We start from the raw sequence: 57671 nt of genomic DNA on the forward strand, positions 1-57671 counted from the left end.
GGGCGGTGATCGCGACCTTCATGCTCGCCGCCTGGGTGTTGCTGGCCGGTGTGCGTGACATCTTCGACAAGACTCGCCACAAAGGCTTGATCAAAGGCCTGCCGACCCTGACCCGCAGTTATTGGGGGATGCAGGTCGCTCACCTCGGCATCGCCGTGTGTGCCCTCGGCGTCGTGCTGTCGAGCCAGAACAGTGCCGAGCGCGACCTGCGCCTGGCGCCGGGCGAGTCCATGGACCTGGGCGGCTACCAGTTCGTGTTCGAAGGCGCCAAGCATTTCGAAGGCCCGAACTTCACCTCCGATAAGGGCACCGTTCGGGTGATCCGCAACGGCCAGGAAGTCAGCGTGCTGCACCCGGAAAAGCGCCTCTACACCGTGCAGAACTCGGTGATGACCGAAGCCGGGATCGACGCCGGTTTCACCCGCGACCTCTACGTCGCACTCGGCGAACCGTTGGGCGATGGTGCCTGGGCCGTTCGCGTCCACGTCAAACCGTTCGTGCGCTGGATCTGGTTCGGTGGTCTGCTCACTGGTTTGGGCGGGTTGCTGGCGGCATTGGATCGCCGTTACCGGGTCAAGGTGAACAGCCGTGTGCGTGAAGCACTGGGCATGAAGGGAGCCACCGCATGAGACGTTGGTTGATGCTGTTGCCCCTGGTGATTTTTCTGGTGGTGGCTGTTTTCCTTTATCGCGGGCTCTATCTGGACCCGGCCGAGCTGCCTTCGGCGATGATCAACAAGCCATTCCCGGAGTTTTCCCTTCCGGCCGTGCAGGGCGACAAAACCCTGACCAAGGCCGACATTCTGGGTAAGCCAGCGCTGGTCAACGTCTGGGGCACCTGGTGCATCTCTTGCCGGGTCGAGCACCCGGTGCTGAACAAACTGGCCGAGAAGGGCGTGGTGATCTACGGCATCAACTACAAGGACGTCAACGCTGACGCCTTGAAGTGGCTGGTGGAATTCCACAATCCGTACCAGCTGGACATCCGTGACGATGAAGGCACTTTGGGTTTGAACCTGGGTGTGTACGGCGCTCCGGAAACCTTCTTCATCGACGCCAAGGGCATCATCCGCGACAAGTTCGTTGGCGTGATCGACGAACAGGTCTGGCGCGAAAAACTGGCCGCCAAGTATCAGGCGCTGGTTGATGAGGCCAAGCCATGAAGCGCTGGATAGCCGCCGCGGTATTGGGTTTGAGCATGGCCGGCGTGGCGCACGCAGCCATCGACACCTACGAGTTCGCCAAAGAAGGTGATCGCGAGCGTTTTCGCGAGCTGACCAAAGAGCTGCGTTGCCCCAAGTGTCAGAATCAGGACATTGCCGATTCCAACGCACCGATCGCCGCCGACCTGCGCAAAGAGATTTTTCGCATGCTCGGCGAGGGCAAGGACAACCAGCAGATCATCGACTTCATGGTCGACCGCTACGGTGATTTCGTCCGCTACAAACCCGCTCTGAACGCCAAGACTGCTGTGCTCTGGTTCGGCCCTGCCGGCCTGCTGCTGGGTGGTTTTGTGATCATCGCCGTGATCGTCCGCCGTCGTCGCGTGCAACGCGCTGACACCAAGGATGAGCTTTCCGCCGGGGAGCGTGAGCGCCTCGACCACCTGTTGGATAAAACCAAGAATGATTGATTTCTGGCTCGCTGCAGGTCTGCTACTTCTGGTTGCCCTGAGTTTTCTGCTGATTCCCGTACTGCGTGGTCGTCGCGCCCAGCTTGAAGAGGATCGTACGGCCCTGAACGTCGCGCTGTATCAGGAGCGTGTGGCTGAGTTGCAGACTCAGCAGGAAGAGGGCGTTCTGGACGCCGCGCAAATGGACACCGGTCGCGCCGAAGCCGCCCGTGAGTTGCTCGCCGACACCGAAGGCGTCGAGGCGCCACGCGTGTCTCGCCTGGGCAAACCGTGGCCCTTGCTGGCGGCGATTCTGGTACCGGTGCTGGGTCTTGGCCTGTATCTGCATTTTGGGGCGAGCGACAAGGTCGAACTGACCCGCGAATTCTCTCAGGCGCCGCAGTCGATGGAAGAGATGACCCGTCGCCTGGAGCGTGCGGTCGCGGCTCAGCCGGACTCGGCTGAAGGCCTGTATTTCCTCGGTCGCACCTACATGGCTCAGGATCGCCCTGGCGATGCGGCGAAGATCTTCGAACGCACGGTGAACCTGGCCGGTCGTCAGCCGGAGCTGTTGGGCCAATGGGCGCAGGCCCAGTACTTCGCCGACGGCAAGAAGTGGTCGGACAAGGTTCAGGCGCTGACCGACGAAGCACTCAAAGCCGATCCGAAAGAAGTCACCAGCCTTGGCTTGCTCGGTATTGCGGCCTTTGAAAGCCAGCGTTACCAGGACGCCATCGACTACTGGAATCGCCTGCTGGTGCAACTGCCACCGGAGGACAGTTCCCGCGCCGCGCTGCAAGGCGGCATCACTCGGGCCACCGAGAAACTCGAAGCCAGCGGTGGTAAGGTGGCCCAGGCGCCCGCCGCCAAGGTGGCGGCACTGCTCAAGGTGCGAGTGGATCTGGCACCAGAGCTCAAAGCCAAGGTCCAGCCGGGCGACAGCGTATTCATCTTCGCCCGCGCCACCGCAGGGCCTCCTGCGCCATTGGCCGCCAAGCGCCTGACCGTGGCCGATTTGCCAGCGACTGTCGAGCTGGGCGATGCTGACGCCATGATGCCGCAGTTGAAACTGTCGAACTTCCCTGAAGTCCAACTGGTTGCGCGCATCTCCCGCGCCGGCAAACCCACTGCCGGCGAATGGATCGGTCGCAGCCAGCCCCTGGCCAGCAGCACCATTGCGCAGCAAACACTGACCATCGACAGCCCGGACAAATGACAGGAAACGCCACTATGACCGCGATCGCTCGTATCACCCTGCTCAGTATGGTTTTGGGGTTAAGCGCTTGCGTGGTCCAACCGCAGCAGCCTGAACGGTTGCCACCGATCCCGCCGTCGCAGCCGCGTCCAACGCCGTCCACGACACCGACACCGGGCAAGCCGAGCATTCCGGCCAAGCCCGCCAAACCGCAGCCACGCACCTCCGCCAGCTTCGCGCCGCCACCGGGTGGCAACAGCCATTGGGATGCCAAGCTCGGCGTGTACGTTCTCGATGATCAGACCAACACCTTCTACCGCCAGCGTACGTATTATCGCTGGGACAATGGCTGGAGCCGGTCGATCAGCCCGAACGGGCCATGGGAAGAGACAGACATCCATGGCGTTCCGGGCGGGTTGGGACGGCAATTCGGGCAGTAAACAGAAACGGCGATCCTTGGATCGCCGTTTTGCTTTCTGAGCGTTTCTCAGACGTCTTTTATCAGCAACCCCTGCACATACTCCACAAACGCCCGGGCCTTCGCACTGGCCATTCGGCCTGTGGGAAACACCGCCCAAAGGTCCTGATTCGGCAACGTCCAATCCTTCAGCACTTCCCTGACCGCGCCGTTGGCCAGTTCCGGGGCAAACATCCATTCGGACGCCATGGTCAGGCCTTGATGGGCTAGCACGGCGGCACGCAGACCTTCGGCGGCGTTGACGCGGACTCGCCCATTGATGATGACTGACTGATCATCTGTCCCATTGCGCAATTGCCAACTGGTACCACCGCCCAAGGTGTAGACGACTGCTTGGTGTTTACTCAGATCGGCAGGGCAGGTGGGCTCGCCATGTTTTTCGAAATAGGCGGGCGTGCCCAACACCACGCGCCGACACTCGGCAATCTTGCGGGCGGTGAGGCCTGAGTCGCTCTGGGCGCCCATGCGCAGGGCGATGTCGACGCCTTCCTCCACCAGATTGACGTTGCGATCGTCCAGCATCAAATCGATGTTCAGGTCCGGGTTCTGATCGAGGAAAGGCCCGAGGTGCGGAACGATGTGCAGCCGGCCAAAGGTCACGGCAGCACAGATACGCAGGTTGCCGCTCAGGCCGCTGGCGGCACCACGAGCAGCGTTGTCGGCCTCGTCGGCTTCTTCGATGGCACGCTTGGAGCGTTCGAAAAAAGCCAGGCCCGCCTCGGTCGGCGCCAGGCCTCGGGTCGAGCGCAACAGCAGCCTGACCGCGAGGCGCGCCTCCAAATGCGCGATGGCTTTCGAGACGGCGGGCTGGCCGATATTCAAGCGTCGGGCGGCGGCTGAAAATGAGCCGGTTTCCACCACGTAGACGAAGGTTTCCATTGCGGCGAGGCGGTCCATCGGGATTCTCTGTTCTGATTGAATTGAGTTTTAACTGTGGCGAGGGAGCTTGCTCCCGTTGGGTCGCGAAGCGGCCCCAATACAGGCGACAGGTCTGACCGATGACGACTGCTTCGCAGCCGAACGGGAGCAAGCTCCCTCGCCACAAAAGCGTTGATATGTGTTCTTCAGAAAGCCGCTTTGCCTATCGAAGACCCACCGTCGACAAACAAGGTTTGCCCGGTGATAAACCCGCTCTGCTCGGACAACAAAAACGCAATCGCCGCCGCGATCTCCTGCGGTTGCCCCAACCGACCCATCGGCACGCCGGCCAGATACCGCGCTTCACCTTCGCTCCCCGGCGGATTGTTGGCGCGAAACAGTTCGGTTTCGGTAGGGCCCGGGGCCACGGCGTTCACTGTTACGCCGGTTTGCGCCAGTTCCAGCGCCCAGGATCGCGTGAAGCTGATCAGCGCCGCTTTGGCCGCCGCGTAGGCGGTGCGCTGCGTGATACCCAGCACGGTCAGGCTGGATATGTTCACCACCCGACCCCAGGCCTTGGCGCGCATGTTCGGCAGTAGCGCCTGAGTAGCCTGCAACGCCGAATGCAGGTTGATTCGCATCACGTCGTCGAACGTATCGAGGTCGATTTCGCCCAGCACTTGCGGGCGTACCAGCCCGACGTTATTCACTAGCCCGTCGAACTCATAGGTCCTGGCCAGATCCACCAGCACTTCCTGAGTCAGCGCCCGGTCGCTCAGATCCAGCGGAAACAGGATGCCGGGAAAGCTCAGGTCGGGCGATCGGGCAATCCCGACCACCCGATGACCCGCGCGGTCCAGATGCTCGGCCACCGCCCGACCAATGCCTTTGCTGGCGCCGGTGATGAGAAAGGTACGTCGGGTCATTGCACACTCCTTGAAAGAACATGCCGCGGCTCAGGCGGCATTTGATCGGTTCAGCCGCGAATCGCATCCAGCATCGCGCCAGGCTCAGGACGCTGAGTGTAATCCGGGTTGACCTCGGCGTAACCGATCACGCCGAGTGAAATGATTCATTCCCGGGAAGAAGGCCGCGGCCCGCAATCACACTCTGTAAAACAACCGAGCGTCGCGATATGGATTTTTGTGCTTGAGTAAAGATAACTCTAGGGTTACTTTTGTTTAGGCCTGAGCAAGGAGGCTATTGGTGCAGAGCAGGCTATTGATCAAGGAATTGGAGGAAGCTGGCTGGACACTGGATCGGATTGCCGGCAGTCATCACCTTTTCAAACACCGATACAACCCGTACACGATACCCGTCCCTCATCCGAAAAAGGATTTGCCGATCGGGACGGTCAAAAGCATCAGGAGGCGAGCCGGGCTGTATTGCCCGGGAGCCAGTTACGCAGGAGATCCATAATGCAATATCCAATCTGTATCGAGTGGGGCGACGAGAACACCGCCATCGGTATTCAGATCCCTGATATTCCAGGCGCCGTAACGGCCGGGGATACATTTGAAGATGCCTACAACGCGGCGGTCGAGATTGCCCACATCATGCTTCAGGAGATTGCGGCTGACGGGGAGTCGATTCCCATGCCTACATCTGCTGCCGTTCACCGTGGGAATCCGGACTTTGCCAACATGGGCTGGGGAATGCTGGAGCTGGACATCGCGCCGTACATGGGCAAAACCGAGAAGGTCAATGTGACGCTGCCCGGCTACGTGATCCAGCGTATCGATCGTTATGTGCGTGAGCACAATGTCAAAAGCCGTTCTTCCTTTCTGGCGGATGCGGCGATGGAGAAGTTGGTTCGGCACTGAGTGAAAGCGAGACCATCACCTTCGCGGGCGCTACCCCTTGCCCGCGAAGCTATTGGTGGACTATGCCGTCGCCAGCGAACGCTTCTCTGAAACACTCAAAAACCGCAACAACGCCAACAGCGGAAACGCACTGCCCACAATCACGATCCACAACCAGCCACCGTGCTCATACACCGCACTGGCCACCGAAGAACCAAACGCGCCACCGATGAAGATGCTGGTCATGTACAACGCATTCAGGCGGCTGCGGCTTTTGGCGTCGAGGGCGTAGACCGCGCGTTGGCCGAGGACCATGTTCATCTGCACGCAGAAGTCGAGCACCACGCCGGTGACAGCGAGGCCGATAACGCTGTAAACCGGATGGATGAACGCTGGCAGGAAGCTCAGGCTGGCGAACAGCAAGGCCAGCAGTGAAGCAATGCGAGTATGGCCGGCATCGGCCAGTCGACCGGCAATGGGGGCGGCGATGGCACCGATGGCTCCGACCAGGGCGAAGATCGCGATCTGGGTTTGCGACAAGCCATGGTTGCGCGCCAGTTCCAGCGGCACGGCGGTCCAGAACAGGCTGAAGGTGGCGAACATGCAGCCTTGGTAAAACGCGCGCTGACGTAACACGGGTTGTTGACGCAACAGGGTCCACAACGAGCCCAGCAACTGACCATAAGAAGCGCTGTGATCAGGCTGGCGCTTGGGAATGGTCAGCGCCAGCACGATGCTGATCGCCGCCATCAACACGGCCGCAATCACAAACATCGCGCGCCAGCCGAAGTGGTCAGCCACCACGCTGGACACCGGCCGCGCCAACAGAATTCCCAGCAGCAAACCGCCCATGATCCCGCCGACCACACGGCCACGCGATTCCTCTGGTGCCAAGTGCGCGGCCAGCGGAATCAGGATCTGCACCGACACCGAACTGAAACCCACCAGCAACGAGATCAGCAAAAACACATTTGGCTGATCGGTGAACGCGGCGCCCAACAGACTGGCAATCGCCACCACGGTAGTGATGATCATCAAGCGGCGGTTTTCCAACAGATCTCCCAGCGGTACCAGGAAGAACAGACCCAGCGCGTAACCGATCTGGGTCAGTGAAACGATCAGGCTGGCCATGGTGCTGGTCAGGCCGATGTCCGGCGCGATCAAGCCGATGATCGGTTGGGCGTAGTAAATGTTGGCAACGATGGCGCCGCAGCAGAAGGCAAACAGCAGCACCATGCCTCGGGTCATTGTTGCGGTGCCGTGAGGCACCTGAGTCGCTGGCTTCATAACGGGTCTCGCTGAGCAAAAGAGAATGCGCGCAGGCTAAAGGGCTATCGGAAGGGGCAGAAGAGGGTTTGGAGTGATAGCAATCATTCCGTTGCGGAATGAGTGACGGACGTGTGTGATGTCCATCGAGGAGCCTTGCGTCAAAATATCGAGGTCCGATGATACATTCACTTACATCCTGTTCGATAGCGTGCTTATGTTCTCTCTTCACGTTTCATTAAACGGAAGGCACTTTCATGAATGCGATGTTTCGTCACCTGATTCGCGGCGCTTCAGTGGTTACCTTGATCAGCTTGTTCACGGCAGGTCTTGTCCAGGCTGCTGACGCGCCGGGCATGCGCATCGGCGTTCGCGGCGAGATCACCGGGGTCAGCCCAGACGTGCTGAAAGTCCACGTCAACAGTGGTGAAAACGTGGTGATCAACCTGACCAATGACACCAAAGTCCGTGCCGTCACCTTGGCCAACATCGAAGACATCAAGCCCGGCAGCTACATCGGCTCGGCTGCCATTGCGCAAGAAGACGGCACCCTCAAGGCGCTGGAAGTCCATGTCTTCCCACCGGAGCTGGCTGGTAGCGGTGATGGACATCGACCGTTTGATTTGGTGAAGGGCAGTAGCATGACCAATGGCAGCGTCGGTGATCTGGTCGTCAGCAATGGCCGGGTGTTGACCGTCAACTACAAGGGCGGCCAGCAGAAAATTCTGGTGCCGGAGGATGTGCCGATCGTGAACCTGGTGCCGGGGGATCGGAGCTTGTTGAAGGTGGGGGTGAAGATTGTGACGTTTGTGACCCAGAGTGCCGACGGGACGCTGACGGCCCAGTCGATTGCGGCGGGCAAGGACGGCGTGACGCCACCGATGTGAAGGCAAGTCAAAATCCCTACATTAAGGGATCTTCAGTGAACTTGGGTTTTGTGTTCGGGCACAAAAAAGGCGACCTTCTCAGGTCGCCTTTTTCATTGGGCTCAGGAATTACTGACCGCTGTAGATCTGATCAAAGATCCCACCATCGTTGAAGTGGGTCTTCTGCACTGTCCGCCAGTCACCAAAGGTCTTTTCTACCGACAGGAAATCCACTTTCGGGAAACGATCGGTGTACTTGGCCAACACCGCCGGATCACGCGGGCGAAGGTAGTTCGCTGCGGCAATCTCCTGACCTTCCGGCGACCACAGGTACTTCAAATATTCCTCGGCAGCAGCGCGAGTGCCTTTCTTGTCGACGGTTTTGTCGACCACCGACACTGGCGGCTCGGCTTCGGCGGAAACACTTGGGTAGATCACTTCAAACTGATCACGACCAAACTCACGGGCGATCATTTCCGCCTCGTTTTCGAAGGTCACCAGCACATCACCAATCTGGTTGGTCATGAAAGTCGTAGTGGCGGCGCGGCCACCGGTATCCAGCACCGGCGCTTGTTTGAACAGCTTGCCGACGAAGTCTTTGGCTTTGCTTTCGTCACCACCGTTTTTCAGCACATAACCCCAGGCCGAGAGGTAGGTGTAGCGGCCGTTACCCGACGTTTTCGGGTTTGGCACGATCACCTGCACGCCGTCCTTGAGCAGGTCAGGCCAGTCTTTCAGGGCTTTCGGGTTGCCTTTGCGGACGATGAACACGGTGGCCGAGGTGAACGGTGCGCTGTTGTTCGGCAGGCGCGTGACCCAGTTGTCCGGGACCAGTTTGCCGTTGTCCGCCAGGGCGTTGATGTCGGTGGCCATGTTCATGGTGATGACGTCAGCCGGCAGGCCATCGATCACTGAACGCGCCTGTTTGCTGGAGCCGCCGAAGGACATCTGCAGGGTGATGTTTTCGTTGTGCTCGGCTTGCCAGTGTTTCTGGAAGGCAGTGTTGTAGTCCTTGTAGAAATCGCGCATCACGTCGTAGGAAACGTTAAGCAGGGTCGGTGCGGCCTGAGCCATGCTGGTCAGTGCCAGGCCAGCGGCCAGAAGTGAGGCGCCAAAGAGTTTTTTCACTGCGCAGTCCTTGTTTTAAAAAGAGTGTTCATAAAGTTTTTATTTAAAAGAGGCAATTTGCCAGCGACTATAACGGGGCTCGCATAGTCCTTTAAAGATTAAAAAGTACTTTGATTATTCCATTTTCTTGAACAGCTGATTACCGCACCGTGAGCAGAACGCCGCCCCATGCTCGTGGTTGTTTTTCTTGCACACCGGGCAGTCATGTTGCAGTTGTTCGCCGCGCATCGCGTTGGCCAGTTCGGCGGTGAAAATTCCCGTCGGCACGGCGATGATCGAGTAACCGGTGATCATCACCAGCGACGAAATCACCTGGCCCAATGGCGTTTTAGGCACGATGTCGCCGAACCCCACGGTGGTCAGCGTGACGATAGCCCAATAGATGCCTTTGGGAATGCTGGTGAAGCCGTGCTCCGGGCCTTCGATCACGTACATCAACGTACCGAACACCGTCACCAGGGTGCAGACGCTGACCAGAAACACCACGATCTTCTGCTTGCTGCCGCGCAATGCGGACATCAGATAGTTGGCTTGCTTGAGGTACGGGCTGAGCTTGAGCACGCGGAAAATCCGCAGCATCCGAATGATCCGGATAATCAGCAGGTACTGCGCATCGGCGTAATACAGCGCAAGAATGCCGGGCACGATTGCCAGCAAATCCACCAGCCCATAAAAGCTGAACGCATAGCGCAACGGCTTGGGTGAACAGTACAACCGCAGGCCGTATTCGATGGCGAAGATGACCGTGAAGCCCCACTCGATGTACGCCAGCACATTGGCGTAGTTCTGGTGAATGGAATCGATGCTGTCGAGCATCACGATCACAATACTGGCGAGGATGATCAACAACAGGATGCCGTCGAAGCGTCGCCCGGCCTTGGTGTCGCTCTGGAAAACCATGACGTAAAGCTCTTCACGCCAGTTTTTGCTGCTGTCCATGGATACCGCCTGAACCAATGATCAGCGAAGCCTAGGTTGATTCTCCTCCAGAGTGCAAGGCGTACGGGCGACAGTGGTCTTGCCGAGCATTTGAACAATCGTGCGGATCAGCCAACAGGCGAGGATAAAAGGCGCCGTCAGCGTTGGCAGACCGATGGCGGCAAACACCGGCGTCAGCAACAGCGCTGATGCAATACCGACCAGCGGCAGCCAAGGCTTCTGGCGCTGCGGGCTGAAGGCGAGGGCGGCGAGTACGGCGTTGTAGCCACCGAGGCCGATCAATGCGGTATAGAAGTCGTGATGCAGCATGCTCCAGCCCATGCCCGCGACAGACGCCAGCAACGCCCAGCAGAATGCGCGGCGATCAGCGATCAGCAAACCCACGGCAATCATCGCACCGGCCAGCGGATGACCGAGGAACATCACCTGACCGAGGCCTTTGAGTGGTGCGGCGAGCATGTTCAGCGTATTGATTTCGATCAGGTGCGCATTTGTCGAGGGCGTGGCGAAGCACAGCAGCAACCAGCCCAGCCCCACGAAGGGCGCCGTATAGGCAGGCAGGTATTGGCTGACCCGGACGCGTTTGAGCCACTGTTGAGTGACCATAGCGCTCAGGCCGCCCGCGGCAATGATCAGCGGCGGCAACATCGCTGACCACGGGAAGTAGAGGCTCAGCAGTAAACCGAGCAAGACACCGTTGTAACTGAACAGCCCGGCCTGACGATCGGCCTTGGCATAACCGCGTCGTTGCGCGGTGAGCAGCCCGGCGACACCGCCCAGCAGTGCACCGCCGAGCAGGGCGGGCGCGGTGAAAAGAATGGCCAGCAGGCACAGCAGACCGCACAGCGGATGACGCTGGAGAAAAATCTGGCTGAAGCCGTTGAGCAGGGCAGTAGCCCAGTCGGGGCAGTGGGTGTTGAAGTGGTTGGCAGGCATGATGAAGTCTGGGGGCAGAGGAAAATCAAAAGGTCTTGCACAAACTCTGTGGCGAGGGAGCTTGCTCCCGCTGGGCTGCGAAGCGGCCCCAAATTCAGCGAATGCGGTCTTTCTGTTGGAACCGTCATGCTAAAGCGACGACTGCTTCGCAGCCGAGCGGGAGCAAGCTCCCTCGCCACAGGAGTCTTTAGATCAATGTTTCGATACGCAAAGAGTTAGTCGACCCCGGCTGCCCAAACGGCACACCCGCCGTGATCAATAACGTGTCGCCTCGCTTGGCCATGCCCTGGGCCTGGGCAATTTCCAGCGCCGTCGAGCACACCTCATCCACCTGCCGCAGCCGATCATTGACCACCGAGTGCACGCCCCACGCCACCGTCAACCGGCGAGCGGTTTGCAGGTTCGGCGTCAGGTTGAGGATCGGCACCGTCGGCCGTTCCCGCGCCGCACGCAAACTCGACGTGCCGGATTCGCTGTAATTCACCAGCACCGCCACCGGCAGCACATTGCTGATACGGCGAATCGCGCAGCTGATCGCATCGGAAACAGTCGCTTCAGCCTTAGGCCGGCTCACGTCCAGTTGCGCCTGATAGTCCGGGCCGTTTTCCACCTGACGAATGATCTTGCTCATCATCTGCACAGCTTCCAGCGGGTACTCGCCAGAGGCAGTTTCTGCCGACAACATCACCGCATCCGCACCTTCGGCCACGGCGTTGGCAACGTCGGTCACCTCGGCACGGGTCGGGGCAGGGGAGAAGCGCATCGACTCCAGCATCTGCGTCGCCACCACCACCGGTTTGCCGAGCTGACGGCAGATGCTGATGATGTTTTTCTGAATCTGCGGCACGCTTTCGGCCGGCACTTCCACGCCCAGGTCACCGCGAGCAACCATGATCGCGTCGCTCAATTCGGCGATCTCACGCAGTTGCGTCACTGCCGATGGCTTCTCGATCTTGGCCATCAAAAACGCTTTGTCGCCGATCAGTTCGCGCGCCTCGCGGATGTCTTCCGGACGCTGCACAAACGACAGCGCGACCCAGTCCACACCCAGCTCCAGACCGAAGCTCAAATCACGACGGTCCTTGGCGGTCAGCGGGCTCAGTTCCAGCACCGCTTGAGGCACGTTCACGCCTTTGCGATCCGAGAGTTCGCCGCCATTGAGCACGGTGGTGTCGATGGCGTCGGAATATTTGGTGACCACGCGAAGACGCAGCTTGCCGTCGTCCAGCAGCAGGTCCATGCCCGGTTCGAGCGCAGCGATGATTTCCGGGTGAGGCAGGTTGACCCGGCGTTCATCACCCGGCGTCGGGTCAAGATCCAGACGCAGTGCCTGACCGCGATGCAGTTGCACCTTGCCCTCGCTGAACTTGCCGACCCGCAGTTTCGGGCCTTGCAGGTCCATCAGAATGCCCAGCGGATAATTCAGCTGGCGCTCGACTTCACGAATCCACTGATAGCGCTGAGCGTGGTCGGCGTGATCGCCATGGCTGAAGTTCAGGCGAAAGATGTTGACCCCGGCCTGCACCAGCTCACGGATGTCGTCGATCCCGTTAGTGGCAGGACCGAGGGTGGCGAGGATTTTAACCTTCTTGTCAGGCGTCATTTTTAGGGCTCTCGAGAATCAGGATGGCACGGAAGTCGTTGACGTTGGTGCGGGTCGGTTCAGTGACGATCAGCGCGTCCAGCGCCTCGAAATAGCCGTAGCCATTGTTGTTGTCCAACTCGTCGCTGGCGCTCAGGCCGAGGGCGGCGGCGCGGGCGTAGCTGTCCGGGGTCATGATCGCGCCGGCGTTGTCTTCGGAGCCGTCGATGCCATCGGTGTCACCGGCCAGCGCGTAGACGCCGGGCAGGCCTTTGAGGCTGTCGGTCAGGCTCAGCAGGAATTCGGCGTTGCGTCCGCCACGGCCATTGCCGCGTACGGTGACCGTGGTTTCACCGCCCGAGAGGATTACGCAGGGCGCCGCCAATGGCTGACCGTGCAGCACGACCTGACGGGCGATACCGGCGTGAACCTTGGCCACTTCGCGGGATTCACCTTCCAGGTCGCCGAGGATCAGCGGGCTGAAACCGGCTTGACGCGCTTTCACCGCAGCGGCTTCAAGCGACTGCTGCGGACGGGCGATCAGCTGGAAGTGACTGCGCGCCAGGCTCGGATCGCCGGGTTTGACCGTCTCTGATTCCGGGCTCAGCAGCCAGTTTCGCACCGAGGCCGGGACTTCGATGTTGTAGCGCTTGAGGATCGCCAGTGCTTCGGCCGAGGTGCTCGGGTCGGCCACGGTGGGGCCGGAGGCGATGACCGTGGCGAGGTCGCCCGGTACATCGGAAATCGCATAGGTATAAACAGTGGCAGGCCAGCAGGCTTTGCCGAGGCGGCCGCCCTTGATCGCCGAGAGGTGCTTGCGGACGCAATTCATCTCGCCAATGGTGGCGCCGGATTTGAGCAGGGCTTTGTTGATCGACTGCTTGTCGGCCAGGGTGATGCCAGCCGCGGGCAACGCCAGCAGGGCAGAGCCGCCGCCCGAGAGCAGGAATATCACACGATCGTCTTCAGTCAGATTGCTGACCAGTTCCAACACGCGTTTGGCGACCGCCAGACCGGCAGCGTCAGGCACCGGGTGAGCGGCTTCAACCACTTCGATTTTTTCACACGGGGCGCCGTGACCGTAACGCGTCACCACTAAACCTGATACTTCACCCTGCCAGCAACGCTCCACCACTTGGGCCATGGCTGCGGCGGCTTTGCCGGCGCCAATGACAATCACCCGACCGCTGCGGTCTTTGGGCAAATGGGCTTCGAGGACTTGCTGCGGATGGGCCGCGTCGATGGCTGTGGCAAACAGCTCGCGCAGGAATTGTTGCGGATTGACCGACATGGCGGGCTCCCGGAATTCTTGTTATTCGAAAGGGCACACAGATCACTATAGGAGTGAGCCTGCTCGCGATTCAGGCGGCGCGGTGTGTCAGGTACACCGCGCTGATTCCATCGCGAGCAGGCTCACTCCTACAGGGTGGGGCAGGGCTTACTTATCGCGAATCGAGAAATTCGCCATGTGTTCCAGGCCCTTGATCAGCGCCGAGTGGTCCCAGTTGCTGCCACCGATCGCTGCGCAGGTGCTGAACACTTGCTGGGTGTTGGCGGTGTTCGGCAGGTTGATGCCCAGCTCTCGTGCGCCGGCCAGGGCCAGGTTCAGGTCCTTTTGGTGCAGGCTGATGCGGAAGCCTGGGTCGAAGGTGCCTTTGATCATGCGCTCGCCGTGCACTTCGAGGATCTTCGACGATGCGAAGCCGCCCATCAGTGCTTCACGGACCTTGGCAGGATCGGCACCGTTTTTCGACGCAAACAGCAGGGCTTCGGCCACGGCCTGGATGTTCAGCGCCACGATGATCTGGTTCGCCACTTTGGCGGTTTGACCGTCGCCGTTGCCGCCCACCAGGGTGATGTTCTTGCCCATCGCCTGGAACAGCGGCAGCACGCGTTCGAAGGCATCCGCATCGCCGCCGACCATGATGCTCAGGGTCGCGGCCTTGGCGCCGACTTCACCGCCGGACACCGGCGCGTCGAGGTACTGAGCGCCTTTTTCGTTGATCTTGGCAGCGAAGGCTTTGGTGGCCGTCGGCGAGATCGAACTCATGTCGATCACGACTTTGCCTTTGCCAACACCGGCCGCAACGCCGTCTTCGCGGAACAGCACGTCGTCTACCTGCGGGGTATCCGGCACCATGACGATGATGAATTCGGCTTCTTGCGCGACTTCTTTCGGGTTCGCCAAGGCAACGGCGCCACCGGCAATCAGGTCAGCAGGCGCAGCGTCGTGGTGCGCCGACAGGAACAGGCTGTGACCGGCTTTCTGCAGGTTCAACGCCATTGGGTGGCCCATGATGCCGGTGCCGATAAATCCGATTTTAGCCATGAGAAATTCCTCTTGTTTTTGTGTTGCTCAAGCAAATAGGTGCGGAGCTTTTTGTAGGAGTGAGCCTGCTCGCGATTCAGGCGCTGCGGTACATCAGGTGTACCAAGGTGAATTCATCGCGAGCAGGCTCACTCCTACAGGGGATCTGTGTCAGATCGCGTTATGCGTTTTGAGCCAGCCAAGGCCCGCTTCGGTGGTGGTCAGCGGTTTGTATTCGCAGCCAACCCAACCCTGATAACCGATGCGGTCCAGGTGTTCGAACAGGAAGCGGTAGTTGATTTCACCGGTACCCGGTTCGTTGCGCCCAGGGTTATCGGCCAACTGGATGTGGTTGATCTCGCCCAGGTGCGCAGCCATGGTGCGGGCCAGGTCGCCCTCCATGATTTGCATGTGGTAGATGTCGTATTGCAGGAACAGGTTGGCGCTGCCGACCTGTTCGCGAATCGACAGGGCTTGCGCGGTGTTGTTCAGGTAGAAACCCGGAATGTCGCGGGTGTTGATCGCTTCCATCACCAGTTTGATGCCCGCGGCTTGCAGCTTGTCGGCGGCGTATTTGAGGTTGGCGACGAAGGTTTTTTCCACGGTGGCATCGTCGATGCCTTGCGGACGAATACCGGCCAGGCAGTTGACCTGGGTGTTGCCCAACACTTTCGCGTAAGCAATCGCCAGGTCGACACCGGCGCGGAACTCTTCAACCCGGTCCGGCAGGCACGCGATACCGCGTTCGCCCTTGGCCCAGTCACCGGCCGGCAGGTTGAACAACACTTGGGTCAAGCCATTGGCATCAAGCTTGGCCTTGATCTCGGCGGAGCTGAAATCGTAAGGGAACAGGTATTCGACACCACTGAAGCCGGCCTTGGCGGCAGCTTCAAAACGGGCAAGAAAATCCTGCTCGGTGAACAGCATGGACAGGTTGGCTGCGAAACGCGGCATGGTGGTCTCCTTCCGGATAAAAGTACAAATGGCCCGGCTAAACGCGATCAGTCCCCTCTCCTGGGGGAGAGGGTTAGGGTGAGGGGGAATCTAAAGTCTGATCCCGATAATGCGAACGCCGCAAAACCTTTCCCTCACCCCAGCCCTCTCCCGGAGGGAGTGGGAGCCAGACCGGGTTAATCCAGCAACGAAATCGCCGTTGGCGCATCGTTGCCGACCAGCGCCAGGTCTTCGAATTCGTTGACGGCGTTGATCTCGGTGCCCATGGAAATGTTGGTCACGCGCTCCAGAATGATTTCGACGATCACCGGCACCTTGAACTCTTCGATCAGCTCCTGAGCCCTGCGCAGGGCAGGCTGGATCTGACCTGGTTCGAACACACGCAGCGCCTTGCAACCCAGGCCTTCGGCCACCGCGACGTGGTCCACACCGTAACCGTTGAGTTCCGGAGCGTTCAGGTTGTCGAAGGACAGCTGCACGCAGTAATCCATGTCGAATCCGCGCTGAGCCTGACGGATCAGCCCCAGGTACGAGTTGTTCACCACCACGTGGATGTACGGCAGCTTGAACTGCGCGCCCACCGCCAACTCTTCGATCATGAACTGGAAGTCATAGTCGCCCGACAGTGCCACGACCTTGCGAGTCGGATCAGCCTTGACCACGCCCAGCGCTGCCGGAATGGTCCAGCCCAGAGGGCCTGCTTGACCGCAGTTGATCCAGTGACGTGGCTTGTAGACGTGCAGGAACTGCGCGCCGGCAATCTGCGACAGACCGATGGTGCTGACGTAGCAGGTGTCTTTGCCGAACACCTGGTTCATCTCTTCGTAAACCCGTTGCGGCTTGACCGGCACGTTGTCGAAGTGAGTCTTGCGCTGCAGGCTGGATTTGCGCTGCTGGCAGTCTTGCAACCAGGCGCTGCGGTTTTTCAGCTTGCCGGCGGCTTGCCATTCGCGAGCGACTTCGATGAACACGGTCAGCGCGGCAGCGGCGTCGGAAACGATGCCCAGGTCCGGGGTGAACACGCGGCCGATCTGGGTCGGTTCGATGTCAACGTGAATGAACTTGCGGCCTTCGGTGTAAACGTCGATCGAACCGGTGTGACGGTTGGCCCAACGGTTACCGACACCCAGCACCAGGTCGGACTTGAGCATCGTGGCGTTGCCGTAGCGGTGCGAGGTTTGCAGACCGACCATGCCGACCATCAACGGGTGATCGTCCGGAATGGTGCCCCAGCCCATCAGAGTCGGGACCACAGGAATACCGGTCAACTCGGCGAATTCCACCAGCAATTCGCTGGCGTCGGCATTGATGATGCCGCCACCGGCCACCAGCAACGGACGCTCGGCCTGGTCGAGCATGGCCAGGGCCTTCTCGATTTGCACGCGGTTAGCGGTTGGCTTGGCCAGCGGCAGGGGTTCATAGGCGTCGATGTCGAATTCGATTTCAGCCATCTGCACGTCGAACGGCAGATCGATCAGCACCGGGCCTGGACGGCCTGAGCGCATTTCGTAGAAGGCTTTCTGGAACGCGTAAGGCACCTGGCCCGGTTCCATGACGGTGGTTGCCCACTTGGTCACTGGCTTGACGATCGAGGTGATGTCGACAGCCTGGAAGTCTTCCTTGTGCATACGGGCGCGGGGTGCCTGGCCGGTAATGCAAAGAATCGGGATCGAGTCGGCCGAGGCGCTGTAGAGCCCGGTGACCATGTCGGTCCCGGCAGGGCCGGAAGTGCCGATGCACACGCCGATGTTGCCGGCCTTGGTGCGGGTGTAGCCCTCGGCCATGTGCGAGGCGCCTTCAACGTGGCGAGCAAGGACGTGATCGATGCCACCGACCTTCTGCAAGGCGGAGTACAGCGGGTTGATCGCGGCGCCGGGGATGCCAAAAGCGGTATCAACCCCTTCACGGCGCATCACCAGAACGGCGGCTTCGATTGCTCTCATTTTGCTCATGGTTTTGTGCCTCTTACGTTTTGTAATTGTATACAAGTGGCTTTGCGCAGAGTGTATTCACGGCGGACGGCGCAGGTCAATCCATTTTCTCAAGCGGCCGTTTCATTCGTCGGAAGCCCAATCTACTGTGGCTTTTCGTCGCATGTGGCGCTTTTCGAAAATTATTGTATACAAAAAAATAACTCATTGTGTTCTATTTGTTGCATCGGACTTCTGAGCAAAACGCAGTCCAGCAGCTTTCCCTATAACAAAATGAGGACGGCACCATGAGCGCTTTAACCTTGAAAGTCGCAGTCAACCTGGCCAATCAGGCTATCTCCGCAGGGCGTGCAATCTCGGCGGCTCCATTGACTATCGCAGTACTGGATGCGGGTGGACACTTGGTCACCCTGCAGCGTGAAGACGGCGCCAGCCTGCTGCGCCCGCAGATCGCCATCGGCAAAGCCTGGGGCGCCATCGCTTTGGGCAAAGGCTCACGCCTGCTGGCGCTGGACGCACAACAACGACCGGCGTTTATCGCCGCTTTGAACAGTCTGGGGCAGGGCAGCGTCGTCCCGGCACCGGGCGGAGTCTTGATTCGGGATCAGGAAGGGAATGTGCTGGGGGCGGTGGGTATCAGCGGTGATCTTTCTGATGTTGATGAGCAATGTGCAATCAACGCGATTGAGGCGTCGGGGTTGCGGGCGGATGCGGGGGTGAGTGCTTGACCTTCAGCGCCTGAACAAATGTCATCGCGAGCAGGCTCGCTCCTACAGGTTTTGTGGTCGGACACAAATTGTCTGACTGCTGGAATCCCCTGTAGGAGTGAGCCTGCTCGCGATAGCTGTCTACCAGACACATCCAGCCAATAGTTTGCCCCACCCACTTCAATCCACAGAGCTAGCCTTCTCATGACCTGATCACGGGAGGCTAAGGAATGCCGGATTTACCTGCCGCAAATCGATTGCGAATCGGTCGCTATGCCGAAGCCAGTCGAATTTATCTGTTAACCACCAACACAGTTCACAGAACCCCGGTTTTCAAGGATTTCACCTTGGGCCGGCTGGTGGTCGATCAATTTCGCAATGCACAGAATCTAGGCTTTGCGAACTCGTTGGCTTGGGTGGTCATGCCAGATCATTTTCATTGGTTGATTGAGTTGCAAAAGGGATCTTTGAGTGAGCTGATGCAAAAAACCAAGTCGATGAGCACCAAAGCCATAAAGCAGTCTACCGGTCGAAGCACCAGTCTCTGGCAGAGAGGATTTCATGATAGGGCGCTGCGGCGGGAAGAGGATTTGGTGAAGCTGGCTCGATATGTAGTAGCCAACCCGTTGCGGGCTGGACTGGTCGAGAAGCTTGGCGACTATCCGTTGTGGGATGCTGTTTGGGTTTGAGCTGAAATCGAGTTGCCTTCATCGCGAGCAGGCTCGCTCCTACAAGGAAATGTAATTCAATGCGGGAGCTGGCTTGCCAGCGATGGCCGCGCCGCGGTTTAACGGTCCGGCTCACACCCCTTGAGCACCAACCGGATAATCGTCTGCGCCGCCGCTTCATAGTCGGCCTCATCGAGTTTGGCCTTTCCGGTCACCGCGGAAATCTGCCAGTCGAAGTCGGCATAGGTCTGGGTCGCGGCCCAGATGCTGAACATCAGGTGGTTGGGGTCGATCGGGGCGATCTGGCCGCGGTCGATCCAGGTCTGGATGCAGTCGATGTTGTGCTTGGCCTGGCCGTTGAGCCGTTCAACCAGATCAGCGCTCAGGTGCGGGGCGCCGTGCATGATTTCGCTGGCGAACACCTTGGAAGCAAAGGGCAGGTCGCGGGAGATGCGGATTTTCGAGCGGATGTAGCTGCTCAGTACGTCACTCGGCACGCCGTCGGCGTTAAACGGTGTCGAGGCCTGCAGAATCGGTTCGATGATGCTTTCCAGGACCTCGCGGTAGAGGTTTTCCTTGGATTTGAAATAGTAGTAGACGTTGGGCTTGGGCAATCCCGCCTTGGCTGCGATGTCACTGGTTTTGGTCGCAGCGAAGCCCTTGTCGGCAAATTCTTCACTGGCGGCACGCAGGATCAGTTCTTTGTTGCGCTCGCGGATGGTGCTCATAAACCAGGGGGTTCCTTGCCTGTTCTGGCGGTTGCGCATGGTAGCACCGGCCTCGCGCGGCGCTCAAGAATGCCCCGTGCGGCACCCGGCCGCGTTATGCTGCGCGGCATCTATTTAAGAAGGAAACCTGATTCATGGCAGGAAGCAGTTTGCTGTTGCTGATCGACGACATCGCCGCGGTACTCGACGATGTGGCGTTGATGACCAAAATGGCCGCCAAGAAGACTGCCGGCGTGCTCGGCGACGATCTGGCGCTCAATGCCCAACAGGTTTCCGGTGTGCGTGCCGAGCGGGAAATCCCGGTGGTGTGGGCGGTGGCCAAGGGCTCCTTTCTCAACAAGCTGATCCTGGTGCCCTCGGCGTTGGCCATCAGCGCGTTCATTCCCTGGCTGGTCACACCGTTGTTGATGATCGGCGGCGCGTATCTGTGTTTCGAAGGTTTCGAGAAACTGGCCCATAAATTCCTGCACAGCAAGGCTGAAGACCAGGCCGAGCATGCAGAGCTGGTCGAGGCCGTGGCTGATCCGGCGGTCGATCTGGTGGCGTTCGAGCAGGACAAGATCAAAGGCGCCATCCGCACCGACTTCATTCTCTCTGCAGAAATCATCGCAATCACCCTGGGCACCGTGGCAGGTGCCTCGCTGACCCAGCAAGTCATCGTGCTTTCGGGCATTGCCATCGTCATGACCATCGGCGTGTATGGCCTGGTGGCCGGCATCGTCAAACTCGACGACCTCGGCTTGTGGCTGACTCAGAAGCCTGGACAGATCGCCAAAAGCATTGGCGGCGGGATCCTGCGTGCGGCGCCGTACATGATGAAAAGCCTGTCGGTGATCGGCACGGCAGCGATGTTCCTGGTGGGTGGCGCAATTCTCACCCACGGCGTGCCGGTGGTTCATCACTGGATTGAGAACGTCAGTGCAGGGGCGGGCGGTGCCGGTTTTATCGTGCCGACGTTGCTGAATGCGGTGGCGGGGATTGTGGCAGGGGCCATTGTGTTGGCCGGTGTTATGGCCGTGAGCAAAATCTGGAAAGCAGTGAAAGGCTGAAGACAGCCACAATCAAATGTGGGGTTTGAAAAATCCCAATAAAAAGGCCATTCGATTCGCATCGAATGGCCTTTTTTTGTTGCCGATGAATTACTCGGCGATCTGCAACTTGCGCGACTCGGTGTACACGTAGCGCACTTTCTCGTACTCGAACGGCGAGTTCAGCTTGCCATAGCGGAAGCTGTTCTGGTGACGCTTGTCGATGCCACGCAGGACCCAGATTTCCGGATGGTTTTCGCTGACTTCGGCGACGTTCAGGAAGTTGATCGCCGATTCCGCGCTGAAGTCCACCACCAGGCCACCGGTGTCGCGGAGGTTCGAAGGGCCGAGGATCGGCAACACGAAGTAGGCGCCGCTGGGTACACCGTAGAAGCCCAGTGTCTGGCCGAAGTCTTCGTTCTGGCGCGGCAGACCCATGGCGGTCGCCGGATCCCACAAGCCGGCGATGCCGACGGTGGTATTGAGCAGCAGGCGCGCGGTGGTTTCCATCGAGCGCTGACCCTTGAACTGCAGCAAGCTGTTCAACAGGTTCGGCACATCACCGAGGTTGTTGAAGAAGTTGCTGACGCCAGTGCGCAGGAAGCTCGGCGTGATGTAGCGATAGCCATCAACCACTGGCAGGAACACCCATTGGTCGAAGCGGTAGTTGAAGTGGTAGACGCGGCGGTTCCACTCTTCCAGAGGGTCGTAGACGGCCAGCGCGCTAAGCGTCGAACGTTCGAACTCGCGCTGATCCAGGCCCGGGTTGAATTTGAGCTTGCTCAGAGGCTCCTTGAAGCCGTCACTGTCAATCACAACCGGTGCGTTGGCTTTGCTGTTGTCGGCATTGGCGACGCCTGCACAGAGTAACGCTGCGATAAGCAGGAGATATTTAGCCACGGAAGAACTCCAGCATGGCGTCGCTGTTGACGCGGTAATTAAGGTTGCCGCAATGGCCGCCCAGCGGGTAAATGGTCAAACGATCGCCAAAGGTCTTGCGCAGGAAACCAAGGTCGCCAGGGCCGAGTATCACGTCGTCGGCGTTGTGCATGACGGCGATTTTCGGGCTGTCGTGCAGGTAATCCTTGAGTGCATACAAACTGACCTGGTCGATCAGTTGCAGCAGGCTGCCGCCGTCGGTGCGGGCGCGCCACATCGGGATGACCTGTTCGGTGATGTAACAGTCGAAGTCGCACTGCAGCGCGCGTTTGAGGAACGGCGTGAGGGTGGTGCCTTCGGTGATCGGGTATTTCGGTGGAGTAATCAGACCGCGACGGTTGATCAGGTCCGAGGTGAAGGCAATGTCGGCTGCCGAGAAGCGGAACGATGTGCCGATCAACATGGCCATCTGTTCGTTGCTCAGGTGCTGCTTGGACTGCTGGAAGTCGTAGAGCAGCGCATCGTTGAGGTCGATGTAGCCTTTCTGCTGGAAGTAACGGGTCAGTTTGTCCAGCACCAGCTCGTAGAAAGTGGTGGTGTTGTTGATGCCCTTGACCTCGGTCTGGACGAGCTTGTCCAGGTTGGTAATCGAGGTGTAGAGGTTGACCGGCGGGTTGAGCAGCAAGACTTTCTTGAAGTTGAAGCTGCGGCGGGTTTCGTCCAGGTGCGCGACAAATGCCGCGTCCAGTGCGCCCAGGCTGTAGCCGGTCAGGTAGTAATCAGTGACGGGCACTTTCGGGTTTTGTGCCCGCACGGCCTGCATCACACGGTACATGTCTTCGGCGTCTTCTTTGGTGATGCCGGGTGTGGCGAAGCGTGAGGCGGCGCTCATGAAGTCGAAGCTGGTGGGCGACGACAGTTGCACCACATGGTAGCCGGCCTTGTAGTAGAGCTTTTTCAGGTACTCGTTGATGCTGCTGTCGTAGCGCGCGCCGGTGCCGGCGATCAGGAAGATCAGCGGTGCGGCTTTTTCTTGTGTGGCGATGCGGTAGGTGAGCTTTTTCACCGGCCAGAAGTTGTCCGGCAGGTCGAACTCACGTTCCGGGCGCAACCTGACGCTGCGGTCGGTCTGATTGATGTCGTCATCCAGCGGCAACTCCGGGCGCAAGTCCGGCGGTGTCGTGGCAATGGTCGCCTCGAACGGGTTGGTCAAGGGGTAGCCATAACTGGCAGCGTCGATATCGACGGCCAGTGCGGACGCACTCAAAATAAGGCCGCCAAACAGGGCGGCGAAGCGCAAGGAACGGAGCATGACTAGATCCCTTAGAGAAAGGTGCCAAATGAAGTTCGCAGGCTATGACCACGGGGTTTGCGCCAAAGTGCCATGGGTCGGCACCAATCAGGCCTAATTTCGAGGTAATAGTAGCTGGACGATACACTTTGCAGAGATTTCGTGGCCAATTATCTGTCACGCGCGTTTGCTTACCGCTGGCGGGGGATTAAGCTGGCCGCCGTTTTCGTTTATTGGAGTGCTTCATGTCCCGTCGTCTGCCTGTGATTCTGCTGCTCGTTCTCCTGCCGTTATGGCTGGCCGCCAGTTATGGCGCGCGTTATGGCTTTATGGAGGATGCTCAATGGGTCGGCGTCTGCGTGGACGAAGCGAGCCGCTGGGAATGCCAGGTTCGTTCGAGCCTGGGCTTGATGATTCACTTCAACGTATTGGGCTTCGCGGCATTGGCGGCAGCCGTTATCGGTTTTGTGCTGCCGGGACGGGCAGGGTGGTGGTTGGCGGTGCTGGCGCTGGTGTTCGGGTTTCTGGCGTTGGCGTTGTACAACACGACTTTGGCGGTGTTTGCGGTGGTGATTGCTGGATTGCGGTTGGTCCGGGCGTCTCGTAGCGTCTGATATTCCGTCTTCGCGAGCAAGCCCGCACACATTTGACCGCATTCTCATGTGGGAGCGGGCTTGCTCGCGAAGAGGCCGGCAGCAGCAATGAAGATCAGCCCTTGCGAACCCGCAAACTGCGCCACAACGCTGCAACCATCAACACACTCACCAGCGCCCAACCCCAGGCCTGCTGATTCTGCAACCCTTCACGATAAAGCTGCGGCGCAATGCCGGCACCGATGATGAAGGTCAGCAGGGCAATCTCCCGACGCGGCACGCTCACCGGGCGGCACAGATAGACCAGCGCCGGCAGGATGAATGCGACACTCGGGAAGCTGCGATAACGCGGATCGAACACCAGCTCCAGCATCATCACCGCAGCGGCAAAACCGGCTGCGGCGAGCAACCAGCCCGCCCGACGTTCCAGCGTATTGAACGCGCGTCCGCGCCAGCCAGTGCGAGCGCTCAGGGTCAGTGCCGCATGGGCCAGCACCAACACGTTCAACGCCGTCAGCAAAGCGACCCACAACCACTCACTGCCAAACCGCGTAGTGACACGGGCCAGGTCGCCCCAGGCGCCAATCGAGCAAGCGGCCAGCGCACCCAGCAGCGGTAGAACCAGCGCTGCGCGAGTACTGCGGACACGGCCGCCGAGGGATAGCGTGCCAAGGAAGATCAAACCACCCACTGCCAGCCACTGCGTCCAGTAAGGCACGTTCGACACCGGACCGGCGAGCACGCCCTTGTCCTGGCGATCGGCATCGAACAGCCCCCAGTAACCACCGACTGCACCTTCGCTGGCGCGTTTCCACGGCTGGTCGAAGGCTTCGATCAGGTTGTAATGCCAGCCTTGTTGCTCCGCCATGATGACAAAAGCGCGAATGAACTTGGCTTCATTGACCCGGCTCGGCAGGGCGGTTTCACGCTGACGGCCTTCGCTGGGCCAGCCGGTTTCGCCAATCATCACGTCCTTGGGTGCGAACTTGTTGCCGAACACCTGACGTACTTCGGCCACATGCTGCAGGGCGGCGTCGATGTTCGATGGATCATCTTCCCAGTACGGCAACAAGTGAATGGTCAGGAAATCCACCGCCGGGGCGACTTCCGGGTGCTTGAGCCAGAACTCCCAGACATCGGCGTAAGTGACAGGCTGTTTGACCTGGCTTTTGACTTTACTGATGAGCTTGGCCAGCTGCGCGCCAGTGACTTCCTTGCGCAACAGGGTTTCGTTGCCGACGATCACCGAGGTCACCACGTCCGCGTTGGCGTTGGCCGAGGCGATCAGCAGGTCGACTTCCTTGGCGGTGTCCACCGGGTTGCTGTTGACCCAGGCTCCGATCATCAGTTTCAGCCCGTGCTTGCGCGCCAGGTCGGGCAGGGCCTCGAGGCCGGTCATGGAATAGGTGCGGATGCATTCGAAGCTTTTGGCCAGCAGCGCAAGGTCGGCGTCCATGCGCTCGGGGCGCAGCTTGAACGGCTGATCGAACGGCGATTGGTCCTTGTCGAACGGGGTATAGGAGGCGCATTGCAGCTTGTGAGTCGCGCTGGCCACGTCCGGCAACACCACCGGTTTACCGAGGCCGTACCAGAAGCCACCCAGGGCAAAAAGCCCCAGCAGGCAGGCGAATAGATAAGCAAAAAAAGGAAAGCGGGATGTCGCGGGCATGGTCAGGCCGTCTGGGAGCAAAGCCGCGCATGTTACCTTCATTTGCCGCGTGCTTGGTGGCCTGCATACTTTTGACATGCAATGTTTGGGCGGATTGGCCGACGGACTTCCGGTGGTCTAGATTAATGGCGTTCTGATGTCGTTTCTCGATGCCTTGAGGTCGCTGGTAGAGAAGGTCGCCATTGTCGGGAGGTTGATTATCGGGGCGTCAGTACTCCGCTGATGTTCGGACGAGTTTGCGGTGGGCGTGATGGGGGCGCTGTGCACCATAACAATACGTTGACGCGACTCGGCATCCGTCGAGCGCAGCACTTTCGGGGAAGTAACGATGAAGATGCGACGACTCTTGGGCGCAGGTGCCGCTTTGGTGCTGGCGATCAGTTCTACTGTAGCCAGCGCCGAAGGCAAGGCAGTGACTATCGGTTATGTCGACGGCTGGTCGGACAGTGTTGCCACGACCAACGTGGCCGCTGAAGTGATCAGGCAGAAACTCGGTTATGACGTGAAACTGCAAGCAGTTGCCACCGGGATCATGTGGCAGGGCGTGGCCACTGGCAAACTCGATGCCATGATGTCTGCGTGGCTGCCTGTGACTCACGGTGAATACTGGACCAAGAATAAAGATCAAGTCGTCGATTACGGTCCGAACTTCAAGGACGCAAGAATCGGCCTGATCGTGCCGGAGTATGTCAAAGCTAAAAGTATTGGCGATCTGAAAACCGACGACAGCTTCAAAGATCGTATCGTCGGCATCGACGCCGGTTCGGGTGTAATGCTCAAGTCCGAACAGGCAATCAAGGACTACGATCTGACCGGCTATCAACTCAAGGCCAGTTCCGGCGCCGGCATGATTGCCGAGCTGACCCGTGCCGAGAAGAAAAACGAATCCATTGCAGTCACCGGCTGGGTACCGCACTGGATGTTCGCCAAGTGGAAACTGCGCTTCCTGGACGACCCGAAAGGCGTTTATGGCGCGGCTGAAACTGTGAACAACATCGGCAGCAAAGAGCTGGCAACCAAGGCTCCGGAAGTTGCCAAGTTCATGAAGAACTTCCAGTGGGCATCGAAAGACGAAATCGGCGAAGTCATGTTGGCCATTCAGGATGGTGCCAAGCCAGAAGCCGCCGCCAAGGATTGGGTGGCCAAACACCCGGAACGCGTTGCAGACTGGACCAAATGATTTGAGCTGACGCGTCTGGTCAGCACCTTACAGGGCCGCTTGGTATCACTGCCAAGCGGCCTTTTGCATTCCCGGATTCTTGTAGATAGAAGATGGGTGTATAGCAGGCTAATTAATATGTGCTGAAAAAAGGCAAAACCGTCATGTCGTTCTAATACTAAGGTCGTCTGGAACCAGTTCCGTAGCCGCATAGAGTGGATAACGTTCCAACTTCATCTGTGCTGCGAGGATAAAAACAATGAACGACAGCATTTACCTCTCGATTCAAAACAGCCCGCGCTTCAAGGAGCTGGTTAGTAAGCGAGAAAGGTTCGCCTGGATTCTTTCGGCGATCATGCTTGGGCTTTACTCCGGATTCATTCTTTTGATTGCTTACGGGCCGCATATTCTGGGGGCGAAAATCAGCCCCGAGTCTTCGATTACCTGGGGGATACCGATTGGTGTCGGGCTGATTCTCTCGGCCTTTATCCTGACTGCAATCTACGTACGACGCGCCAATGGCGAATTCGACGACCTGAACAATGCGATTCTCAAGGAGGCTCAGCAATGATCCGGCGTCTAATGGCTCTATTGAGCATCGCAGCCTTTGCACCTGGCGCCTGGGCAGGTGAAGCCCTGACCGGCGAAGTGCACAAACAACCGCTCAACGTTTCCGCGATCCTGATGTTCGTCGCGTTCGTTGGCCTGACCCTGTGCATCACCTACTGGGCCTCCAAGCGCAACAATTCGGCGGCTGACTACTATGCGGCGGGTGGCAAGATCACCGGCTTCCAGAACGGTCTGGCGATTGCCGGTGACTACATGTCGGCGGCGTCCTTCCTGGGGATTTCCGCCCTGGTGTTCACTTCCGGTTACGACGGCCTGATCTACTCGATCGGCTTCCTGGTGGGCTGGCCGATCATTCTGTTCCTGATCGCCGAGCGCCTGCGTAACCTGGGTAAATACACCTTTGCCGACGTGGCGTCCTATCGCCTTGGGCAAACCCAGATCCGCACGCTGTCCGCTTGCGGCTCGCTGGTGGTGGTGGCGTTCTACCTGATCGCGCAAATGGTCGGTGCCGGCAAGCTGATTCAGCTGCTGTTCGGTCTCGACTACTACGTTGCCGTGATCCTGGTCGGTATCCTGATGTGCATGTACGTGTTGTTCGGCGGCATGCTGGCGACCACTTGGGTGCAGATCATCAAGGCAGTGTTGCTGCTGTCCGGTGCTACGTTCATGGCACTGATGGTCATGAAGCATGTCAACTTCGACTTCAGCCTGCTGTTTTCCGAGGCGATCAAGGTTCACCCTAAAGGTGAAGCGATCATGAGCCCGGGCGGGCTGGTGAAAGATCCGGTTTCGGCATTCTCGCTTGGCCTGGCACTGATGTTCGGTACCGCTGGCCTGCCGCACATTCTGATGCGCTTCTTCACCGTGAGTGATGCGAAAGAAGCTCGCAAGAGCGTGCTGTATGCAACCGGCTTCATTGGTTATTTCTACATCCTGACGTTCATCATCGGCTTCGGCGCGATCCTGCTGGTCAGCACCAACCCTGCCTTCAAAGATGCTGCTGGCGCGCTGTTGGGCGGCAACAACATGGCGGCGGTGCACCTGGCTAACGCGGTGGGTGGCAGTATCTTCCTGGGCTTCATCTCGGCGGTAGCGTTCGCGACCATTCTGGCTGTAGTGGCTGGTTTGACGCTGGCCGGTGCTACTGCGGTGTCCCACGACCTTTACGCGAGTGTGATCAAGAAGGGCAAAGCCAACGACAAGGATGAGATCCGCGTCTCGAAAATCACCACCATCTGTCTGGGTGTGTTGGCGATCGGTCTGGGCATTTTGTTCGAAAGCCAGAACATCGCGTTCATGGTGGGCCTGGCGTTCTCCATCGCGGCGAGCTGTAACTTCCCGGTGCTGCTGCTTTCCATGTACTGGAAGAAGCTGACCACGCGTGGTGCGATGATCGGCGGCTGGTTGGGTCTGATCAGTGCCGTTGGTTTGATGGTCCTTGGGCCAACCATTTGGGTGCAGATACTGCATCACGAGAAGGCTATCTTCCCGTATGAGTACCCGGCGCTGTTCTCAATGGCCATTGCGTTTATCGGGATCTGGTTCTTCTCGGTCACCGACAAGTCCACAGCGGGTGCTAATGAGCGTGCGCTGTTCTTCCCGCAGTTTGTTCGTTCGCAGACTGGTTTGGGGGCGAGTGGGGCGGTTGCTCATTGATCGTGTGAACGATCACCGTGCCTGAATGATTGCGCTCTAATACCCCTGCCGACCGGCAGGGGTATTTTTTTTTCGAGGAAATCAGGGGGTACAGGAAATTTCAGAGGTGGCCCCCAACAAATGGGCGGGGGACATGCTGCTGTTGGAGTCGGATGGATTCAGTCAACCTGCACGGGTGCGTAATGATCAGGCGTCGTCTGGTGGTGGTTTTTGCTATTACGCACGCTAAATTTTTTGCTGGAGGCCAGTCGAATATCGAAGTCCTGGACATATTGCTTTTCGAGAATTTGCACAGTCAGCACATAGAGCAGAATGTTATTAAGTTTTTCTCTGGCATGGGCCGGTATGAATTTTGTTCTTATCAGCCTCAACAGCAACCTTATGGAAAACACCGAAAACAGGCCGCTCTTGGCAATTGCTGCTGACGAAAGATAAGTATCGATTAAGTACGCCATCTTTTCCGAGCGCTGAGGGCTAACCCAGATAGGTGGCGTGATGTATGGCCACTTCTTACGGGCATAGACCTCTTCGGTGATGTCATCCTTGACGACTTCGCGCAATATGTATTTTTCAACACCCTCCTTGATTTTAAGGCTGTTGGGTAACTTGCACGCCCAACTGAAGAGATGATGGTCAAGGAAGGGGGTTCGACCTTCCAATGCGTGGGCCATTTCCTGTCGATCACCTAGATTGGACAGAATGAACGGAGACAACAGTCCTTTAATGCTGAACATCTGCAGCTTGTTTACAGGCTCCAGGTGCTCGGTGTCTGCTCGGTTGATACGCTGCTTGAGTCGATCCATCGGAGACCCGCCTAGCAGAATGGCCCGCTTGCTTTTGACAAAGATGTTTCGCAGAAAACGCTGAGCCCGCGGGGCAAACAGATCAATCATTTCGACTTGAGGAACGAATCCCAGCTCCCTGGTGATCAGATGCTCAGATTTTTTTTGCGCGCGAGAGAGCTTTTTGCTGGTGCGTCCATAAGCATGACTTGATAGACCCTCATTTCGGTTCTTGAAATAGGCATACCCCAAGAACAGCTCATCAGAGCCTTCGCCGGTCAGTACGCAGGTCACATGTTGGGCTGCCAGTCTGGACAACAGGAACTTGCCTACACCGTTATAGTTCACGGCAGGCATTTCACTGAACCACAGACAGTCCTCCAGATTGTTCAGCAGGTCGGCTTCTTTGCATTGTATTTTGTAGAAGTCAGCACCGATTCTGGTGGCCATGCGTTCGGCAATGGCGGCTTCGTCGTAACGCTCGTCTTCGTTGAAGGAAATCGAAAAAACCTTTAGAGGAGTTGGTGAAAGTCTTGCAGCAATGGCCGCGATAGCTGCCGAGTCCAGCCCTCCGCTCAAGTAGATCCCCACAGGCACGTCGGCGCGCAATCTTAAAGCGACTGCTTTTTCGAGCCGTTCCTTCAGGCCTTCAAGTACGCTGGCCTCGTTATGGACTTCAGGGTCTGTTGCATCGGGCAATAGATCCAGCTCCCAGTACACATTCGTTTCAACAGCACCCTGTGCCAAGTCGACAGTCATCAATGTTGCAGGTGCAACGGCCTTGATACCTTCAAAGATACTATCCATGGGAACGAAGCTGAGCATGTCGCGAATGCCCACCAGATCCAAGCGTGGTTTGAGAATGCCGGCAGCAAATAGCGCCTTGGCTTCAGAAGCGAACGCAATCTTAAACCCGTCGGTTTGGTCCAGATGATAGAAGAGCGGTTTGATGCCAAAGCGATCTCGGCAGACATACAGTTTGCGTTGGGTTTTATCCAGTAACAGGAATGAAAATTCGCCACGTAGAGACTGGGTAAAGTCGATCCCGTCACGTTCATACAGATAAAGAATGACCTCTGAATCCGAGCAAGACGAGAACACGAAGCCGTCGGCAATCAGCTCGGCACGAAGGCGTTCATGGTCATATATTTCACCGTTGCAGATCAGCACCTTATTCTTGTCCCGACTGATCAGTGGCTGGCCACCGGCTTCAACATCAATAATGGACAGTCGTGTATGACCCAGAACCAGCTTTTCCTGAGCATCAATGTAACTGCTTCTACCGTCTGGACCACGATGATGCAGCGCATCCAGGGCACGTTCTATGGCATTGGAGTCAATGTCGTAGCCCAGTGATGAAAATATTCCGCACATAAGCATTCACACCGTAAGTGAGAGATAGGTAGACAACGAAGTGAAGAGGTTGCGCAAGTCTGTGCTCAGGCGTCACCCAAGTAGATGCGTTCAAGCATTTTTCTATGAATAACAAGGGGCTTATCGTATTTTCCGAGGCGGGTACCATTCAGCGCATACGGGAGATGGGAAAGTTTTGAGGAAAACTTTCCGTCAGCCTCAAACTCTTTCTTGATGAATTTGAGGATGAAACCCCTGAAGTGGTTTTGAAAGAACGCGGATTTGGCGTCTTCGGTCTTGCCGAAAACAAAGCTATAGAGGGTTGTACGATTTTTGGTGTTAGGTACAAAGAAAATAGTGGTTTTTATCCGTCCGCCAATACTCGCCTGGGTCTCTTTATTGGTAACCCATGATTCGTAGGTGCTGCGGATCGGATCAAAAAAAGTAATGAAGCGATTATGAGAAATATCGCCGGGCTTTACACCGGTAAGGAACATCAGAGGAAATTTACGAATCGGGCCGCGATAGTAGTTTTTGGTACAGGTATCACTCTGCTCGAACTCATATTCAACGTGCTTCGCACCTTCTCGATCCCAGCCGAAGGTTTGATGAACATACGGAAAATGCTCGTCTTCAGAAAAATTATCCAATGCGACATGCAATGGGCAGTCGAACACCGTCGGGAACTCACCCAAGAATGTGTATTCGGGATCCTCAAACTCGGGAAGGTCGGTTGCATGTTGGCCCCCAACCCAGATAACGCCGTTGCGCAACAGCGTCTTGAGTACGGGAATACTGCACTTCTTACCTTCGGGGGCTGAAGGTATGGTGCCCACTCCGTCCTTGTTGAAACTCCAACCGTGATAAGGACACTCAATGGAACCGTCAGCCAGAACCTGACCCAAAGAGAGGGGGGTAAAGCGGTGTGGACATTGATCAGGCATTGCGACTATCTCATCGTCCACACCTCGAAAGAGAACGATTTTGAAGTCGCCGACCTCCACTTGGACCGGTAGTTTTTTGAGCTTCTTTTCTTCGAAAACGGGGTGGAAGTGTTTGGAAATACTCACCCAGGAAAAATCTACAGCCATTTCAATCCTCCTTAATTGATGCTCGGCATACTGCCGATTTTCGATGCCAAAAGATCGAAAAGAGGGCCTTGGTCCATGTTGGCCGCGGCAAAGCATAGACGCTCGCCTGAGAATGACGCAATACACCATGTCAAAAAAATTAAAAAGGAGGATTGAAGATTTTTGTACTGTGCGATATTTCTAATACCCTTCCGATTAGTGTTGATTAGACGTCATTTTATTTTTCTAAGTACATGTTAATTAAAGAAAAAATGTTAATTATTGGGGGGTTGTATACAAAAAATATTGCACCTGAACAGGGGTTTTCGAAAGAGGTCGAGCGGACTTGATAGTTAAGCGGGCCGGGGCTTGTAGCGCTGCCGAGAAAAATATTGGCATTTTTAGTTGCAAAAATTGTGGCGCGATGGTTACGCTGAATATAGAAAGTATTGGCACGGAGTAGCCAGTAATCATCGCGTTTCAAACGAAATTCTAGTGCTTGTTAGTGAGCAGTTTACAATTAGCAAGAACCGTGCTTTGGAAACAAAGGAAAATTTTACTGTGTGTGGGTATTGTTTTTTAGTGATGAACTTGTTGGTACGTTAGTGCTGCATAGATAGTGTGGCGCAGGCGCTTTACGCGATTGATTGAGAAAATGATTTCGAGAGACGAGAAATTGACCTATGATCGTCAGACTTAGCTAAGACGCAAATTAAGGTCAAGGTTCGTTTGCAGCAAACTCTATCAAGGATTGATAAGGACGGCTCTAAATGCAGGGATGCAGAAAAGTATATATATTGTTCTATGGCCCCGTGTTCGACAGTGTCGGCCGGCTGGCGACCCTCCCGTTTAGCCCTCCTATTGTATTCCCTTGCTCTCAAGATTGCTCTCGCTGGCAGACTATTGATTTTAATTGGCCATTAATAGCTCGGGCGAGGCTATGTCCTTGAATACATTCTTGCGTCTTCTGTGCTCTCGATTTTCATCTGGGCGCGAGTGCCTATTCCAGTCTGATGCGTGCTTGGTGAGAAAAGACTATCCGGTTAGCAGAGATGGCCAATTAAATTGGTTTGAACGTCAGCGACTGAATATTATTAAGTTTATGCACAGCTTGTAATCCTTGCAGGATACATCGCACGACTTTACATCGAACTCATTTAAATCGTCGGCTCTTATTGGGCCATTCGGTGGACCTTGGGTATTGCGGTTTATAGGTGTTGGTTGATTTATCTAATGACAGAAGTGAGGTAAGCGCTGGTGAATTCTGCTCAAGTACAGGAAGAGGTCAGTCTTTTGTGGAGGAAGGTTTTGCCCGAAGGTGAGTTTGATCAGTATTCAGATTTTATAAGTGCAGGCGGGAACTCATTGAAGGTGATTAGCCTATTTGTACAGATTATGAAAAAGTTCAACGTTAAACTAGAAATAAAGAATTTTGCTCGATTGAACACCATTAACAACCAGGCTGACTTTATTTCAAATGAAATTCGGAGGCGCAACGCTTGAACGGGACGAAAATGGACAGTGCCATTGCGGTGGTAAATCCACCAAAAATCCCCAAAACCTACAAGGCCCTGTTTGAGCGCGCAACAACCGGTAGCCTCGTTGAGGGCGATCTGGAAATAAAATATTACCAATGGCCAGGGGCACGGACTACCTTGTGCTTGCATGGTTCTAATGGCAATTCTGCACAGTTTGGAAAATTGATTTCTCGGTTGGTGAGTCGAGGGCAAGGCGTGGTCGCGGTGGATATTCCTTCGCACGACGCTCGTGGACGGTTTATTCCTTCCAATAATATTGGTCATGGGTTGATTGCATTAGAAAAAAAATGCGGAGAGTTTCATGCTGCGGTCGCTCATTCCATGGCATGTAGCTGGGCACTTTGGGCGCTGAAAAATGGCATGCATTCAAGAAAAGTCGTATGCCTGTCTCCCGCTGCGACTCAGGACTACGTATTTGAACGGTTCATTGCGCTGCAAACGAGTAGCGGCATTTCAATCTCTGAGTTGGAGGAAGAAATTTCGAGATCTTTTGGGGCTTCGTGGCGCGAAAAATACTCAACAATCAACCTTTGCAAGTCATTGCTTGTCGATGCATTGATTTACCACGATCTTGATGACCAGGTAATAGAGTTTGAGCAGGGCGGGAAACCACTCGCACAACAATGGAGTGGTGCGGTACTTCGAGAGACGATTGGCCTGGGTCATGTCGGGGCTTTTCGGAATGAGAAGGTGATGGACGAAATCGCGTTATTTGTTAATTAATCCCTAAATACAAACACCATTGGAGAAACACAATGAGTACCACCGTGAGCAAGAAAGACCTGTACGCCACCATTGAAAAGATAATTTTGCAGTATTGTGATACTGCGGATCTTGGTATTACGGGTATTGATGGTGATGTGAGTTTGACGCAAGAACTGGGTGTCGACAGTGTCGATTTTCTTGATATTGTTTTTGAAATTGAAGATACCTACAAAATTCAATTTCCTTTAGAGCAATGGTCGGCCAATAGTCCCGAAGGTGAGAAAAACGAGTTTAAAATGTCTGCGTTTGTGGACGCAGTCTACAGTCTTGTTGAGACTGAACTGGTCGAAGCATGAAGTTTGAAGTCAATGCGTTGATCGATAGGGTTGTTGAGCTGGCTGAATGGGAGAGCATCTTGTGTATCAGCACGGTGCCAGAACAATCGCCCTTGTTTGATGGACATTTTCCAGGCAATCCGATCGTTCCCGGGGTGTTATTGGTAGAGTCGATGGCGCAGGCGAGTGGCTACTTGTACATGCTTTCATCCGGTTTCGAGCGCATGCCCTATCTGGTCAATATAAGAAGCGCAAAATTTAAGCGCTTCGTTTGCCCGGGTGATGTGCTTGACATTAGTTCGCAACTCACTCACCGAGGTGATGGGTATCTGCTCTATAAAGCGCAGATTCACTGCTCTCAGGTAGTTGCAACTGCAGAGTTCATGCTGCGTCTGATGGACTTTCCAAACGCGGTGCTGAAAGACAGTGTTATCGGATCGGTGACTAAAGCCAAGGAGAATAAATAATGGGCGCCGAAGTTTATATTCTGGGGATGGGTAGTGTGTCGAACATTGGCCCTTTAAGTTCGGACACTATCGATTGCTCGTTCGAGCCGCTTTCCATGTCAGGCGGGCGGGTTGAGGCACCAGATTTCCCTGTGGAGAAGTACATCACAAAAAAGCGAGACATCAACTCTATGGGGTTGGGTCAGAAGCTACTGGTCTGTGCCGCAGGTCTCGCTTTAGAGGATGGAGGTCTTCTGGGGACAGACATTTCTGACTGCGATATCTATATGGCCTCGAAAATCGGGGAGCGCAACGATGAAGTGGACACCGCGATCATGGCCGGGGCCAGCCGTGCAGATCTGGATATCAATACTGAGTTAGCGCGTTTGCGTCCCACCCATTTTCTGGCGGAACTGCCGAATTTGTACTCGGCCAATATCGCGATGATGTTTGGTGCAAAGGGGGAAAGTGTCACGTTCGTCGGTGAAGCTTCTGCGTCGGTTCTTGCAGTTACTCATGCAATAGAGAAACTGTCGAGTGGCCAGGCAACTCGTTCCATCGTAGGTGGTGTATTTAACGGTGCTCAAAAGATTCATGACGAGTATCAGGCGTCGATCAAGGCACGGGCCGAAACCCGCGAATTTATATTCGGTTGTGCCGCGACGTGTCTGGTTTTGAGCCGCGATTCCGAGGGCGCTGTAGCAAAGCTACGCCGCGTCGAGCGATTCAATTTCGACGATCTCGCCAAGCAGGTTCGAGAATCTGAAGCAATGGCTGTGTCGGTTAGCCTTCACCCAGGGGCTGATCTGCCTTCAGGGTGGACGGCTGAAGTGCTGAAAGTACCTGTACTCGATATTGCCCACTATCTGGGCAGTGTCTTCGAGGCAACTCTACCAACACAGGTGCTTCTATCACTGTTGTATTTCAAAAAGACATTAGAGCCTCAACCTGGCCAAAGAGTCTTGCTGATTGCTCAGGTTGGCCATGCGAGGTTTGAAGCTTTCTGTCTGGACGTCTTATAGATAGTTGCATACGACGGGTACTGAGTAGGTATTTCCATGAGTTCACACAATCAGATTTATCCGACACAAAGTCGCTTTCCGTTCAGTTCATATCCTTGTGGATGGTATGGCGTGGCGTGGGTCGATGATATTGAAAACGAATCCATTACAAGTGCGAAGTTGTGCGGAAAAGACATTGTTATTGTGAGTACCCTTTCCGGGCTACTCGCTGTTTATGATGCTCATTGTCCTCATCTTGGAGCGCACCTGGGGTTCGGTGGTACGGTCGTGGGTGAAAATGTTCGTTGCCCCTTTCATGGTTGGGAATTCGATGGGGGAGGCCTCTGTAGCCGTATCCCTTACTATGAAAATCCGATGAAGGTTGGACTAAAAAAGTGGTATTCGCTGGTGCACGCCGGAATGCTTCAAGTCTGGTATAGCGACGCCGCGGAGGAGCCCTTGTGGCAACCCGACCCTGTCGAGGTTGAGGGTTGGACCAAGCCGGTTCTGCGTGAAGACTGTGAATGGACATTAAGAACCCATGTTCAGGAAGTAGCGGAGAATGGCGTAGACGTCGCTCATTTCACGACGGTACACAATGCCGAAGCCATTGGTGAAATAAGAAACCTGTCTCTTGCCTGGCCTCTCGCAAACTGGACCTCCGTAAGTTCGAGTGATATTGGGGGAAAGTCTTCAATCGCTGAAGCAAGTGTCGTGCTGGACGGGCTTGGCCTGCATAAGGTCCAGGTGAAGATAGACGATAGCAAGATCGAGTTCAGGAGCTTTCTATACGTGTCTCCGTACGACTTGGAGCAAGTCGTTATTCGTATGACCGTATCGGTTAAAGATACGGGAGACAGTCGGAAAAATAATATGTTGATCAAATATCTGATTCCTAGACTGGCTACAGAATTGGCCAAGGACTTCGATATTTGGGAAAACAAAAAATACATTGAGCGACCTCCATTAAGTCGAGTGGATGGGCCGATCGGAAAATTTCGAATCTGGTGTAGGGATTTCTACGGTTAGCGCTCAAGGTCAGGACGGCTCACTCACCTGTCGACTCTCCGGTGCTGTAATTAACTTGTATAGCGCTCTATAGAGCTCTAACACTCTTTTTCATAAAGAGATCAAGAGGTTTGCGTGTCAAAAATCATACAAAATACTAGTAAGACAGAGATAAAAACGCCTGGCGACTGTGCTGATTTGGGTGACATTCGTAATGCAATAGATGCTCTGGATGAGCAAATTATTCAAATCATGGGGCAGAGGATGTCCTTTGTTCGGGCCGCCTCCCGATTCAAACCTTCGGAGTCGAGTATTCCAGCGCCGGATCGAGTTGCTCAGATGCTCCCACAACGCCGTGAATGGGCTGAGGTTGCTGGATTGAATGCCGACTTTATCGAGCAACTCTATAGCCAAATCATTAACTGGTATATCTCCGAGCAGATTGACTATTGGCGTCAGCAACGAGGCCTTGCATAAATGAGTATGGTGGACATGGATTTCACTGGTTTGCGCATCTGCTTTGATGAAGCGCACAAAAAAGCACAGGGAACAAATGCACGAGTATTGGCAACGTTTTCGTGCGTAATGGAAAAGCTCGACGCGGTGTCTCTGCTTGAGCGAGCTCAGTGGAGTGACGTGCCTTACGCTTTTCTGGAGTCTAGGCATCCATCTATTAGTATGTTCGGCTGGGGGGACGAAGTTGAGGTTACCGCGTTTGGGGAGAATCGATTCACCCAAGTGCAAGAGGCGTGGGAGGCGCTCTTAGAGAATGCTGTTTCTCATGGTCCGCTAGGTCCCAGGTTGATTGGCGGATTTCGATTCGACGTCAATGGAGAAAGGGACAATAGATGGCAAGAGTTTCCCGATGCCAGGATGACTCTCTACAAGTCGTTAGCCGTACATACTCCAGTGAAAAGTTGGTTGTTGTGTCACTGTTCGATCGGTCCCGATGCTGATCCTGCCGCTTTAGTCGAGGATTTTCGGCGTCACATTGGCAGCATCTACAATAGCACCAAAAAACCAGCGCACTCCTCGTCGGAATACACATTGGTTGACACGCAGGATGATAAACGCTGGCAATCCAAAGTCAGTTCGGCCGTAGAGCAAATACGCCGCAACCTACTCAAAAAAGTTGTTTTAGCACGATCGGTTCAGCAAATACATGATGAACCTCTCAACGTTGCCGCATTGATCAGTACGTTGCGAAACGGCAGTCAGGCTCACCTCTTTGCCTTCCGTCGGTCCAATAGTTGTTTTGTGGGCGCTACCCCTGAGCGGCTGGTCAGTGTGTCGGACGGCAGCCTGCATACACACGCCCTTGCGGGTACCACGCGCAGGGATGACAGCCATCTGATTGATCTTCAATTGGGAGCGGCGTTGCTCGATTCGGAAAAGGAACGGCATGAGCACGCCCTGGTTGTAGAAGCAATTCGTGATTCCCTTGCGCCGTTCGTGTCCGAGTTGGTGGTACCGGAAGTTCCAATATTACATTACTTACCAAAAGTGCAACATCTGAGTACGCCAATACATGCGAGAGTCAAACAGGGTGTTAGTGTTCTGAGTATTGTCGAGGCCATGCATCCGACACCGGCGGTGGCTGGACATGTGCGCGATATTGCACTTGATTATATTCGTGATCATGAACAACTTGATCGTGGGTGGTATGCGGCCCCTTTGGGGTGGGTAGACTCGAAAGGCAGTGGTGATTTTATTGTAGGTCTGAGGTCTGCACTGGTATTGGGTGTTAATTGTTACTTGTTTGCAGGCTGCGGAATCGTCAGTGATTCCGATCCGGAGCAAGAGTACCTTGAAACTTGTCTGAAACTATCTGGTTTGCAAGAAGCGATCGTTCGTAGTGCACAACCCGTCATTAGTGAAATGTCGGCGTGACGGCGTTTGATGAATATGGACAACCGATAGGTCTGCTGGATTAGCCTAGTTATCAATTAGTGTGTTATGGAGAGGTTGGGTCAATGGACATGAATGAGGGCGGTCGTAGTGCAGATTTCGATTTGAAAATGATGTCCCGTCGCTATGATTTTCAATTGGAAGAAGCTCTGGGGCAGGATTGGAATGATGGTGATCAGTTCAAAACCATCTTGGCCAACGCGCTATCTATACCGTTGCCTAGCGGTGAGAAGTTGTTCATTAAATCGGTCAGGCACTATCTTGATCAGATAAACGATGTTGAGCTGAAAGGATTGGTTTCGATTTTCTTCAAGCAAGAGTCTGCGCACACTAAAGAGCATATTTCCTACAATAAACTCATCAGTGAACGGCGCGGCTATAATCTTGCGCTCCTAGAAGCACCCTATAAAAGCCATAATGAATATATCTCAGAAAATGGCGATCCACTTTCATTGTTGGCAACCACCGTTTGTATGGAGCATTTAACTGCAATTGCCTCGCATCTGGTGATTACCGATGAGCGTTGGGTGGGGCGAGCTGATTCGGTAGTAAAGAACTTCTGGCTTTGGCATTCGCTTGAAGAAGTTGAGCATAAGGCTGTCGCTTTCGATGTCTATATGGATGTTTGTGGCGACAGAGATCTTCTTGTTAAGACAATGGACGTTACTGTTGGGCAGCTATGTAAAAATCTTAAATACACCGCCTGTCAGATGTACATGATGGAAGGTGGGAAGCCTAAAGAAATCAAGGCATGGCTGGAGTCTTCGGCTGTTTTGAACGCAGAAGATGGTCTGCTGAAATTGATGGAGCGTTATATTAAAGATTTCTACCGGGACGATTTTCATCCATGGGATCACGATAATAGCTATTTGATCGCATCGGTAGCAGCCCATCTGGATGACGCGATGCGCTGAGTGCGTGCGGGTTAGTTATGTGTATGGGGTCGGTTTGAATTGATTCACATGTTCATACAGATTTTTATCGGTGCAATCAGGCGTGTTTCGCAGGGGTATTATCATGTCGGCAAAAAATAAAAGCAGGGATCTAAGTTGCTATTTAAGTGATCAGGTATTGCGCGCTCCACACGCACTGGCATTGACCGATGGGGATACGACTTATGATTATCTTGCGCTTGGTAAGAAAGTAGAAACTCTCGCGGAGACACTACGGACTGTTATTCAAAAAAAGCACGGGCGTGTTGGGGTATATCTGAGCGATAAGATGGGTGTTTTTTTGGCCATGCTGGCAATATTCAAGGCTGATCTCGTTTATGTGCCCATCGATGTCCATCTACCCATAGAGCGTTGCCGATACATTATAAAAGACAGTGACTTGGCCTATGTCATTACAGATGATAAAAATTTATATGCGCTTATCGATGGGGATGCCAAACTGCTTTATTTGGATGCGTGCGGGCTAAGTGGGTTTGATAACTTCCCCCTGGATGCTGAATTCCAGGAGAAATCCAAGCGGGTCGAAATCGATGATGACCCGGACAAGATTGCTTATATTTTGTACACGTCAGGCACCACGGGAAATCCGAAAGGTGTGGAGATGTCTCATCGCGCTATTCTCAATCTGATCGACTACCAACTTGAGAGCGATGCGTTGTTTGGCGTACCGATGCGTACACTTCAATTTGCCTCCCCCGGCTTCGATGTCTCCTGCCAGGAAGTATTGTCTTCATTGGCGTGCGGGGGAGAGCTAGTCATCATTCCTGATGATGTGAGAAAGGATACAAGCCTACTCTTTGAATTTATCCACCATCAAAAAATTGAACGAGGATTTCTTCCGTACTCAGTGCTGCAAACCTTGGCCATCGAGTACGAACGACGTTCTGATTTCAATCAGGGCTACTTGAAGCATTTGATAACGGCTGGTGAGCAGTTATTGATGACTAAGGAAATCTCCGGTTGGTTGACGCAACTGGGGTGTCGATTGATAAATCATTACGGTCCTACGGAAACGCATGTGGTGACCACATATACCAGTGACTTGCCCTTTTCTTCATGGCCTTATCGTGCACCTATTGGTACGCCGATTTTCAATGTTGTCGCTCTTGTTCTGGACGCGTCTTTAAACGTCTGTAGCACCGGTACAGAGGGTGAACTTTATATTGGAGGTGTGTGCCTGGCTAAGGGATACATTAACTTGCCTGATGAGAGTGCCAGCAAATTTGTTGTGTTGGATAGGGGGGGCGCTCAGCTTGAGAGATTTTACAGGACGGGTGATATCGCCGAGCTCAACGAAGAGGGGGATCTCTTGTATAAAGGGCGGCGGGATACACAGGTAAAATTGAATGGCTATCGTGTCGAATTGGGGGAAGTGGAAGCCAGGTTAAAGACCTCTAAATCGGTGAAGGAATCAATTGCAGTTGTTAAACAGCTGGGTGAGTCCTCTGATGAAAATATTTTAATCGCGTTTGTGGTGCTCAATAATACGGTGCCGCAGGAGTCCCTGAATATAGTTGAGCTGCCCGCCAATTCTCTTGCCGACGTGCTTGGAGTTCTGCCGGATTTCATGGTGCCAAAACGTATTTATTCGATCAGTAGAATACCATTGACGAATAATGGAAAGCTCGATAGACGTATTATCGATCAGGAGTTAGAGAGTATGATAAATGTTTCTACTCTCGTTTTTGATGAGAAGCAAAGTCTCGTGGCGGATCTATTTTCAAGGTTGTTGAAAACGTCAGTTGTAAGTGTGGATAGCAATTTTTTCGAGTTGGGCGGTAACTCTCTTTTAGCGATAAAATTTATAAAGCTGTTAGAGGATGAGCGGAGTGTCAGGATAAATTTGACCCGCTTCTTGAGAAATCCCACTGTTTCCTATACGGCCTCATTAATATAATTAGATGGATGGTGTTATGACTAATAAAGTGGTGGTAACTGGGGTTGGCTTGAGTACTTCAGTTGGTAAGGGTGTTGCTGAAAACTGGCAGTCGATGACGGCTGGGAAGTCAAATTTCAAGCATTCCAAACGATTGTGTAACAAGAGTATTCGCACCTCATTCGCAGCAGTTGATGACAGGTTTGAAAGTGAACGCAACCCACGGGTTATTATAGAAACCTACATAAAAGAAGTTGTTGCAGAGGCTGCATTAGCTACCGGTACTGAGCATTTTGATCGCATGTATTATTCCTTGCCTAGTGGAATGTACTATTGGCATGAGCGCCTTGTTGCATTGAAAGACAACAGTGCTTCGGGGCCAAATGCGTTCGAAGAGTTTTCTTCGGAGGAAGGTTTGTCCTCATATTTTTATGATACCTACAGCCTTTCGCAATATCCGGCGGTTATCGCTACGGCCTGTGCATCTTCGGCATCAGCCATTCAATTGGGTTACGAGGCGATTATGCGAGGGCACGCCAAGCGAGTTATCGTGGCTGCTGCTGATAGCTCTATTTATGATGAGACAGTTACCAAGTTTAACAATCTTTCAGCGCTATCAACGCGTAATGACTCACCCGGCACGGCATGCCGCCCATTCAGTCAGACCCGTGATGGTTTTGTTATCGGGGAAGGGGGAGGGTGCATTGTTCTTGAAAGAGAGGATATCGCTAAAGAAAGGAATGTGGAAATACTCGCTTACCTGAGCGGTTGTGGTAATACGACGGATAATGTTCACCGCACAAAGGGGGATCCTTCGGGTAGCGGCATTAAGGATTGCATACTGAAAGCCATTTCAGACGCCGGGTTGACGCCGGGGCAAATCAGTTGCGTCAACGCACATGGGACCAGCACACCTGAAAACGATCGAATGGAGATTAAGGTCGTTAGTGAAGTGCTGGAAAAAGGTGTACCGATAACGTCTGTAAAGTCGATGATTGGGCATACCGTACACGCTGCTGGGGTCATAGAGGCGATTGTGTCGGTTTTGAGTTTAAAATATCAAGTAGTGACACCAACGCTAAACTATGACGATAGTTTGTTGGGTGAAGGGGTTAATATCGTAAGTTCCAGTGTTTATGGTGTTGATATAAAGCATATCATATCGAACTCATTTGGTTTCGGCGGGCAAAACGTTTCAGTTGTCTTTTCCCGGATCTAGTTTTTTGATGGGCTGCGCGTGGTCATTCATTACATAGCGGGAGGCGAGATGATTGTTGCGGGAGAGAGGAAGCTGGCACCACTTTTATTAAATGGTATTGATTTGATGCTTGAGTCCTGGGCTGACTATGTGATGGTCTATCCCTACTCTTTGGATGCCGAAAAATTTATTTCGTGTTTAAAGTCGGCACTTGATATCAATCCGTACTTTTCTGGACGAAAGTTCTCTAAAGATGGCCTTGAAGTTTTCATTAGCGGTGCAAACGAAGGTGTTTTGCTGGAGGTGCAGGAGTTTGATGAAAAATTGCCTTCGGCTTTTTTACGTAACGAATATGACGGCTTTGAGCTTTTTTGTGATCGTACCTTCAGGGAGCAACATAGACTTTCGCGCTCCAGTTTCAAACACCCGTTATTTCAACTGAAACTTTCTATGTTCCAGGGGGCGAGCGTACTAGGTATCAGTGCGTGGCACTCGCTGACGGACGGTTCGACTTTTTTTAACTTCATCCAGCTGATGTCGAAGTTGTATCGTGGTGACGAGGTCAGTGAGCTTCTCCCTGATTTTTCCCGCCTCGATCCGGGAAGTTGTAATGAGGCACCGGATGCAGTTGTTGATCTCTGGTCGCCTTCCGAAACTCTCAGGGGGGGCGTGACGTTTGCCGAAGTAACCTTCATTTTGAACGAGGGATTCATAAATGGCATTGTCGGTGATTTCGACTGCGTAGGGTTCATGCGGTATGACTACATAATTGCTCACGCCTGGAAGCACATCGTTGCCAGCATGGTGCTTGATATCGATAGCCATGTATCGCTTTATCCCGTCTACGATGCGAGGCAGTTGACCTCGATGGGGTCTAACTACGTCGGCAACTTGTTGTGCTATCCCTCTATTCAGCTCACGAGCAGTGGCATCGCCGGCATGGCGCTGGATGAGTTGTCCGATTTAATTCGAGAAGGCACCTTTGATCTCGTTGTCAAAGGTGATGATCTATTGGCTGAGCTTCAGGATGTAGCCACTTTTACACAGCAGAATGCTCGGGGACGTTATTTGCTCGCGCCCCTTTATGAAAGCTTGAACGGTAACGGTTTGCTGTTCAATAACTTGATGGCCATGCCCTATCAGCGGTTCGATTTTGGTATGGGTGGGCCTTCACACATTGATGTTCCTCTCTCGGACCCTATACGGTTTGTGCAGCTGTTGCCGTGCCCCCATCAACCTGGTTGTCTCGTGATGAAGGTTAATCTGCCGGAAGTGGAGTTGCGCCTGTTCTCTGAAAATTATCAAAAGGAATTGTTTGAATGAAGTCGCTTACTCCCCGTGCTGATTTCGAGAATTACATCAGAATGAAAGCCTTACCCGAGGCTGACTTGTCTTCCTCGTTGACTGGTTGGGTAGAAAAGTATTCGGATCGCATAGCTTTGAAAGATGAACATCGGCAGCTTTCGTATGCCGGATTGCTTCGCGAGTCGACAGGTTTTGCTCACTGGCTTTCGGCGCACGGTTTGCAGGCTGATGATCGAGTGCTTGTGCAGTTGCCTAACTCGGTCAATTTCTTTGTCGTGCTGTTTGCGGTCATCCGTGTGGGGGCGTTGCCAGTCCTTGTGCTGCCTGGGCATCGTGCTCATGAAGCCAAGGGTGTTCATCAAACAGCAGGTTCCAGTTTCTATATTACTCAACGTGAGCATGATGGTTTCGGCTATGAAAGTATTGCAACTGCCCTCGTTGGCGAAGGATTGCCACGAGAAGGGGTTGTCTTTGTAGATGATCTTGATTTTTCGGCGTTGGCCGCTGTCAGCGGAACTGACACCTTCCCCATGCCAGCGATCGACGACGTAGCGTTGTTGCTTTTGTCTGGGGGGACGACAAATACCCCGAAATTGATTCCACGGACTCATGCGGACTATGTCCTCAATTTCTCGGAGATGGCAAAAGCTTGCCTACTGGATCAGTCGTCACGCTATCTATGCGCCGTTCCTGTTGCTCATAACTTTGCGCTTGGGTGTCCAGGTGTCCTTGGCGTATTGGCGGTGGGTGGCTTTGCCTATTTATTGCCACGCCCCGACATACTGGATTTTGCGGAGGTGGTTACCCGGGAACAAATCACGGTTACTGCATTGGTTCCAGCGCTTGCAGAGTTGTTGATCGAATACCTTGAATTAGGTGTTGAGGGATTTTCGAGTCTCATGCTTCTTCAGGTTGGGGCTGCCCGGTTTTCGGAAGTATCTGCACAGAAATTACGAGCGCTACTCGATTGCGAGCTTCAGCATATCTACGGTATGGCTGAAGGCTTGCTGTGCTTTAATCGTCGATTTGACCCGCTTTCGCTGAAAGTCTCCACTCAAGGTCGGCCATTGAGCATTTTTGACGAACTAAGGGTTGTAGATGAGCAGGGGCAACCAGTGATTGAGGGTGAGGTCGGTGAGTTGTATGTGCGCGGGCCCTATACGATCAGAGGGTATTACAACAATGAAGAGGCCAATCATACAGGCTTTGATCCGGATGGCTTTTACAAGACGGGCGACTTGGTCAGGCTCGATCACGGAAACAATGTTGTCGTGGTCGGGCGGGCCAAGGAGCAGATCAATCGTGCTGGCGAAAAGTACTCCCCGGCGGATACTGAGAAGGTCATGCTGGCTTGGGATCGTGTAGTCGGATGTTCCATTGTTGGCATCGAAAACATCACCGAAGGGGACAAGGCGGTATTTTTCATTCGTTCCAGTGGTGAACATGTTACCCGGGAGGACGTTTGCCGTTATCTGGAGGCTCAGGGTGTCGCCGGCTATAAATTCCCGGACGAGGTTGTCATGGTTAATAGCCTTCCACTCACCGCTGTGGGCAAAATCGATAAAAAACGTCTGGTTGCGAGCTATGCGGTAGCACAGGATTGATGAGCAGGATTGTTGCGTGATTCAGCAGTCGAGGATTGAGATTGCACGACAAATTTCTCGTTCTGATTTGTCGGGGCCAAAAAAACCCTATTCGAAAGAATAGGGTTTTTTGGCTTTCACTATCAGGCTTTTGAATAGCCGTTTGTTACTTTCTGTCTTCCAGCTTGGTGATGTCACGCGACTCGTAGCCGGTGTACAGCTGGCGCGGACGGCCAATCTTGTACGGGCTGGAGAGCATTTCTTTCCAGTGGGAGATCCAGCCGACGGTCCGCGCCAAAGCGAAGATCACGGTGAACATGCTGGTTGGAATGCCGATCGCCTTGAGGATGATCCCCGAGTAGAAGTCGACGTTCGGGTACAGCGAGCGTTCGATGAAGTACGGGTCGGTCAGGGCGATCTCTTCCAGGCGCATGGCCAGTTCGAGTTGCGGATCGTTGGTGATGCCCAGTTCCTTCAGCACTTCGTCGCAGGTCTGCTTCATGACGGTTGCGCGTGGGTCGCGGTTTTTGTAAACCCGGTGACCGAAGCCCATCAGCTTGAACGGATCGTTCTTGTCCTTGGCCTTGGCGATGTACTTGTCGATGTTCGACACATCGCCAATTTCATCGAGCATGGTCAGAACAGCTTCGTTCGCGCCGCCGTGGGCAGGGCCCCACAGTGCAGCGATGCCGGCGGCGATACAGGCGAACGGGTTGGCACCCGAAGAACCGGCCAGGCGTACGGTGGACGTCGATGCGTTCTGCTCGTGATCGGCATGGAGGATGAAGATCTTGTCCATGGCGTTGGCGAGTACCGGGCTGATCGGTTTGATCTCGCACGGGGTGTTGAACATCATGTGCAGGAAGTTTTCCGCGTACGTCAGGTCGTTGCGCGGGTACATCATGGGTTGACCCATGGAGTACTTGTAAACCATCGCTGCCAGGGTCGGCATCTTGGCAACCAGGCGGATCGCGGAAATTTCGCGATGCTGCGGGTTATTGATGTCCAGGGAGTCGTGGTAGAAGGCCGAGAGGGCGCCGACTACGCCGCACATGACGGCCATTGGGTGGGCGTCGCGACGGAAACCGTTGAAGAACGTCTTCAGCTGCTCGTGAACCATGGTGTGGTTCTTCACGGTGCTGACGAACTGGGCCTTCTGTTCTGCGGTCGGCAATTCGCCGTTGAGCAGCAGATAGCAGGTTTCCAGGTAGTCCGACTTTTCAGCCAACTGTTCGATCGGGTAGCCGCGGTGCAGCAGGATGCCGTTGTCGCCGTCGATATAGGTGATCTTCGACTCGCAGGAAGCTGTCGACATGAAACCAGGGTCAAAGGTGAAACGGCCCGTGGCCGTCAGGCCCCGAACATCGATAACATCGGGACCAACGGTGCCGGTTAAAATGGGCAGCTCGACGGGGGCTGCGCCCTCGATGATCAACTGCGCTTTTTTGTCAGCCATGTGGCCTCCTATTTATGCTTGAAATCATCAGACAGACCCCCCACGCAGGGCCCGCACCACTATAGTGAGATAAATTCGAATGTCAATTTGCCTAAAGTCTTGCTCCAGAAGGCTTTAACCGGACTTTTTCCTCGAAATTGCCTGCCATTTACGCCTTTTATCCGACTTGTGCAATGAGCTATTAGGGGAAGGTGAACGCGTTGTCATTAGTAGCCTAACTGTCTATACTCGGCCTCCGACCGCCAGGGGCTTTTGGGCCTGCGTTACTGGGGGTCGCACTCCCTGGGTGGTGGGTACCTGACCAGTGCACTCCCCAACAACTTTGCCCTGATTGTTAGGGGCTCTTCAGTGTGAAAAAAAGCCGTGAATAGCCAACGACCTGTAAACCTAGACCTTAGAACCATTAAAGTCCCTATCACAGCCATCACGTCATTCACTCACCGTGTCTCCGGCATCATTCTGTTTCTCGGCCTTGTAATCATGCTTTATGCATTGAGCAAGTCGCTGGGATCGGCAGAAGGGTTCGCCGAGGTGAAAGCGTGCATGACCAGTCCGCTGGCCAAGTTTGTAACTTGGGCTTTGCTGTCGGCGCTGCTGTATCACATGGTGGCCGGTGTGCGCCATCTGATCATGGACATGGGTATCGGTGAGACGCTGGAAGGCGGCAAACTGGGCTCCAAAATCATTATCGCCGTATCCGCGGTGCTGATCGTTCTGGCAGGAGTATGGATATGGTAACTAATGTCACGAACTTCTCGCGTTCGGGTCTTTATGACTGGATGGCGCAACGTGTGTCTGCGGTCGTTCTCGCGGCTTACTTCACTTTCCTGATTGGATACCTCGTTGCGAACCCGGGCCTTGGCTACGACCAATGGCATGCACTGTTCTCAAACAACTGGATGCGTATTTTCAGTCTTTTGACCCTTGTTGCCCTGGGTGTTCATGCCTGGGTCGGCATGTGGACTGTTGCGACCGACTACCTTACGCCAATGGCGCTCGGCAAGTCCGCAACCGTAGTGCGTTTCCTCTTCCAGGTAGTATGCGGCGTTGCGATGTTCGCCTACTTCGTCTGGGGTGTGCAGATTCTTTGGGGTATCTGATTCATGGCTAACACAGTTAATACACTCACGTTCGACGCCATTATTATTGGCGGCGGCGGTGCCGGCATGCGCGCTGCTTTGCAGCTGGCACAGGGCGGTCACAAGACTGCCGTGGTTACCAAGGTTTTCCCGACTCGCTCGCACACTGTATCCGCCCAGGGTGGCATCACCTGCGCTATCGCGTCCGCTGATCCGAACGATGACTGGCGTTGGCACATGTACGATACCGTCAAGGGTTCCGACTATATCGGTGACCAGGACGCTATCGAATACATGTGTTCAGTAGGTCCGGAAGCGGTCTTCGAGCTCGAGCACATGGGCTTGCCGTTCTCCCGTACCGAACAAGGCCGCATCTATCAGCGTCCGTTCGGCGGTCAGTCGAAAGACTTCGGAAAAGGTGGCCAGGCTGCCCGTACGTGCGCCGCTGCCGACCGTACCGGTCACGCACTGCTGCACACCCTGTACCAGGCCAACCTGAAGGCCGGCACCGTATTCCTCAATGAGTACTACGGCGTCGACCTGGTGAAGAACGAAGATGGTGCCTTTGTCGGCATGATCGTGATCTGCATCGAAACTGGCGAAACTTCCTATATCCGCGCTAACGCCACCGTACTGGCGACCGGCGGTGCAGGCCGTATCTACTCGTCCACCACCAATGCCCTGATCAACACCGGTGACGGCGTCGGCATGGCTCTGCGTGCTGGTGTGCCGGTACAAGACATTGAAATGTGGCAGTTCCACCCGACCGGCATCGCCGGCGCCGGTGTACTGGTTACAGAAGGCTGCCGCGGTGAAGGCGGTTACCTGATCAACAAGCACGGCGAGCGTTTCATGGAGCGTTATGCTCCGAACGCCAAAGACCTTGCTGGTCGTGACGTTGTTGCTCGCTCGATGGTTAAAGAAATCATCGCCGGCAACGGTTGCGGTCCGGATGGCGACCACGTAATGCTGAAACTCGATCACCTCGGTGAAGAAGTTCTGCACAGCCGTCTGCCAGGCATCATGGAACTGTCCAAGACCTTCGCCCACGTCGATCCAGCCGTGGCGCCGATTCCGGTCGTTCCAACCTGCCACTATATGATGGGCGGCGTTGCCACCAACATTCATGGTCAGGCAATCACCCAGGACGCCGACGGCGTTGACCAGATCATTCCTGGTCTGTTCGCAGTGGGCGAAGTGGCGTGCGTATCGGTTCACGGTGCCAACCGTCTGGGCGGCAACTCGCTGCTCGACCTGGTGGTATTCGGCCGTGCGGCCGGCCTGTTCCTGGAACAGACCCTGAAAGAAGGCGTCGACTACACCCGCGCTCGCCAGTCCGACATCGACGCTGCCCTGGCACGTCTCGATGGCCTGAACTCGCGTACCGAAGGTGAAGACGTCGCCACCCTGCGTAAAGAACTGCAAAACTGCATGCAGAACTACTTCGGTGTATTCCGTACCGGCGAATACATGCAGAAGGGTATTGCCCAGCTGGCTGATCTGCGTGGCCGTATCGCCAACGTCAAGATCAACGACAAGAGCCAGGCGTTCAACACCGCTCGTATCGAAGCTCTGGAATTGCAGAACCTGCTGGAAGTGGCCGAAGCTACCGCCATCGCCGCAGAGATCCGCAAAGAGTCCCGCGGCGCTCACGCCCGTGAAGACTACGAAGACCGCGACGACGAAAACTGGCTGTGCCACACCCTGTACTTCCCGGGTGACAAGCGCGTAACCAAGCGTGCTGTGAACTTCTCGCCGAAGACTGTTCCGACTTTTGAACCTAAGATTCGGACTTATTAAGGGTGGCCGCCATGTTGCAAGTCAGTGTTTATCGCTACAACCCTGATCAGGACGCTGCGCCGTTCATGCAGGAATTTTCGGTCGATACCGGTGGTAAAGACCTGATGGTGCTGGACGTGCTGGCCCTGATCAAAGAGCAGGACGAAGGTTTCTCCTATCGTCGCTCTTGCCGTGAAGGTGTTTGCGGTTCCGACGGCATGAACATCAACGGCAAAAACGGTCTGGCGTGCGTCACGCCGCTGTCCGCTGTCGTAAAAGGTAACAAGCTGATCGTTCGTCCTCTGCCAGGTTTGCCGGTTATCCGTGACCTGGTCGTCGATATGAGCATCTTCTACAAGCAATACGAAAAGGTTAAGCCATACCTGCAGAACGACACGCCGGCTCCGGCCATCGAACGTCTGCAGACCCCTGAAGAGCGTGAAAAGCTCGACGGTCTGTACGAGTGCATCCTGTGCGCTTGCTGCTCGACCTCTTGCCCGTCCTTCTGGTGGAACCCGGACAAGTTCCTGGGTCCAGCTGCTCTGCTGCAAGCGTATCGCTTCCTGGCAGACAGCCGCGACACCAAGACTGCCGAGCGTCTGGCTTCGCTGGATGACCCGTTCAGCGTATTCCGCTGCCGCGGGATCATGAACTGCGTCAACGTCTGCCCGAAAGGCCTGAACCCGACTAAGGCCATCGGTCACGTACGTAACATGCTGCTGCAAAGCGGCGTGTGATTCAGCTGCTGTAAATGTAGTACCGCTGTACCCGTAGATGCTACGGCGCAGGCTTCAACCGGCGCCGTAGTTTTAACCTGAGCAGCAGCTCACAAAGCTGCGGCTCTTATTTTGAAGAAATGAGACAAGCAGGGGCATCCGGGCTGGTACCCGGACTATCAGCGTGATCCTAAGTGGCTTGTTTTAGTCGCTGCATTCGGACTTCTGCAAGCGTGCTCGGTGTCGACGCCGATGGTGTTCCCCTAACCGAGGGTGACCAAGCATGCAAGAAAGCGTGATGCAGCGCATGTGGAACAGTGCCCACCTTTCAGGTGGAAACGCTGCCTATGTGGAAGAGCTTTATGAGCTCTACCTGCACGACCCTAACGCTGTGCCAGAAGAGTGGCGCACCTACTTTCAGAAGTTGCCGACTGACGGCAACTCTGCCACCGATGTTTCGCACTCCACAATTCGCGATCATTTCGTCTTGCTGGCAAAGAACCAGCGCCGCGCCCAACCGGTTTCCGCTGGCAGCGTGAGCAGTGAGCACGAGAAGAAGCAAGTTGAAGTGCTGCGATTGATCCAGGCCTACCGTATGCGTGGCCACCAGGCAGCCCAGCTTGACCCGCTGGGGCTGTGGCAGCGTCCTGCACCAGCAGACCTGTCGATCAATCATTACGGCTTGACCAATGCCGATCTTGATACGACCTTCCGTGCCGGCGACCTGTTCATCGGCAAAGAGGAGGCGAGCCTACGCGAAATTCACGAAGCGTTGCAGCAGACATATTGCCGCACCATCGGCGCTGAATTCACGCACATCACCGATTCCGAGCAACGCCAGTGGTTCCAGCAGCGTCTGGAAAGCGTGCGCGGCCGTCCGACGTACTCCGCCGACATCAAGAGCCACCTGCTCGAGCGCGTCACCGCGGGCGAAGGTCTGGAAAAATACCTGGGTACCAAATACCCGGGTACCAAGCGTTTCGGTCTGGAAGGCGGCGAGAGCCTGATTCCGATGCTCGACGAGCTGATCCAGCGTTCCGGTTCCTACGGCACCAAGGAAATCGTTATCGGCATGGCCCACCGTGGTCGTCTGAACGTGCTGGTCAACACCTTCGGCAAGAACCCGCGTGAGCTGTTCGACGAGTTCGAAGGCAAGAAGAAGGTCGAGCTGGGTTCCGGTGACGTTAAGTATCACCAGGGCTTCTCGTCCAACGTGATGACCACCGGCGGTGAAGTTCACCTGGCCATGGCGTTCAACCCGTCCCACCTGGAAATCGTTTCTCCAGTGGTCGAGGGTTCGGTTCGCGCCCGTCAGGATCGTCGTAACGACCCTACCGGCGAGAAGGTTCTGCCGATCTCCATCCACGGTGACGCGGCATTCGCCGGTCAAGGCGTGGTCATGGAAACCTTCCAGATGTCGCAGACCCGCGGTTTCAAGACCGGCGGCACCGTGCACATCGTGATCAACAACCAGGTCGGTTTCACCATCAGCAACCCGCTGGACTCGCGCTCCACCGAGTACGCGACCGACGTTGCGAAAATGATCCAGGCGCCGATCCTCCATGTGAATGGCGATGATCCGGAAGCCGTGTTGTTCGTGACCCAGCTGGCCATCGACTACCGCATGCAGTTCAAGCGTGACGTGGTGATCGACCTGGTCTGCTACCGTCGTCGTGGCCACAACGAGGCCGACGAGCCAAGCGGCACCCAGCCAATCATGTATCAGCAGATCACCAAACAGCGCACCACCCGTGAGCTGTATGCCGATCGTCTGACTCAAGGCGGTGTGCTGGACGCAGAGCGTGTTCAGGCGAAAGTCGACGAATACCGCAATGCGCTGGACAACGGTCTGCATGTTGTAAAAAGCCTGGTCAAAGAGCCGAACAAAGAGTTGTTCGTGGATTGGCGTCCGTATCTGGGCCATGCCTGGACCGCGCGTCACGACACTCGCTTCGATCTGAAAACCTTGCAGGAACTGTCCGCCAAGCTGCTGGAAATTCCGGAAGGCTTCGTGGTTCAGCGCCAGGTCTCGAAAATCTACGAAGACCGTCAGAAAATGCAAGCCGGCGGCCTGCCGATCAACTGGGGTTACGCCGAAACCATGGCGTACGCGACCCTGGCGTTCGAAGGTCACCCGATTCGCATGACGGGTCAGGACATCGGTCGCGGTACGTTCTCGCACCGTCACGCTGTCTTGCACAACCAGAAAGACGCGGGTACCTACGTCCCGCTGCAAAACCTGTACAAGGGCCAGCCACGTTTCGACCTGTACGATTCGTTCCTGTCCGAAGAAGCCGTGCTGGCGTTCGAATACGGTTACTCGACCACCACGCCTGAGGCGCTGGTGATCTGGGAAGCCCAGTTCGGCGACTTCGCTAACGGTGCCCAAGTGGTTATCGACCAGTTCATCACCAGTGGCGAGCACAAGTGGGGCCGTCTCTGCGGTCTGACCATGCTGCTGCCGCACGGTTATGAAGGTCAGGGTCCGGAGCACTCTTCGGCTCGTCTGGAGCGTTACCTGCAGCTGTGCGCCGAGCACAACATTCAGGTGGCCGTACCGACTACGCCAGCTCAGATCTACCACTTGCTGCGTCGTCAGGTGATTCGCCCGCTGCGCAAGCCATTGATCGTTCTGACTCCGAAGTCGCTGCTGCGTCACAAGCTGGCCATCTCGACTCTGGAAGATCTGGCCGAAGGTTCGTTCCAGACCGTTATCCCGGAAATCGATGCACTGGACCCGAAAAAGGTCGAGCGCGTTGTTCTGTGTAGCGGCAAGGTCTACTACGACCTGCTGGAAAAACGCCGTGCCGAAGGTCGTGATGACATCGCCGTCGTGCGTATCGAGCAACTGTACCCATTCCCTGAGGACGACTTGAAAGAAGTCCTGGCTCCTTACACCAACGTCAAAAATGCCGTGTGGTGCCAGGAAGAGCCGATGAACCAGGGTGCGTGGTACTGCAGCCAACACCACATGCGTCGCAGCATCAGCAATCTCAACCAGTCTCTCGTACTTGAGTACGCGGGCCGTGAGGCTTCTGCTGCACCTGCATGCGGTTATGCATCGATGCACGCTGAGCAGCAAGAAAAACTGCTGCAAGACGCCTTTACTGTTTAACGCCTTCGCGCACCTGAAACCGAATTTAAGGACCCACAGATAATGGCTATCGAAATCAAAGCCCCCACTTTCCCGGAATCGGTTGCCGATGGCACCGTTGCCACCTGGCACAAACAGCCGGGCGACGCCGTCAAGCGCGATGACCTGATCGTCGACATCGAAACTGACAAAGTCGTATTGGAAGTGTTGGCCACCGCTGATGGCGTGCTGGGCGCTATCGTCAAGAACGAAGGCGACACCGTTCTGTCCGACGAAGTCCTGGGTTCCATCGAAGCGGGCGGCGCTGCTGCCGCTCCAGCTGCTGCCGCTGCTCCGGCCGCTGCACAAGCTGCTGCTCCAGCCGCTGAAGGCGAAGATGATCCTGTTGCTGCACCGGCTGCTCGCAAGCTGGCTGAAGAAAACGGCATCAACATCGCTTCCGTTGCCGGCACTGGCAAAGGCGGTCGTGTGACCAAGGAAGACGTTGTTGCTGCTGTAGCTGCCAAGAAAGCCGCTCCGGCTGCCGCGCCTGCCAAGGCTGCTGCTCCTGCCGCTGCTGCACCCGTGTTCGCTGCCGGCGATCGCATCGAGAAGCGCGTACCGATGACCCGCGTGCGGGCCACCGTCGCCAAGCGTCTGGTTGAAGCTCAATCGAACATGGCGATGCTGACCACTTTCAACGAAGTCGACATGACCGAAGTCATGGCGCTGCGTTCGAAGTACAAGGACCTGTTCGAGAAGTCCCATAACGGCGTGCGCCTGGGCTTCATGTCGTTCTTCGTCAAGGCTGCCACCGAAGCGCTGAAACGCTTCCCGGCTGTCAACGCGTCGATCGACGGTGCTGACATCGTTTACCACGGCTACGCTGACGTCGGTGTTGCTGTTTCCAGCGACCGCGGCCTGGTTGTTCCGGTTCTGCGTAACGCCGAACTGATGAGCCTGGCTGAAATCGAAGGCGGCATCGCCACCTTCGGCAAGAAGGCTCGTGACGGCAAGCTGTCGATGGACGAGATGACCGGCGGTACGTTCACCATCACTAACGGTGGTACTTTCGGTTCGATGATGTCGACCCCGATCGTCAACCCGCCGCAAGCGGCCATCCTGGGCATGCACAACATTCTGCAGCGTCCTATGGCGATCAACGGTCAGGTTGTTATCCGTCCGATGATGTACCTGGCTCTGTCCTACGATCACCGTCTGATCGATGGCAAAGAAGCTGTGACCTTCCTGGTTACCATCAAGAACCTGCTGGAAGACCCGGCTCGTTTGCTGCTGGATATCTGATTTCGTTGCACGGGCCGTCCAGTGATGGACGGCCCTCCTGTAATGACCAGCTTCGTCCCACGACGGTCCTCAAAAGGGACCGTCCGGTTTGATTCGAGAAGGAATGACACATGACTCAGAAATTCGACGTGGTAGTGATTGGCGCGGGCCCTGGCGGCTACGTGGCTGCCATTAAAGCAGCGCAACTGGGCCTCTCCACTGCCTGCATCGAGAAATACACCGACAAGGAAGGCAAACTGGCCCTCGGCGGTACTTGCCTGAACGTCGGCTGCATTCCATCCAAGGCGCTGCTGGACAGCTCCTGGAAATACAAGGAAGCCAAAGAAGGCTTCGCGATCCACGGTATCAATCACGCTGGCGTGACCATGGACGTGGCGGCAATGGTTGGCCGTAAAGCCAACATCGTCAAAGGCCTGACCTCTGGCGTTGCCACCCTGTTCAAAGCCAACGGCGTCACTTCCCTGCAAGGCCACGGCAAACTGCTGGCTGGCAAGAAAGTCGAGCTGACCAAGCCAGACGGCACCGTCGAAATCATCGAAGCCGAGAACGTGATTCTGGCTTCGGGCTCGCGTCCGATCGACATTCCACCGGCTCCGGTTGACCAGAACGTGATCGTCGATTCGACTGGCGCGCTGGAATTCCAAACCGTACCTAAGCGTCTGGGCGTTATCGGCGCTGGCGTAATCGGTCTGGAACTGGGTTCGGTCTGGTCGCGTCTGGGCTCCGAAGTGGTTGTTCTGGAAGCGCTGGAGAAGTTCCTGCCAGCAGCTGACGACGCCGTTTCCAAAGAAGCCTACAAGACCCTGACCAAACAAGGTCTGGACATCAAGCTGGGCGCACGCGTCACCGGTTCCAAAGTGAACGGCAACGAAGTTGTCGTGAACTACACCGATGCCAATGGCGAACAGAACATCACGTTCGACAAGCTGATCGTTGCCGTTGGTCGCCGTCCAGTGACCACCGAACTGCTGGCATCTGACAGCGGTGTGAACATCGACGAGCGCGGTTTCGTTTTCGTTGACGACCAGTGCGCGACCAGCGTGCCGGGCGTTTACGCGATCGGCGACGTGGTTCGCGGCATGATGCTGGCGCACAAGGCGTCCGAAGAAGGCATCATGGTGGTTGAGCGCATCAAGGGCCACAAAGCCCAAATCAACTATGACCTGATCCCGTCTGTTATTTATACTCACCCGGAAATCGCGTGGGTCGGTAAAACCGAGCAGACCTTGAAAGCTGAAGGCGTTGAAGTTAACGTCGGCACTTTCCCGTTCGCAGCCAGTGGCCGTGCCATGGCAGCCAACGATACCGGCGGTTTCGTGAAAGTCATTGCTGATGCCAAGACTGACCGCGTATTGGGCGTCCACGTGATTGGCCCGAGCGCTGCAGAACTGGTTCAGCAGGGCGCGATCGGCATGGAATTCGGCACCAGCGCTGAAGACCTGGGCATGATGGTTTTCTCCCATCCGACCCTGTCTGAAGCCTTGCACGAAGCAGCTTTGGCTGTGAATGGCGGCGCCATCCACATCGCCAACCGCAAGAAGCGTTAAGACAAGACAATAAGAAACCACGGCGGAAGGCCCGTCGTGAGCCTTGCGTGCAAGACTCACCGCGGAATGTCCGCCGGACGCAGCCTTGCGTAGTCTCACCGGTTATCCGGAACACCTACGCAAGCAGCAGTCACAGGTGGTGCGGCACTTGAACAAGTGCAGCACCGAATGCGCAGTACCTAACGAAGACGGTAATAAGCATGAATCTTCACGAGTATCAGGGTAAGCAGCTGTTCGCTGAATACGGCCTGCCAGTATCCCAGGGTTTCGCCGTAGACACCCCGGAAGCAGCAGCAGAAGCGTGCGACAAGATCGGCGGGACCGAATGGGTTGTCAAAGCCCAGGTTCACGCAGGTGGTCGCGGTAAAGCGGGCGGCGTTAAGCTGGTTCGCAGCAAAGAAGACGCCAAAGCATTCGCTCAACAGTGGTTGGGCAAGCGTCTGGTGACTTACCAGACTGATGCCAATGGTCAGCCAGTCACCAAGATCCTGGTTGAATCGTGCACTGATATCGCTAAAGAGCTGTACCTGGGCGCTGTCGTTGACCGTTCGAGCCGTCGCATCGTGTTCATGGCTTCCACCGAAGGTGGCGTGGACATCGAGAAAATCGCTCACGACACCCCTGAGAAAATCCTCAAGGCTACTATCGATCCACTGGTTGGCGCTCAGCCATTCCAGGGTCGCGAGCTGGCATTCCAGCTGGGTCTGGAAGGCAAGCAAGTTGCTCAGTTCGCCAAGATCTTCGTAGGTCTGGCCAAGCTGTTCAAGGATCACGACCTGGCTCTGCTGGAAGTGAACCCGCTGGTGATCAAGGCTGACGGCGATCTGCATTGCCTCGACGCCAAGATCAACAT

At 55.4% G+C, this 57671-nt stretch carries 54 protein-coding genes (2 of these 54 cut by a window edge); 36 read left to right on the top strand and 18 right to left on the bottom strand.

From position 1 onward, the window contains the following. The 5 genes in view from ABH912_RS29205 to ABH912_RS29225 are tightly spaced (at most 14 nt apart) and all read left to right on the top strand, a layout consistent with a single transcriptional unit that may run on beyond the window. Positions 1-629, top strand: the end of a protein-coding gene (locus tag ABH912_RS29205) for a heme lyase CcmF/NrfE family subunit (RefSeq protein ID WP_429512378.1). It extends 1360 nt beyond the left edge of the window; only the last 629 of its 1989 coding nucleotides appear in the window; the start codon falls outside the window, past its left edge; the stop codon is at positions 627-629. After that, the gene (locus tag ABH912_RS29210) at positions 626-1162 is read left to right on the top strand and encodes a DsbE family thiol:disulfide interchange protein (protein WP_033056022.1); all 537 of its coding nucleotides are present in this window, start codon (positions 626-628) and stop codon (positions 1160-1162) included. Before ABH912_RS29205 ends, ABH912_RS29210 begins: the two co-directional genes overlap by 4 nt. After that, entirely contained in the window at positions 1159-1632 is a 474-nt protein-coding gene (locus ABH912_RS29215) for a cytochrome c-type biogenesis protein (protein WP_033056023.1), read from the top strand. The genes ABH912_RS29210 and ABH912_RS29215 overlap by 4 nt, the downstream gene beginning before the upstream one ends. Next, a complete protein-coding gene (ccmI, locus tag ABH912_RS29220) occupies positions 1625-2827 on the top strand; it encodes a c-type cytochrome biogenesis protein CcmI (RefSeq protein ID WP_033056025.1) in 1203 nt (400 codons plus the stop codon). The genes ABH912_RS29215 and ccmI overlap by 8 nt, the downstream gene beginning before the upstream one ends. Positions 2828-2841: 14 nt before the next feature. After that, positions 2842-3246, top strand: coding sequence for a hypothetical protein (locus ABH912_RS29225; RefSeq protein WP_033056027.1), 405 nt, complete (start codon positions 2842-2844; stop codon positions 3244-3246). 47 nt (positions 3247-3293) lie between these two features. Here ABH912_RS29225 and ABH912_RS29230 read toward each other — a convergent pair whose 3' ends face one another. Then, entirely contained in the window at positions 3294-4181 is an 888-nt protein-coding gene (locus ABH912_RS29230) for a LysR family transcriptional regulator (protein WP_033056029.1), read from the bottom strand. A gap of 167 nt (positions 4182-4348) precedes the next feature. Next, positions 4349-5068, bottom strand: a complete 720-nt coding sequence (locus ABH912_RS29235; RefSeq protein ID WP_033056030.1) for an SDR family oxidoreductase — start codon at positions 5066-5068, stop codon at positions 4349-4351. A 280-nt stretch (positions 5069-5348) separates the two neighbouring features. Between ABH912_RS29235 and ABH912_RS29240 the strand changes: the two genes are divergently transcribed. Further along, entirely contained in the window at positions 5349-5561 is a 213-nt protein-coding gene (locus ABH912_RS29240; RefSeq protein ID WP_033056032.1) for a type II toxin-antitoxin system HicA family toxin, read from the top strand. Further along, entirely contained in the window at positions 5561-5965 is a 405-nt protein-coding gene (locus tag ABH912_RS29245; protein WP_033056033.1) for a type II toxin-antitoxin system HicB family antitoxin, read from the top strand. Before ABH912_RS29240 ends, ABH912_RS29245 begins: the two co-directional genes overlap by 1 nt. Before the next feature lie 60 nt (positions 5966-6025). Here ABH912_RS29245 and ABH912_RS29250 read toward each other — a convergent pair whose 3' ends face one another. After that, the gene (locus ABH912_RS29250) at positions 6026-7231 is read right to left on the bottom strand and encodes an MFS transporter (RefSeq protein WP_095127749.1); all 1206 of its coding nucleotides are present in this window, start codon (positions 7229-7231) and stop codon (positions 6026-6028) included. Between the two features lie 236 nt (positions 7232-7467). Between ABH912_RS29250 and ABH912_RS29255 the strand changes: the two genes are divergently transcribed. After that, positions 7468-8097, top strand: coding sequence for a hypothetical protein (locus tag ABH912_RS29255; protein WP_082459044.1), 630 nt, complete (start codon positions 7468-7470; stop codon positions 8095-8097). Between the two features lie 108 nt (positions 8098-8205). On the opposite strand, the gene ABH912_RS29260 is transcribed toward ABH912_RS29255, so the two are convergent. From ABH912_RS29260 to gcl, 8 genes are all read right to left on the bottom strand, one after another. Continuing rightward, positions 8206-9204: a sulfate ABC transporter substrate-binding protein gene (locus ABH912_RS29260; protein ID WP_033056035.1), complete on the bottom strand. Its 999-nt coding sequence runs from the start codon at positions 9202-9204 to the stop codon at positions 8206-8208. A 114-nt stretch (positions 9205-9318) separates the two neighbouring features. Continuing rightward, positions 9319-10143, bottom strand: coding sequence for an ion transporter (locus tag ABH912_RS29265; RefSeq protein ID WP_033056036.1), 825 nt, complete (start codon positions 10141-10143; stop codon positions 9319-9321). Between the two features lie 21 nt (positions 10144-10164). After that, positions 10165-11079, bottom strand: a complete 915-nt coding sequence (locus tag ABH912_RS29270; RefSeq protein ID WP_429512382.1) for an urea transporter — start codon at positions 11077-11079, stop codon at positions 10165-10167. Positions 11080-11266: 187 nt separating this feature from the next. Beyond that, entirely contained in the window at positions 11267-12682 is a 1416-nt protein-coding gene (pyk, locus tag ABH912_RS29275) for a pyruvate kinase (protein WP_429512383.1), read from the bottom strand. After that, positions 12672-13952 (bottom strand): glycerate kinase type-2 family protein, encoded by a 1281-nt coding sequence (locus tag ABH912_RS29280; protein ID WP_033056042.1) that lies wholly within the window; start codon positions 13950-13952, stop codon positions 12672-12674. The genes pyk and ABH912_RS29280 overlap by 11 nt, the downstream gene beginning before the upstream one ends. Before the next feature lie 147 nt (positions 13953-14099). Next, on the bottom strand, positions 14100-14990 hold the full coding sequence (locus ABH912_RS29285) for a 2-hydroxy-3-oxopropionate reductase (protein ID WP_033056043.1): 891 nt from the start codon (positions 14988-14990) through the stop codon (positions 14100-14102). Positions 14991-15140: 150 nt separating this feature from the next. Next, complete coding sequence (hyi, locus tag ABH912_RS29290) at positions 15141-15923, bottom strand: hydroxypyruvate isomerase (protein ID WP_046046339.1); 783 nt, start codon at positions 15921-15923, stop codon at positions 15141-15143. A 176-nt stretch (positions 15924-16099) separates the two neighbouring features. Beyond that, positions 16100-17875: a glyoxylate carboligase gene (gene gcl, locus ABH912_RS29295; protein WP_033056046.1), complete on the bottom strand. Its 1776-nt coding sequence runs from the start codon at positions 17873-17875 to the stop codon at positions 16100-16102. A gap of 266 nt (positions 17876-18141) precedes the next feature. Between gcl and ABH912_RS29300 the strand changes: the two genes are divergently transcribed. Both ABH912_RS29300 and ABH912_RS29305 read left to right on the top strand, forming a co-directional pair. Then, entirely contained in the window at positions 18142-18582 is a 441-nt protein-coding gene (locus ABH912_RS29300; protein WP_033056047.1) for a GlcG/HbpS family heme-binding protein, read from the top strand. A gap of 209 nt (positions 18583-18791) precedes the next feature. Next, positions 18792-19250: an REP-associated tyrosine transposase gene (locus tag ABH912_RS29305; protein ID WP_033056048.1), complete on the top strand. Its 459-nt coding sequence runs from the start codon at positions 18792-18794 to the stop codon at positions 19248-19250. A 98-nt stretch (positions 19251-19348) separates the two neighbouring features. Here the strand turns inward: ABH912_RS29305 and ABH912_RS29310 are convergent, their stop codons facing one another. Further along, positions 19349-19957 (bottom strand): TetR/AcrR family transcriptional regulator, encoded by a 609-nt coding sequence (locus ABH912_RS29310; RefSeq protein WP_033056049.1) that lies wholly within the window; start codon positions 19955-19957, stop codon positions 19349-19351. Positions 19958-20091: 134 nt separating this feature from the next. On the opposite strand from ABH912_RS29310, the gene ABH912_RS29315 reads away from it, so the two are divergent. Further along, positions 20092-21006, top strand: a complete 915-nt coding sequence (locus ABH912_RS29315) for a DUF808 domain-containing protein (RefSeq protein WP_429512387.1) — start codon at positions 20092-20094, stop codon at positions 21004-21006. Between the two features lie 90 nt (positions 21007-21096). On the opposite strand, the gene ABH912_RS29320 is transcribed toward ABH912_RS29315, so the two are convergent. Both ABH912_RS29320 and ABH912_RS29325 read right to left on the bottom strand, forming a co-directional pair. Next, on the bottom strand, positions 21097-21885 hold the full coding sequence (locus tag ABH912_RS29320; protein WP_033056052.1) for an MlaA family lipoprotein: 789 nt from the start codon (positions 21883-21885) through the stop codon (positions 21097-21099). Next, positions 21878-23176, bottom strand: a complete 1299-nt coding sequence (locus ABH912_RS29325; RefSeq protein WP_033056053.1) for a serine/threonine protein kinase — start codon at positions 23174-23176, stop codon at positions 21878-21880. The genes ABH912_RS29320 and ABH912_RS29325 overlap by 8 nt, the downstream gene beginning before the upstream one ends. Positions 23177-23400: 224 nt before the next feature. On the opposite strand from ABH912_RS29325, the gene ABH912_RS29330 reads away from it, so the two are divergent. Further along, a complete protein-coding gene (locus tag ABH912_RS29330; RefSeq protein ID WP_429512389.1) occupies positions 23401-23769 on the top strand; it encodes a hypothetical protein in 369 nt (122 codons plus the stop codon). A 94-nt stretch (positions 23770-23863) separates the two neighbouring features. Here the strand turns inward: ABH912_RS29330 and ABH912_RS29335 are convergent, their stop codons facing one another. After that, positions 23864-25459 (bottom strand): beta (1-6) glucans synthase, encoded by a 1596-nt coding sequence (locus tag ABH912_RS29335; RefSeq protein WP_429512391.1) that lies wholly within the window; start codon positions 25457-25459, stop codon positions 23864-23866. Positions 25460-25745: 286 nt separating this feature from the next. Here ABH912_RS29335 and ABH912_RS29340 point away from each other — a divergent pair, with 286 nt between their 5' ends. The 3 genes from ABH912_RS29340 (at position 25746) to ABH912_RS29350 (ending at position 28802) form a co-directional block, all read left to right on the top strand. Next, entirely contained in the window at positions 25746-26597 is an 852-nt protein-coding gene (locus tag ABH912_RS29340) for a glycine betaine ABC transporter substrate-binding protein (protein ID WP_033056058.1), read from the top strand. A 238-nt stretch (positions 26598-26835) separates the two neighbouring features. Beyond that, positions 26836-27147 carry a DUF485 domain-containing protein gene (locus ABH912_RS29345; protein ID WP_017337238.1) on the top strand — a complete coding sequence of 104 codons (312 nt, stop codon included), beginning with the start codon at positions 26836-26838 and terminating at the stop codon, positions 27145-27147. Next, positions 27144-28802: a cation acetate symporter gene (locus ABH912_RS29350; RefSeq protein ID WP_033056059.1), complete on the top strand. Its 1659-nt coding sequence runs from the start codon at positions 27144-27146 to the stop codon at positions 28800-28802. The genes ABH912_RS29345 and ABH912_RS29350 overlap by 4 nt, the downstream gene beginning before the upstream one ends. 158 nt (positions 28803-28960) lie before the next feature. On the opposite strand, the gene asnB is transcribed toward ABH912_RS29350, so the two are convergent. Beyond that, complete coding sequence (gene asnB / locus ABH912_RS29355; RefSeq protein WP_033056060.1) at positions 28961-30958, bottom strand: asparagine synthase (glutamine-hydrolyzing); 1998 nt, start codon at positions 30956-30958, stop codon at positions 28961-28963. Between the two features lie 65 nt (positions 30959-31023). Then, entirely contained in the window at positions 31024-32028 is a 1005-nt protein-coding gene (locus tag ABH912_RS29360; protein WP_050482788.1) for a Rieske 2Fe-2S domain-containing protein, read from the bottom strand. A 1236-nt stretch (positions 32029-33264) separates the two neighbouring features. Here ABH912_RS29360 and ABH912_RS29365 point away from each other — a divergent pair. The 13 genes from ABH912_RS29365 (at position 33265) to ABH912_RS29425 (ending at position 45884) form a co-directional block, all read left to right on the top strand. Then, on the top strand, positions 33265-33510 hold the full coding sequence (locus ABH912_RS29365) for an acyl carrier protein (protein ID WP_033056061.1): 246 nt from the start codon (positions 33265-33267) through the stop codon (positions 33508-33510). Positions 33511-33521: 11 nt separating this feature from the next. Further along, a complete protein-coding gene (locus tag ABH912_RS29370; RefSeq protein WP_429512393.1) occupies positions 33522-34268 on the top strand; it encodes a hypothetical protein in 747 nt (248 codons plus the stop codon). A gap of 32 nt (positions 34269-34300) precedes the next feature. Continuing rightward, positions 34301-34606 carry a phosphopantetheine-binding protein gene (locus tag ABH912_RS29375; protein ID WP_033056063.1) on the top strand — a complete coding sequence of 102 codons (306 nt, stop codon included), beginning with the start codon at positions 34301-34303 and terminating at the stop codon, positions 34604-34606. Continuing rightward, positions 34603-35052 carry a 3-hydroxyacyl-ACP dehydratase FabZ family protein gene (locus ABH912_RS29380; RefSeq protein ID WP_050482789.1) on the top strand — a complete coding sequence of 150 codons (450 nt, stop codon included), beginning with the start codon at positions 34603-34605 and terminating at the stop codon, positions 35050-35052. The genes ABH912_RS29375 and ABH912_RS29380 overlap by 4 nt, the downstream gene beginning before the upstream one ends. Continuing rightward, positions 35052-36053 carry a beta-ketoacyl synthase N-terminal-like domain-containing protein gene (locus ABH912_RS29385; protein ID WP_050482790.1) on the top strand — a complete coding sequence of 334 codons (1002 nt, stop codon included), beginning with the start codon at positions 35052-35054 and terminating at the stop codon, positions 36051-36053. The genes ABH912_RS29380 and ABH912_RS29385 overlap by 1 nt, the downstream gene beginning before the upstream one ends. Before the next feature lie 36 nt (positions 36054-36089). Further along, positions 36090-37061: a Rieske 2Fe-2S domain-containing protein gene (locus tag ABH912_RS29390; RefSeq protein WP_082459051.1), complete on the top strand. Its 972-nt coding sequence runs from the start codon at positions 36090-36092 to the stop codon at positions 37059-37061. Between the two features lie 150 nt (positions 37062-37211). Further along, a complete protein-coding gene (locus tag ABH912_RS29395) occupies positions 37212-37517 on the top strand; it encodes an isochorismate lyase (protein WP_033056094.1) in 306 nt (101 codons plus the stop codon). Beyond that, on the top strand, positions 37518-38930 hold the full coding sequence (locus tag ABH912_RS29400) for an isochorismate synthase (protein ID WP_050482791.1): 1413 nt from the start codon (positions 37518-37520) through the stop codon (positions 38928-38930). Positions 38931-39013: 83 nt separating this feature from the next. After that, the gene (locus ABH912_RS29405) at positions 39014-39862 is read left to right on the top strand and encodes a metal-dependent hydrolase (RefSeq protein ID WP_429512395.1); all 849 of its coding nucleotides are present in this window, start codon (positions 39014-39016) and stop codon (positions 39860-39862) included. A 103-nt stretch (positions 39863-39965) separates the two neighbouring features. Next, positions 39966-41798: a non-ribosomal peptide synthetase gene (locus ABH912_RS29410; RefSeq protein WP_429512397.1), complete on the top strand. Its 1833-nt coding sequence runs from the start codon at positions 39966-39968 to the stop codon at positions 41796-41798. A 16-nt stretch (positions 41799-41814) separates the two neighbouring features. Further along, positions 41815-42996, top strand: coding sequence for a beta-ketoacyl-[acyl-carrier-protein] synthase family protein (locus tag ABH912_RS29415; RefSeq protein ID WP_050482792.1), 1182 nt, complete (start codon positions 41815-41817; stop codon positions 42994-42996). Between the two features lie 48 nt (positions 42997-43044). Then, positions 43045-44298: a hypothetical protein gene (locus ABH912_RS29420; protein WP_033056069.1), complete on the top strand. Its 1254-nt coding sequence runs from the start codon at positions 43045-43047 to the stop codon at positions 44296-44298. Continuing rightward, a complete protein-coding gene (locus ABH912_RS29425; protein ID WP_033056071.1) occupies positions 44295-45884 on the top strand; it encodes a (2,3-dihydroxybenzoyl)adenylate synthase in 1590 nt (529 codons plus the stop codon). The genes ABH912_RS29420 and ABH912_RS29425 overlap by 4 nt, the downstream gene beginning before the upstream one ends. A 145-nt stretch (positions 45885-46029) precedes the next feature. On the opposite strand, the gene gltA is transcribed toward ABH912_RS29425, so the two are convergent. Beyond that, positions 46030-47319: a citrate synthase gene (gltA, locus tag ABH912_RS29430; RefSeq protein ID WP_008148584.1), complete on the bottom strand. Its 1290-nt coding sequence runs from the start codon at positions 47317-47319 to the stop codon at positions 46030-46032. Between the two features lie 363 nt (positions 47320-47682). On the opposite strand from gltA, the gene sdhC reads away from it, so the two are divergent. The 8 genes from sdhC to sucC all read left to right on the top strand — a co-directional run. Continuing rightward, the gene (sdhC, locus tag ABH912_RS29435) at positions 47683-48057 is read left to right on the top strand and encodes a succinate dehydrogenase, cytochrome b556 subunit (protein ID WP_082459053.1); all 375 of its coding nucleotides are present in this window, start codon (positions 47683-47685) and stop codon (positions 48055-48057) included. After that, a complete protein-coding gene (sdhD, locus tag ABH912_RS29440) occupies positions 48051-48419 on the top strand; it encodes a succinate dehydrogenase, hydrophobic membrane anchor protein (protein ID WP_033056073.1) in 369 nt (122 codons plus the stop codon). The genes sdhC and sdhD overlap by 7 nt, the downstream gene beginning before the upstream one ends. 3 nt (positions 48420-48422) lie before the next feature. After that, positions 48423-50198: a succinate dehydrogenase flavoprotein subunit gene (sdhA, locus tag ABH912_RS29445; RefSeq protein WP_033056074.1), complete on the top strand. Its 1776-nt coding sequence runs from the start codon at positions 48423-48425 to the stop codon at positions 50196-50198. Between the two features lie 11 nt (positions 50199-50209). Next, positions 50210-50914: a succinate dehydrogenase iron-sulfur subunit gene (locus tag ABH912_RS29450; RefSeq protein ID WP_008148594.1), complete on the top strand. Its 705-nt coding sequence runs from the start codon at positions 50210-50212 to the stop codon at positions 50912-50914. Between the two features lie 262 nt (positions 50915-51176). Continuing rightward, entirely contained in the window at positions 51177-54008 is a 2832-nt protein-coding gene (locus ABH912_RS29455; protein ID WP_033056075.1) for a 2-oxoglutarate dehydrogenase E1 component, read from the top strand. A gap of 42 nt (positions 54009-54050) precedes the next feature. Beyond that, positions 54051-55271: a 2-oxoglutarate dehydrogenase complex dihydrolipoyllysine-residue succinyltransferase gene (odhB, locus tag ABH912_RS29460; protein ID WP_033056077.1), complete on the top strand. Its 1221-nt coding sequence runs from the start codon at positions 54051-54053 to the stop codon at positions 55269-55271. A 110-nt stretch (positions 55272-55381) separates the two neighbouring features. Next, entirely contained in the window at positions 55382-56818 is a 1437-nt protein-coding gene (gene lpdA, locus ABH912_RS29465; protein ID WP_033056078.1) for a dihydrolipoyl dehydrogenase, read from the top strand. Between the two features lie 200 nt (positions 56819-57018). Next, positions 57019-57671 carry the 5' portion of an ADP-forming succinate--CoA ligase subunit beta gene (gene sucC / locus ABH912_RS29470; protein WP_008148602.1) on the top strand. 514 nt of this gene lie beyond the right edge of the window, so the window shows 653 of its 1167 coding nt (coding positions 1-653); its start codon is at positions 57019-57021; its stop codon lies off the right edge, out of view.

The organism is Pseudomonas sp. BT76 TE3572 (assembly GCF_050435365.1).
GTDB lineage: Bacteria > Pseudomonadota > Gammaproteobacteria > Pseudomonadales > Pseudomonadaceae > Aquipseudomonas > Aquipseudomonas fluorescens_W.

Bases quoted from the DNA above. Each gene is read 5' to 3' on its own strand.
- ABH912_RS29210 (WP_033056022.1), top strand. From the start codon at position 626: ATGAGACGTTGGTTGATGCTGTTGCCCCTGGTGATTTTTCTGGTGGTG.
- ABH912_RS29215 (WP_033056023.1), top strand. From the start codon at position 1,159: ATGAAGCGCTGGATAGCCGCCGCGGTATTGGGTTTGAGCATGGCCGGC.
- ccmI (WP_033056025.1), top strand. From the start codon at position 1,625: ATGATTGATTTCTGGCTCGCTGCAGGTCTGCTACTTCTGGTTGCCCTG.
- ABH912_RS29225 (WP_033056027.1), top strand. From the start codon at position 2,842: ATGACCGCGATCGCTCGTATCACCCTGCTCAGTATGGTTTTGGGGTTA.
- ABH912_RS29230 (WP_033056029.1), bottom strand. From the start codon at position 4,181: ATGGACCGCCTCGCCGCAATGGAAACCTTCGTCTACGTGGTGGAAACC.
- ABH912_RS29235 (WP_033056030.1), bottom strand. From the start codon at position 5,068: ATGACCCGACGTACCTTTCTCATCACCGGCGCCAGCAAAGGCATTGGT.
- ABH912_RS29245 (WP_033056033.1), top strand. From the start codon at position 5,561: ATGCAATATCCAATCTGTATCGAGTGGGGCGACGAGAACACCGCCATC.
- ABH912_RS29250 (WP_095127749.1), bottom strand. From the start codon at position 7,231: ATGAAGCCAGCGACTCAGGTGCCTCACGGCACCGCAACAATGACCCGA.
- ABH912_RS29255 (WP_082459044.1), top strand. From the start codon at position 7,468: ATGAATGCGATGTTTCGTCACCTGATTCGCGGCGCTTCAGTGGTTACC.
- ABH912_RS29265 (WP_033056036.1), bottom strand. From the start codon at position 10,143: ATGGACAGCAGCAAAAACTGGCGTGAAGAGCTTTACGTCATGGTTTTC.
- ABH912_RS29270 (WP_429512382.1), bottom strand. From the start codon at position 11,079: ATGCCTGCCAACCACTTCAACACCCACTGCCCCGACTGGGCTACTGCC.
- pyk (WP_429512383.1), bottom strand. From the start codon at position 12,682: ATGACGCCTGACAAGAAGGTTAAAATCCTCGCCACCCTCGGTCCTGCC.
- ABH912_RS29280 (WP_033056042.1), bottom strand. From the start codon at position 13,952: ATGTCGGTCAATCCGCAACAATTCCTGCGCGAGCTGTTTGCCACAGCC.
- ABH912_RS29285 (WP_033056043.1), bottom strand. From the start codon at position 14,990: ATGGCTAAAATCGGATTTATCGGCACCGGCATCATGGGCCACCCAATG.
- hyi (WP_046046339.1), bottom strand. From the start codon at position 15,923: ATGCCGCGTTTCGCAGCCAACCTGTCCATGCTGTTCACCGAGCAGGAT.
- gcl (WP_033056046.1), bottom strand. From the start codon at position 17,875: ATGAGCAAAATGAGAGCAATCGAAGCCGCCGTTCTGGTGATGCGCCGT.
- ABH912_RS29300 (WP_033056047.1), top strand. From the start codon at position 18,142: ATGAGCGCTTTAACCTTGAAAGTCGCAGTCAACCTGGCCAATCAGGCT.
- ABH912_RS29305 (WP_033056048.1), top strand. From the start codon at position 18,792: ATGCCGGATTTACCTGCCGCAAATCGATTGCGAATCGGTCGCTATGCC.
- ABH912_RS29310 (WP_033056049.1), bottom strand. From the start codon at position 19,957: ATGAGCACCATCCGCGAGCGCAACAAAGAACTGATCCTGCGTGCCGCC.
- ABH912_RS29315 (WP_429512387.1), top strand. From the start codon at position 20,092: ATGGCAGGAAGCAGTTTGCTGTTGCTGATCGACGACATCGCCGCGGTA.
- ABH912_RS29325 (WP_033056053.1), bottom strand. From the start codon at position 23,176: ATGCTCCGTTCCTTGCGCTTCGCCGCCCTGTTTGGCGGCCTTATTTTG.
- ABH912_RS29330 (WP_429512389.1), top strand. From the start codon at position 23,401: ATGTCCCGTCGTCTGCCTGTGATTCTGCTGCTCGTTCTCCTGCCGTTA.
- ABH912_RS29335 (WP_429512391.1), bottom strand. From the start codon at position 25,459: ATGAAGGTAACATGCGCGGCTTTGCTCCCAGACGGCCTGACCATGCCC.
- ABH912_RS29340 (WP_033056058.1), top strand. From the start codon at position 25,746: ATGAAGATGCGACGACTCTTGGGCGCAGGTGCCGCTTTGGTGCTGGCG.
- ABH912_RS29345 (WP_017337238.1), top strand. From the start codon at position 26,836: ATGAACGACAGCATTTACCTCTCGATTCAAAACAGCCCGCGCTTCAAG.
- ABH912_RS29350 (WP_033056059.1), top strand. From the start codon at position 27,144: ATGATCCGGCGTCTAATGGCTCTATTGAGCATCGCAGCCTTTGCACCT.
- asnB (WP_033056060.1), bottom strand. From the start codon at position 30,958: ATGTGCGGAATATTTTCATCACTGGGCTACGACATTGACTCCAATGCC.
- ABH912_RS29360 (WP_050482788.1), bottom strand. From the start codon at position 32,028: ATGGCTGTAGATTTTTCCTGGGTGAGTATTTCCAAACACTTCCACCCC.
- ABH912_RS29370 (WP_429512393.1), top strand. From the start codon at position 33,522: ATGGACAGTGCCATTGCGGTGGTAAATCCACCAAAAATCCCCAAAACC.
- ABH912_RS29375 (WP_033056063.1), top strand. From the start codon at position 34,301: ATGAGTACCACCGTGAGCAAGAAAGACCTGTACGCCACCATTGAAAAG.
- ABH912_RS29380 (WP_050482789.1), top strand. From the start codon at position 34,603: ATGAAGTTTGAAGTCAATGCGTTGATCGATAGGGTTGTTGAGCTGGCT.
- ABH912_RS29385 (WP_050482790.1), top strand. From the start codon at position 35,052: ATGGGCGCCGAAGTTTATATTCTGGGGATGGGTAGTGTGTCGAACATT.
- ABH912_RS29390 (WP_082459051.1), top strand. From the start codon at position 36,090: ATGAGTTCACACAATCAGATTTATCCGACACAAAGTCGCTTTCCGTTC.
- ABH912_RS29400 (WP_050482791.1), top strand. From the start codon at position 37,518: ATGAGTATGGTGGACATGGATTTCACTGGTTTGCGCATCTGCTTTGAT.
- ABH912_RS29405 (WP_429512395.1), top strand. From the start codon at position 39,014: ATGGACATGAATGAGGGCGGTCGTAGTGCAGATTTCGATTTGAAAATG.
- ABH912_RS29410 (WP_429512397.1), top strand. From the start codon at position 39,966: ATGTCGGCAAAAAATAAAAGCAGGGATCTAAGTTGCTATTTAAGTGAT.
- ABH912_RS29415 (WP_050482792.1), top strand. From the start codon at position 41,815: ATGACTAATAAAGTGGTGGTAACTGGGGTTGGCTTGAGTACTTCAGTT.
- ABH912_RS29420 (WP_033056069.1), top strand. From the start codon at position 43,045: ATGATTGTTGCGGGAGAGAGGAAGCTGGCACCACTTTTATTAAATGGT.
- ABH912_RS29425 (WP_033056071.1), top strand. From the start codon at position 44,295: ATGAAGTCGCTTACTCCCCGTGCTGATTTCGAGAATTACATCAGAATG.
- gltA (WP_008148584.1), bottom strand. From the start codon at position 47,319: ATGGCTGACAAAAAAGCGCAGTTGATCATCGAGGGCGCAGCCCCCGTC.
- sdhD (WP_033056073.1), top strand. From the start codon at position 48,051: ATGGTAACTAATGTCACGAACTTCTCGCGTTCGGGTCTTTATGACTGG.
- sdhA (WP_033056074.1), top strand. From the start codon at position 48,423: ATGGCTAACACAGTTAATACACTCACGTTCGACGCCATTATTATTGGC.
- ABH912_RS29450 (WP_008148594.1), top strand. From the start codon at position 50,210: ATGTTGCAAGTCAGTGTTTATCGCTACAACCCTGATCAGGACGCTGCG.
- ABH912_RS29455 (WP_033056075.1), top strand. From the start codon at position 51,177: ATGCAAGAAAGCGTGATGCAGCGCATGTGGAACAGTGCCCACCTTTCA.
- odhB (WP_033056077.1), top strand. From the start codon at position 54,051: ATGGCTATCGAAATCAAAGCCCCCACTTTCCCGGAATCGGTTGCCGAT.
- lpdA (WP_033056078.1), top strand. From the start codon at position 55,382: ATGACTCAGAAATTCGACGTGGTAGTGATTGGCGCGGGCCCTGGCGGC.